Annotated in this window: 50 protein-coding genes (1 of these 50 running past the window's edge); 27 read left to right on the top strand and 23 right to left on the bottom strand. The window is 57.9% G+C overall.

Going from position 1 to position 57,671, the window contains the following annotated elements; all coding sequences use genetic code 11:
- Both RBB47_RS02990 and ribB read left to right on the top strand, forming a co-directional pair.
- On the top strand, window positions 1-197 hold the 3' end of the coding sequence (locus RBB47_RS02990; RefSeq protein WP_305984255.1) for a class I SAM-dependent methyltransferase. It extends 916 nt beyond the left edge of the window; the window shows 197 of its 1,113 coding nt (coding positions 917-1,113); its start codon lies beyond the left edge, outside the window; its stop codon occupies window positions 195-197.
- A gap of 79 nt (window positions 198-276) precedes the next feature.
- Entirely contained in the window at window positions 277-1,596 is a 1,320-nt protein-coding gene (gene ribB, locus RBB47_RS02985) for a 3,4-dihydroxy-2-butanone-4-phosphate synthase (protein ID WP_305984254.1), read from the top strand.
- A gap of 62 nt (window positions 1,597-1,658) precedes the next feature.
- Here ribB and yghX read toward each other — a convergent pair whose 3' ends face one another.
- Both yghX and RBB47_RS02975 read right to left on the bottom strand, forming a co-directional pair.
- Entirely contained in the window at window positions 1,659-2,564 is a 906-nt protein-coding gene (gene yghX, locus RBB47_RS02980) for a YghX family hydrolase (RefSeq protein ID WP_305984253.1), read from the bottom strand.
- 150 nt (window positions 2,565-2,714) lie between these two features.
- Window positions 2,715-3,566, bottom strand: a complete 852-nt coding sequence (locus RBB47_RS02975; protein WP_305984252.1) for a LysR family transcriptional regulator — start codon at window positions 3,564-3,566, stop codon at window positions 2,715-2,717.
- A gap of 93 nt (window positions 3,567-3,659) precedes the next feature.
- On the opposite strand from RBB47_RS02975, the gene RBB47_RS02970 reads away from it, so the two are divergent.
- Window positions 3,660-4,424 carry a sulfite exporter TauE/SafE family protein gene (locus RBB47_RS02970; protein ID WP_305984251.1) on the top strand — a complete coding sequence of 255 codons (765 nt, stop codon included), beginning with the start codon at window positions 3,660-3,662 and terminating at the stop codon, window positions 4,422-4,424.
- A gap of 17 nt (window positions 4,425-4,441) precedes the next feature.
- Here RBB47_RS02970 and aroC read toward each other — a convergent pair whose 3' ends face one another.
- Entirely contained in the window at window positions 4,442-5,527 is a 1,086-nt protein-coding gene (aroC, locus tag RBB47_RS02965) for a chorismate synthase (RefSeq protein ID WP_305984250.1), read from the bottom strand.
- Window positions 5,528-5,822: 295 nt separating this feature from the next.
- Here aroC and RBB47_RS02960 point away from each other — a divergent pair, with 295 nt between their 5' ends.
- Window positions 5,823-8,105 carry a bifunctional diguanylate cyclase/phosphodiesterase gene (locus tag RBB47_RS02960; protein WP_305984249.1) on the top strand — a complete coding sequence of 761 codons (2,283 nt, stop codon included), beginning with the start codon at window positions 5,823-5,825 and terminating at the stop codon, window positions 8,103-8,105.
- Window positions 8,106-8,149: 44 nt separating this feature from the next.
- Here RBB47_RS02960 and RBB47_RS02955 read toward each other — a convergent pair whose 3' ends face one another.
- From RBB47_RS02955 to fabI, 3 genes are all read right to left on the bottom strand, one after another.
- Entirely contained in the window at window positions 8,150-9,319 is a 1,170-nt protein-coding gene (locus RBB47_RS02955) for a DUF3095 domain-containing protein (protein ID WP_305984248.1), read from the bottom strand.
- Window positions 9,320-9,527: 208 nt separating this feature from the next.
- A complete protein-coding gene (locus RBB47_RS02950) occupies window positions 9,528-10,172 on the bottom strand; it encodes a histidine phosphatase family protein (protein ID WP_305984247.1) in 645 nt (214 codons plus the stop codon).
- 80 nt (window positions 10,173-10,252) lie between these two features.
- A complete protein-coding gene (gene fabI / locus RBB47_RS02945) occupies window positions 10,253-11,071 on the bottom strand; it encodes an enoyl-ACP reductase FabI (protein ID WP_305984246.1) in 819 nt (272 codons plus the stop codon).
- Between the two features lie 170 nt (window positions 11,072-11,241).
- Here fabI and RBB47_RS02940 point away from each other — a divergent pair, with 170 nt between their 5' ends.
- Window positions 11,242-12,654, top strand: a complete 1,413-nt coding sequence (locus tag RBB47_RS02940; RefSeq protein WP_305984245.1) for an FAD-binding oxidoreductase — start codon at window positions 11,242-11,244, stop codon at window positions 12,652-12,654.
- A 20-nt stretch (window positions 12,655-12,674) separates the two neighbouring features.
- Here the strand turns inward: RBB47_RS02940 and RBB47_RS02935 are convergent, their stop codons facing one another.
- Complete coding sequence (locus RBB47_RS02935) at window positions 12,675-13,829, bottom strand: FAD-dependent oxidoreductase (protein WP_305984244.1); 1,155 nt, start codon at window positions 13,827-13,829, stop codon at window positions 12,675-12,677.
- A gap of 1,054 nt (window positions 13,830-14,883) precedes the next feature.
- Between RBB47_RS02935 and dnaA the strand changes: the two genes are divergently transcribed.
- The 3 genes from dnaA to RBB47_RS02920 all read left to right on the top strand — a co-directional run bounded on the left by dnaA (window position 14,884) and on the right by RBB47_RS02920 (window position 19,035).
- Entirely contained in the window at window positions 14,884-16,350 is a 1,467-nt protein-coding gene (gene dnaA, locus RBB47_RS02930; protein WP_305984243.1) for a chromosomal replication initiator protein DnaA, read from the top strand.
- A 265-nt stretch (window positions 16,351-16,615) separates the two neighbouring features.
- The gene (locus RBB47_RS02925) at window positions 16,616-17,050 is read left to right on the top strand and encodes a glyoxalase superfamily protein (RefSeq protein WP_305984242.1); all 435 of its coding nucleotides are present in this window, start codon (window positions 16,616-16,618) and stop codon (window positions 17,048-17,050) included.
- Window positions 17,051-17,235: 185 nt separating this feature from the next.
- Window positions 17,236-19,035, top strand: coding sequence for a caspase family protein (locus RBB47_RS02920; RefSeq protein ID WP_305984241.1), 1,800 nt, complete (start codon window positions 17,236-17,238; stop codon window positions 19,033-19,035).
- A 276-nt stretch (window positions 19,036-19,311) separates the two neighbouring features.
- Here RBB47_RS02920 and RBB47_RS02915 read toward each other — a convergent pair whose 3' ends face one another.
- Together RBB47_RS02915 and RBB47_RS02910 are read right to left on the bottom strand one after the other, a co-directional pair.
- Window positions 19,312-20,172, bottom strand: a complete 861-nt coding sequence (locus RBB47_RS02915; protein ID WP_305984240.1) for a class I SAM-dependent methyltransferase — start codon at window positions 20,170-20,172, stop codon at window positions 19,312-19,314.
- A gap of 75 nt (window positions 20,173-20,247) precedes the next feature.
- Window positions 20,248-20,994, bottom strand: coding sequence for an SOS response-associated peptidase (locus RBB47_RS02910; protein ID WP_305984239.1), 747 nt, complete (start codon window positions 20,992-20,994; stop codon window positions 20,248-20,250).
- Between the two features lie 398 nt (window positions 20,995-21,392).
- On the opposite strand from RBB47_RS02910, the gene RBB47_RS02905 reads away from it, so the two are divergent.
- From RBB47_RS02905 to RBB47_RS02885, 5 genes are all read left to right on the top strand, one after another.
- On the top strand, window positions 21,393-21,905 hold the full coding sequence (locus RBB47_RS02905) for a hypothetical protein (protein WP_305984238.1): 513 nt from the start codon (window positions 21,393-21,395) through the stop codon (window positions 21,903-21,905).
- Between the two features lie 35 nt (window positions 21,906-21,940).
- Window positions 21,941-22,363 (top strand): NUDIX hydrolase, encoded by a 423-nt coding sequence (locus RBB47_RS02900; RefSeq protein ID WP_305984237.1) that lies wholly within the window; start codon window positions 21,941-21,943, stop codon window positions 22,361-22,363.
- 131 nt (window positions 22,364-22,494) lie between these two features.
- Window positions 22,495-23,508 (top strand): DUF3179 domain-containing protein, encoded by a 1,014-nt coding sequence (locus RBB47_RS02895; RefSeq protein WP_305984236.1) that lies wholly within the window; start codon window positions 22,495-22,497, stop codon window positions 23,506-23,508.
- 38 nt (window positions 23,509-23,546) lie between these two features.
- The gene (locus RBB47_RS02890) at window positions 23,547-23,957 is read left to right on the top strand and encodes a TIGR02301 family protein (protein ID WP_305984235.1); all 411 of its coding nucleotides are present in this window, start codon (window positions 23,547-23,549) and stop codon (window positions 23,955-23,957) included.
- 190 nt (window positions 23,958-24,147) lie between these two features.
- Entirely contained in the window at window positions 24,148-24,420 is a 273-nt protein-coding gene (locus tag RBB47_RS02885; protein WP_068407121.1) for a hypothetical protein, read from the top strand.
- 58 nt (window positions 24,421-24,478) lie between these two features.
- Here RBB47_RS02885 and RBB47_RS02880 read toward each other — a convergent pair whose 3' ends face one another.
- Window positions 24,479-25,141 (bottom strand): LysE family translocator, encoded by a 663-nt coding sequence (locus tag RBB47_RS02880; RefSeq protein ID WP_305984234.1) that lies wholly within the window; start codon window positions 25,139-25,141, stop codon window positions 24,479-24,481.
- A gap of 182 nt (window positions 25,142-25,323) precedes the next feature.
- Between RBB47_RS02880 and RBB47_RS02875 the strand changes: the two genes are divergently transcribed.
- From RBB47_RS02875 to RBB47_RS02865, 3 genes are all read left to right on the top strand, one after another.
- The gene (locus RBB47_RS02875; protein WP_305984233.1) at window positions 25,324-26,001 is read left to right on the top strand and encodes a hypothetical protein; all 678 of its coding nucleotides are present in this window, start codon (window positions 25,324-25,326) and stop codon (window positions 25,999-26,001) included.
- 120 nt (window positions 26,002-26,121) lie between these two features.
- On the top strand, window positions 26,122-26,574 hold the full coding sequence (locus tag RBB47_RS02870; RefSeq protein WP_305984232.1) for a cysteine rich repeat-containing protein: 453 nt from the start codon (window positions 26,122-26,124) through the stop codon (window positions 26,572-26,574).
- 139 nt (window positions 26,575-26,713) lie between these two features.
- The gene (locus RBB47_RS02865; protein ID WP_305984231.1) at window positions 26,714-27,586 is read left to right on the top strand and encodes an NUDIX domain-containing protein; all 873 of its coding nucleotides are present in this window, start codon (window positions 26,714-26,716) and stop codon (window positions 27,584-27,586) included.
- Here the strand turns inward: RBB47_RS02865 and RBB47_RS02860 are convergent.
- A complete protein-coding gene (locus tag RBB47_RS02860; RefSeq protein WP_305984230.1) occupies window positions 27,583-28,515 on the bottom strand; it encodes a LysR family transcriptional regulator in 933 nt (310 codons plus the stop codon). The two genes, RBB47_RS02865 and RBB47_RS02860, sit on opposite strands and share 4 nt — an antisense overlap.
- A 100-nt stretch (window positions 28,516-28,615) precedes the next feature.
- On the opposite strand from RBB47_RS02860, the gene RBB47_RS02855 reads away from it, so the two are divergent.
- Window positions 28,616-29,023, top strand: coding sequence for a RidA family protein (locus RBB47_RS02855; RefSeq protein ID WP_305984229.1), 408 nt, complete (start codon window positions 28,616-28,618; stop codon window positions 29,021-29,023).
- A 432-nt stretch (window positions 29,024-29,455) separates the two neighbouring features.
- A complete protein-coding gene (locus tag RBB47_RS02850) occupies window positions 29,456-32,530 on the top strand; it encodes a tetratricopeptide repeat protein (RefSeq protein ID WP_305984228.1) in 3,075 nt (1,024 codons plus the stop codon).
- A gap of 51 nt (window positions 32,531-32,581) precedes the next feature.
- Here the strand turns inward: RBB47_RS02850 and RBB47_RS02845 are convergent, their stop codons facing one another.
- From RBB47_RS02845 to RBB47_RS02830, 4 genes are all read right to left on the bottom strand, one after another.
- Window positions 32,582-33,235: a class I SAM-dependent methyltransferase gene (locus tag RBB47_RS02845; RefSeq protein WP_305984227.1), complete on the bottom strand. Its 654-nt coding sequence runs from the start codon at window positions 33,233-33,235 to the stop codon at window positions 32,582-32,584.
- Window positions 33,236-33,255: 20 nt separating this feature from the next.
- Window positions 33,256-34,518 carry a DUF3419 family protein gene (locus RBB47_RS02840; protein ID WP_305984226.1) on the bottom strand — a complete coding sequence of 421 codons (1,263 nt, stop codon included), beginning with the start codon at window positions 34,516-34,518 and terminating at the stop codon, window positions 33,256-33,258.
- A 156-nt stretch (window positions 34,519-34,674) separates the two neighbouring features.
- Complete coding sequence (locus tag RBB47_RS02835; RefSeq protein WP_305984225.1) at window positions 34,675-35,898, bottom strand: L,D-transpeptidase; 1,224 nt, start codon at window positions 35,896-35,898, stop codon at window positions 34,675-34,677.
- Between the two features lie 338 nt (window positions 35,899-36,236).
- Window positions 36,237-37,568 (bottom strand): dihydroorotase, encoded by a 1,332-nt coding sequence (locus RBB47_RS02830; RefSeq protein ID WP_305984224.1) that lies wholly within the window; start codon window positions 37,566-37,568, stop codon window positions 36,237-36,239.
- A 171-nt stretch (window positions 37,569-37,739) separates the two neighbouring features.
- Here RBB47_RS02830 and RBB47_RS02825 point away from each other — a divergent pair, with 171 nt between their 5' ends.
- The 5 genes from RBB47_RS02825 (at window position 37,740) to RBB47_RS02805 (ending at window position 42,403) form a co-directional block, all read left to right on the top strand.
- On the top strand, window positions 37,740-38,624 hold the full coding sequence (locus RBB47_RS02825; RefSeq protein ID WP_305984223.1) for a folate-binding protein YgfZ: 885 nt from the start codon (window positions 37,740-37,742) through the stop codon (window positions 38,622-38,624).
- Window positions 38,625-38,648: 24 nt separating this feature from the next.
- A complete protein-coding gene (locus RBB47_RS02820) occupies window positions 38,649-39,311 on the top strand; it encodes an HD family hydrolase (protein ID WP_305984222.1) in 663 nt (220 codons plus the stop codon).
- Window positions 39,312-39,366: 55 nt separating this feature from the next.
- Window positions 39,367-39,873: a tyrosine phosphatase family protein gene (locus RBB47_RS02815; protein ID WP_305984221.1), complete on the top strand. Its 507-nt coding sequence runs from the start codon at window positions 39,367-39,369 to the stop codon at window positions 39,871-39,873.
- Between the two features lie 23 nt (window positions 39,874-39,896).
- Window positions 39,897-40,880, top strand: a complete 984-nt coding sequence (locus tag RBB47_RS02810; RefSeq protein ID WP_305984220.1) for an NAD regulator — start codon at window positions 39,897-39,899, stop codon at window positions 40,878-40,880.
- A gap of 356 nt (window positions 40,881-41,236) precedes the next feature.
- Entirely contained in the window at window positions 41,237-42,403 is a 1,167-nt protein-coding gene (locus tag RBB47_RS02805; protein ID WP_305984219.1) for a cell wall hydrolase, read from the top strand.
- Window positions 42,404-42,410: 7 nt separating this feature from the next.
- Here the strand turns inward: RBB47_RS02805 and RBB47_RS02800 are convergent, their stop codons facing one another.
- The 5 genes from RBB47_RS02800 to nadA form a co-directional block, all read right to left on the bottom strand.
- Window positions 42,411-42,914, bottom strand: coding sequence for a YqhA family protein (locus tag RBB47_RS02800; protein ID WP_305984218.1), 504 nt, complete (start codon window positions 42,912-42,914; stop codon window positions 42,411-42,413).
- Window positions 42,915-43,131: 217 nt separating this feature from the next.
- Window positions 43,132-44,112, bottom strand: a complete 981-nt coding sequence (locus RBB47_RS02795) for a GlxA family transcriptional regulator (protein WP_305984217.1) — start codon at window positions 44,110-44,112, stop codon at window positions 43,132-43,134.
- A gap of 1,598 nt (window positions 44,113-45,710) precedes the next feature.
- Window positions 45,711-46,574 carry a carboxylating nicotinate-nucleotide diphosphorylase gene (gene nadC / locus RBB47_RS02790; protein ID WP_305984216.1) on the bottom strand — a complete coding sequence of 288 codons (864 nt, stop codon included), beginning with the start codon at window positions 46,572-46,574 and terminating at the stop codon, window positions 45,711-45,713.
- 13 nt (window positions 46,575-46,587) lie between these two features.
- Entirely contained in the window at window positions 46,588-48,189 is a 1,602-nt protein-coding gene (locus RBB47_RS02785) for an L-aspartate oxidase (RefSeq protein ID WP_305984215.1), read from the bottom strand.
- A 105-nt stretch (window positions 48,190-48,294) separates the two neighbouring features.
- Entirely contained in the window at window positions 48,295-49,380 is a 1,086-nt protein-coding gene (gene nadA / locus RBB47_RS02780) for a quinolinate synthase NadA (protein WP_305984214.1), read from the bottom strand.
- 391 nt (window positions 49,381-49,771) lie between these two features.
- On the opposite strand from nadA, the gene RBB47_RS02775 reads away from it, so the two are divergent.
- Both RBB47_RS02775 and RBB47_RS02770 read left to right on the top strand, forming a co-directional pair.
- Window positions 49,772-51,007: an MFS transporter gene (locus RBB47_RS02775; protein ID WP_305984213.1), complete on the top strand. Its 1,236-nt coding sequence runs from the start codon at window positions 49,772-49,774 to the stop codon at window positions 51,005-51,007.
- A 132-nt stretch (window positions 51,008-51,139) separates the two neighbouring features.
- Complete coding sequence (locus RBB47_RS02770; protein ID WP_305984212.1) at window positions 51,140-51,865, top strand: phytochelatin synthase family protein; 726 nt, start codon at window positions 51,140-51,142, stop codon at window positions 51,863-51,865.
- Window positions 51,866-51,921: 56 nt separating this feature from the next.
- Here the strand turns inward: RBB47_RS02770 and RBB47_RS02765 are convergent, their stop codons facing one another.
- Both RBB47_RS02765 and glyS read right to left on the bottom strand, forming a co-directional pair.
- On the bottom strand, window positions 51,922-52,401 hold the full coding sequence (locus RBB47_RS02765) for a GNAT family N-acetyltransferase (protein WP_305984211.1): 480 nt from the start codon (window positions 52,399-52,401) through the stop codon (window positions 51,922-51,924).
- Window positions 52,402-52,453: 52 nt separating this feature from the next.
- Complete coding sequence (gene glyS / locus RBB47_RS02760; protein WP_305984210.1) at window positions 52,454-54,541, bottom strand: glycine--tRNA ligase subunit beta; 2,088 nt, start codon at window positions 54,539-54,541, stop codon at window positions 52,454-52,456.
- Between glyS and RBB47_RS02755 the strand changes: the two genes are divergently transcribed.
- Window positions 54,540-54,743: a hypothetical protein gene (locus RBB47_RS02755; protein ID WP_305984209.1), complete on the top strand. Its 204-nt coding sequence runs from the start codon at window positions 54,540-54,542 to the stop codon at window positions 54,741-54,743. The genes glyS and RBB47_RS02755 overlap by 2 nt on opposite strands.
- Window positions 54,744-54,795: 52 nt before the next feature.
- On the top strand, window positions 54,796-56,343 hold the full coding sequence (locus RBB47_RS02750) for a bifunctional diguanylate cyclase/phosphodiesterase (protein WP_305984208.1): 1,548 nt from the start codon (window positions 54,796-54,798) through the stop codon (window positions 56,341-56,343).
- Window positions 56,344-56,352: 9 nt separating this feature from the next.
- Here the strand turns inward: RBB47_RS02750 and gltS are convergent, their stop codons facing one another.
- The gene (gene gltS / locus RBB47_RS02745) at window positions 56,353-57,573 is read right to left on the bottom strand and encodes a sodium/glutamate symporter (RefSeq protein WP_305984207.1); all 1,221 of its coding nucleotides are present in this window, start codon (window positions 57,571-57,573) and stop codon (window positions 56,353-56,355) included.
- Window positions 57,574-57,671 lie beyond the last annotated feature (98 nt).

Genomic DNA, 57,671 nt, shown 5'->3' with positions numbered 1-57,671 from the left:
TTGATAGCCTGCAGACCGGCGACGTGCCGGACTATGACGGTCTCCTGTCGCTTTTCCCGCAGCTTTTCCACGAACCGTATTATAACTCTTATCTCAAAGAGGATCTCACCAGCCTTTGTTCTGATGAAGGACTTGAAGAACGCTGGATGACGCCGGCTTTCGTCTCGCGCGCGGCGGAATTCGTGAAAACCAGGTAACGCCACCCCTTTCAGTATCGCTGAATTTTTTGCGCTCTTTCTCTTGTGACTGAAAGGGAATGGGCTTATACGCGATAGCATGAGACTCGATCAATGGCTGTTGCAGACTGGGGAAAGCCGGAGCGCCTTTGCGCGGCGGGCAGACCTGTCGCCTGCGTCTGTGACGGCTCTTTGCAACGACCCGAACGTTTGGGTATCACGGGACATGGCCCGAAAGATCGCCATCGCAACCGATGGCGCCGTCACACCAAACGACTTTCTCGGACTGTCCACAACCAAGGAGCATCCTGTGTCCCAGGCCCGTGTCGCTGAAGCAATCCGTGCGTTCGAACGTGGTGAAATGGTGGTCGTGACCGACGATGACGATCGCGAAAACGAAGGCGATCTGATTGTTGCCGCGTCGAAAATCACCTCCGAACAGATGGCTTTCATGGTCCGCCACACATCGGGGATCATCTGCGCGCCGATGACGCCGGCCAATGCAAGGCGTCTCAGGCTCGACCCGATGGTTGCTGAAAATGATGCACCTCTGGCGACCGCCTTCACGATTTCCGTCGACTATCGGCAAGGGCTGACTACCGGTATTTCCGCCGAAGAACGCTGCGCCACGGTGCATGCGCTTGCCAACCCGAACGTTGCTGCCGATGATTTTGTGCGCCCGGGTCACATCTTTCCGCTGGTTGCCAAGGAAGGCGGCGTGATGATGCGGTCCGGACACACGGAAGCCGCCGTTGATCTGTGCCGTTTGTCAGGCCTTGAGGAGGTCGGCGTCATCAGTGAACTCGTCAACGACGATGGCACCGTCAAGCGCGGAGCCCAGGTTGCCGAGTTTGCAGCCGAGCACGACCTCAAGATGGTGTCCGTGTCCGACCTGATCGCCTGGCGGCAGCGAACGGAACGCATGGTTGAAAGGGTCAACGAGCAACCGGTCGAAACGATCGCAGGCGCGGCCTATGCGATGACATATTCGACGCCCTATGACCCGATGCACCACCTTGCCATTGTCTATGGGGACATTCTCGACGGCCGCGGTGTTCCCGTCCGTCTGCAACTGGAATCGGTTCTGGATGACGTCTTCGGCGAAACGAGGCCCCTCGATCACATCATGAATCTCTTTGCCGAACGCGGGCGAGGCATCATCGTGTTCTTGAGGGAAGGTTCGGTCGGTGTGGCGCGCCAGTCGCGGCGGCCACGCTCCGACTTCGAAGCAGCGGACACCGAAGAGCACGGCTCCGCCCAGGCACGCCAGGAACAATGGCGTGAGGTTGGTCTTGGTGCTCAGATCCTGAAAGATCTTGGGGTCAGCTCAATCCGCCTCCTCGCCTCTCGCGAGCGCCACTATGTTGGCCTGGAAGGCTTTGACATCAAGATCGACGAAACCGAAATTCTCGACAATTGACCCTGACCAAATGCGGGCGTGCTGCCGCCCGCACAGGTTTTAGGTCAGGGCACTAGCTTTACCTACTTCAGGTATTCGTTGAAAAACGCAATCGTGCGCTCTTCCGCTAGCTTGGCCGCGGCTTCGTCGTAGCGAGGCGTCGTATCGTTGTGGAAGCCGTGGTTCACGCCGGGATACATGTGGGCCACGTAGTTCTTGCCATTGGCCTTGAGCGCTTCCTCGTAGGCCGGCCAGCCCGCGTTGATACGCTCGTCCAGTTCGGCAAATTGCAGCATGAGAGGCGCCTGGATCTTCGGCACGTCCGCTGCATCGGCCTGACGGCCGTAAAACGGAACACCAGCGGCCAGTTCCGGATAGGCAACCGCAATGGCGTTGACGACACCGCCGCCGTAGCAGAACCCGACCGCTCCGACCTTGCCGGTGCTGTCATCACTGTTCAAAAGGTATTCGAAGCCGGCAAAGAAATCGTTCAGAAGCTTCTCACGGTCGACGGTGCGCTGGAGCTCACGGCCCTCGTCGTCGGTACCCGGATAGCCACCGACCGAGGTCAGACCATCCGGAGCCATTGCCATGAATCCAGCCTTGCCGAGACGACGTGCGACGTCTTCGATATAGGGATTCAGGCCACGGTTCTCGTGAATGACCAGAACCGCCGGCAGCTTGCCTGTAGCGCCCGCCGGCTTCACCAGGTAGGCATTGACATCTCCATGCCCGTTAGGGGACGGATAGGTGATGCGCTGCGTTTCGATAGCGGCATCGTCCGGGTCCACCTGCTGGGCAAGCGCGTAGTTCGGAGAGAGCTGATCCAGCAGCATCGCGGCGGTCACGCCTGCAACGGTGAACTTGGCCGCTCCGTTCAAAAACTCGCGTTTCGTGATCTTGCCGTGGGCGTAATAGTCATAAAGGTCGAGCAGTTCCTGCGGGAAGTCCTTCGCCGTCATGCGGCGAACCGGTGTCATGTCGTTCATCTCATTGCTCCCTGATCAGTGCGAACCTAGGGTACCTTAGTCCGATGATGGACAAGGTCCACACTTGATCGACCGATAAGTTGTAACGGTTTGTAACAGGCGATGATGCAAATCTGTGTTGCATCCCCTTTTCACCCTGGAGCCAGGACCCTAGTGCGAGAAGATTTCCTCAATCCAGCGGCTGACCGCCAGCATGCGCGCGAGACCGGCTTGATCTGAGTGCTGCATGAGCCAGACTTCCCGCAGGAGATCAGGCTTTGGGTCCGGCAATCGCTTCAGACGCTGGTCCGTTTCGGCAATCTTGATTGGAATGACGGAACGCCCCAAGCCGCTCGCAACCGCTTCTATCACGCCTTCCAGGTCGCTCGGCCGAACACTCGAGATCCTGTCACTATCGGATTTCAGGTGCTCCGCCATCCACCGCGCCTGCGGCAGGAAGCTCATGTTTTCGTGATACATGATCCAAGGCAAGTCAGGTGTTGTGACCCCGGCGGGGCCATAGGCCGCGTGCTCCAGAACCGCAATCCGCTTCACCGTCACATTGTATCCACCATCCTGGGGCCGGCCGAGGCGAATGGCCATATCCGTCTCCCGGCGTGTGAGACTGACATTCCTGACTTCGGATGCAAGATGCAGCTCGATCCCCGGGTGCTGTTCGGCAAAACGTTTCATCTGCGGCATCAGTATTTTTGTGTTCACGACCGGGACGGAAGAAATCCGGACGATACCTTCTTCCGCCAAACGAGCGCCGGTCAATTCGGAGGTCAGCCGGTCAAGAGACGTCTCGACGGTTTCAATGTGCGATACCGCCGTCAGACCGGCCGCGGTCAACTCGAGTGAACCGTTCGCCGACTTTTCGATCAATTGCGCGCCTATCTCGGTTTGCAGCGCGCCAAGCCGCCTGGAAACCGTTGTCGCATCGACGTTCAATCGGTTGGCGGCGCCGGAAAGCGAGCCAGTGCGATAAAATGCCAGCAGGTATTTCAGGTTTTCCCAGTTCATTCTGCATTGTTGCAGCTCTCGTCTGCATTTTCGAGAATTTACTTGCGTTAATGCAGGCTGCTAAAAGCGGTCTTCTTCTACAAAGAGAAAACGATGCTCGAAGACTTAAGCCTCTGGACCGGATTGCCGCCAAGCCATCTGGTCATCAGCGCGACGATGGTGTTCATCGCCGGGCTGGTGCGTGGATTTGCCGGGTTCGGCCTGTCGGCGGTTCTCATGGCCAGCATCGTTGTGATCATTCCGCCGGTTGAACTCATCCCCGTTTGTTTTCTGCTCGAAGCGGCGGCAAGTCTGGCGATGTTTCGCGGAGGTCTGAGAGATGCTTCCTGGGGAACCGCTGTAACCCTGGCACTCTTCAGCGCAATCGGCATTCCGCTTGGCCTTGCCCTGACCACGAGCATCGATGCCGAACTTTCGAAACTGTTTGCGCTCCTGCTGGTGCTTTTCCTGACCTTCCTGCAACTGCTGAAAATCAATGTGCTCCCGACCTCAGAGCGGTACGCCCTTCCGGCGACAGGTTTCGCTGCAGGTGTTGTCAGTGGACTTGCATCCGTCGGCGGTATGGTCATCGCACTCTATGTGCTGGCGTCCCCGAAAAAGGCCCGCGAAATGCGCGGCGCACTGGTGCTCTATCTCTTTTTCAGCTTGTTCACGTCTTCGATCACACTGTTCCTGTTCGACGTCCTCGACGAACAGGCAGCCGCGCGCGGCGCAATCCTGTCGCCACTCGTTCTTGCCGGCGTCTTCATTGGGAGCAAACTGTTCAGCCGCAGCCTCGATCAGACTTACCGGCGTGTCTGCCTCTATCTGCTTGTCGTATTCGCGAGCGCTGGTCTCGTTCGGCTCGTCGCGTTCTGATAAACGTGAACGTTCGCTTACCCAACCTGCCCGCGGTGACGCAGAAAGTGGTCAGCCAGCACGCAGGCCATCATGGCCTCGCCGACCGGGACTGCCCTGATGCCGACGCACGGATCGTGGCGGCCCTTGGTCATGACATCGACTTCCTCACCCTTTCGAGTGATCGACTTGCGTTCGGTCAGGATCGATGACGTCGGTTTGACGGCGAAGCGAACGACGACGGGGTCGCCATTGGAGATGCCGCCGAGAACACCGCCGGAATTGTTCGTCAGGAAAACCGGCCGTCCGACATCGTCGATGCGGATCTCGTCGGCATTTTCCTCGCCAGTCAGGCGCGCTGCCTCAAAGCCGTTGCCGACCTCAACGCCCTTTACCGCGTTGATCGACATCATGGCCGACGCCAGTTCCGTATCAAGCTTGCCGTAGATCGGTGCGCCCCAGCCGGCCGGTACACCTTCAGCAACCACTTCGATCACGGCACCGACCGAAGACCCGGCCTTGCGGACACCATCGAGATAGGTCGTCCAATGTGCGGCGGCTTCGGCATCAGGCGAAAAGAAGGGATTGTTGCCCACTTCTGCCCAATCCCAGTTTCCCCGGTCAATGCGGTGTTCCCCAACCTGAACAAGGGCGCCGCGAATGGTTACCCCGTGCAGCACCTTTCTGGCAACCGCACCGGCAGCGACCCTCATCGCGGTTTCACGCGCGGACGAACGTCCACCGCCGCGGTAATCGCGTATGCCGTATTTGGCATCGTATGTGAAATCGGCATGGCCGGGCCGGAAGCGGTCCTTGATCTCCGAATAGTCCTTGGACCGCTGATCGGTGTTTTCCACCATGAGCGAAATCGGTGTGCCCGTCGTTTTCTGAACACCGTCGTCGTCGACCATGACACCCGACAGGATCTTCACTTCGTCGGCTTCGCGCCGCTGCGTCGTGAACCGGGACTGACCGGGCTTACGCTTTTCCATGTATCCCTGAATGTCCGCTTCCGTCAGCGGGACCAGCGGCGGGCATCCATCGATAACACAGCCGATTGCCGGGCCGTGGCTTTCCCCCCAGGTGGTGACACGAAACAAATGACCAAAACTGTTGTGGGACATGAAGATTTCCGAATGCAAACGGGAAAGACGTCAGGCGCCGAGCGATAAGCCATCATGGGAAGAAGCTCAAGCCCTTCATCCAGATCCGAGCCGCATGTCGATCCGCATCAGATGAGTTCGAGCAGAACACCGGATGCCTTGAAATCAAAGTTAAGCAAACCCGCAGCAATACTATCACGGTTGCGTGAGGCGCAAAAAAGAAGCTCTGTAATACGCCGTATTGATCGGAATCACGACTTCCTATTTGCCAATCTTTAAGGCTCCGCGGTTATTAAACTGATGCTTGGGTAGTTGAATGTGGGGCACAAAGGTGCACATCCGAGGTTGGCTGACAGGTCTTATCGTTTTCTTGCTGGCACCCTGCCTGCTGTTTGCCTCTCTCTGGTTCAACAGCAAATTCGAAAATGTCAGCTCGATCGACCGGAGCCTCGCCGGCTTGAACCTTATTCAGGCTCTCGGACCGTTGATGCAGGAGAAGGCATTGACGGGCAAGATCGACCAGCCAACCGAAATGTTGCATATGAAGCTCGCCGAGTTCGGGTCGCCGGATCGGTCGGACGAACTCTTGGCAGAGCTGGACGGCTTTCTTAAAGAACCGAACATTCCCAATGCATTGCGCAACGCAAGGACGCTGACATCCTCGATATCTCGGCTTGCAAAGCTCAACTCGTCGGCATCTTACGAGACTTCGAAATTCCCCCATCTGATCAATGACACGCTGCTGAGTGTCGTCATCGAGACGTCCGTGATGGTGAAGAACGGCAAAATGCTGAGCGCCAAGGACAGCATCAACACGTGGGACAAGATGCTGGTTCCCGTTCAGGGTGGCCAGTTCAAGGTCGCTGCCGACGGCGCCTCCCGTGCAACGATCGAAAACTTCAAAAACCTCAAAGGGCCGAAGGCGGACATCCTGCGCGATAAAGCGGCGGCCTTCCGAAGCGCAAATCTCGCCTATCAGTCTGCAGGCGCGAAACTGCTCTCCTCCACGATCAAGGGCTCAAGTGGCGGTGACATTACCAACGAGCAGCTGAACGTCATACAGCCCGACTTCGTGCGCACGATTTTCGCCCTCTGGCAGGTGGCAGCGGACTATCTGCACGAAGACCTGCAGGAACAACGGGCCGAAACGCTGTTTGCGGTTGCCCTCGCTGGCCTTGTCGGCGGCCTTGTGATCATTGCCGCCTTTGCCATCGCCGTCGCACTAAGCAGGGCACTGGCGGTCCGCACCCAGGAAGAATTCGATAACCTCGGATTTCACGATCCGCTGACGGGCCTGCCCAACCGCCGCGCCCTTTTGAAGACAATCAGAGCCATGCCCAGCGCGCAGGAGACGGATCGCGCCGGCCTCGTGATCATCGATGTCAGGCATTTCAAGAAGGTCAACGATCTGTTTGGCGACCAGAACGGTGACGCGATCCTGAGGGACGTTGCCGAAGAACTGGTCCAGTTCGCGGACGCTCAGGACTTTTTGTGCCGCACGGGCGGTACCGAATTCACGCTGATGCGTCCGCGTGTCACCGACACGGAAGACTTCGAAAAGCTGCCCGCACGGATCATTCGAGAGCTTGGCAAGGAACGCCTGGTTGAGGACAAGAAGACGGTGCTTGAATCGAGTGCCGGTCTGCTAATCAGCCAACCCGGCGATCCGGTGAGCGACCAGACGCTGGTCGATGCAGCGCTGGCGCTGCGTTCCGCGAAACAAAAAGCCCCAAGGAAGTGCGAAATCTTCACCGCGAAGATGCGTGACGCCTTTGAGGAATACGGAGAAATTGCCCAGAATCTATCCAAAGCCCTGATCAATGGCGACATCACGCCCTGGTTCCAACCGCAGGTGGATATCCACACCGACGAGGTGGTTGGAGCAGAGGCGCTCGTCCGCTGGCTGGATGACAAGCACATTCGCTATCCGGGATATTTCCTTCCGGCTGCTGCCGAAGCGGGCCATATGGATCGGATCGAGACCATTGTGCGCGAGAAGACGGTTGCGCTCGCCGCCGAATTGTCCGGCAGAACACGGCGCAATGTGCATTTCGGCTTGAATGTCACGGCGGATCTCCTGAGCAGCGCGAAGGCCGTCGAGGCGCTTTATCGCCAGGTTGAAGAGGCCGGACTTGACCCCTCCCTGATCAGTCTTGAAATCCTGGAGGCCGTCATGATCGACGAGGACAAGGCGATGCCGATCAAGGAAAACATCGCCAGATTGTCGGATCTTGGCTTTTTCATCGAACTTGACGATTTCGGTACAGGCCATTCCAGCATATCCAGCCTGCGAGACCTCAAGATTGACCGGGTAAAGATTGACCGCAGCTTTATTGCCGGCGTCGACAGCAAGCCGGACTTGCAAAAATTCACCAGCGCCTTGATCAACCTGGCCAAAAGCCTGGATATCAGCGTACTTGCCGAAGGTGTTGAAACGCCTGGTGAGCGCCAGTGGCTGGAACAAAATGGCTGCGATGTTATCCAGGGCTTCCTCATTTCCAGGGCCGTCCCGGAAAATGAACTTGCCACCATGATCCTCAAGCAGAACTTCGTGCAACGGCCGAAACCCCAGACCGGACATACAGCCGCCGTCGGATGAGACCGGGTGGGCAACCAGAGTTCGGGGATTTTACCTGAACGATGTCAGGCGGCCGCAGAACTTGCCTGACGCTCCTTGAATTCGGCCGCGGCCATTGAGAGACCGCCATCGGCACCATCGACGAAATGGATGTGTTGGCTATTGGCAATGTCTTGCACGAAACAGGTCATGAGCGCCTCATTTGATACATGCATGCCGTACACCACGTCGCCTTCCGCGAAGGCTGTACCAAGGCAGGTTTTGAGGGCCTCAAGCTGTTCGGGTGTGAGGTCGAGCACGAGTTGCAGGCTGTCGCCGACTTTTCGGTGGTCCGTGTTGAGACTGAGTTCCTTGAAGTACTTCTTGGGATCGAAAGGACCGACCCGCCAACCCGTCGTATAACTCCAGACGAAGAAGACGCATTCAAGGACGGTTTTCGTCCATCCGCTCGCAAGCTGGCCGGCGGAGCCCAGATTGACTTCCAGTCCGAGCCCCTTGGGTGGAAAACGGAACTTCAGGCGTTGCTTTGTCGCCATCATCGCCCGGGCATCATCGACGAGGGGGTTGAAACCGAGTTCCTCACCGATCCGGTCCATCAATTCCGTCAGAGACCGCGCGCCCGCCGGCTTCAGGATCAGCGAGACAATCTGCCCGTTTTGCGCCGGCAGTGGCTCCCAGCGGCATGAAAGACCGTCCAGCGGCGGCAGATCAGTGTCTTCGGATTTGATCGCGTAGGGCCGGACGGCTTCCGGATCTTTTAGAAGCTCGTCAGCAATTCCAAGACCGTCACCAACGATCATGGCCAGATGGTTTCCCGGGCTCAGAAGATATTTGCGCAGCTTGATGTCACCGCCCCTGCTCCTGATTTCCGCCACCGGGATGGCTGCGGCTCTCAATTCCAGGTCCATGACCTGCCTGGCAAGACCCACAACGCCAGCAAGCGCTGCCTTGCCACTCTCGAGGTCTCCTTCAGGGACCAGCAACATGGCGCCGTCGCCGCCGAAGACGAACGGCACACGATCCCGGCTGACGCTGTTGAGGACTGCCGCGATGACCGAAGCGCCCACCATGTTGACGTCCTTGTAACGGCCTTCCGCCACCGCATCACCTGAACGGACAATATCGGCGGCAAGCACATACCAGTCATCTGGAACGGGACGATAGTCGTTCAGTTCGGCGACATTGCTGAAATCTGAAAAGCTCGGCAGCTCACGATAAAAATTTTCTGCAGACACTGCTTCCCCCTGAAATTGCCGATCCTACGTGGCAGCGCAGAAAGTCGATCACCAATGCCACGAACAAAAACAGTCACTTAATTGTGTAAAGTGTGGGGTCAGAGTGCGTTGCGATGCAACTGGTCGCAATGCGATCAATCAATCTACAGGTTCACAGTCCACCAAAGCGGCGGGCAGCACCTGTGCGGTTTAGGGTCAGGACCCTAATTCAGATTGCTCTGAACCGGCTGCCGTGCCAGACAAAAACCTTGTCCTGCGGCACATCCAGTTTCGGCACGTGAGCGGTTTCCAAACCTTCAAGCAAACCGCGCAACACGCGAAAAACGCCGCCATGCGAAACGACGACGGTTGGCTTGTCGACTGTCCCGAGCCAGTCGCGAACACGTTCGGTCAGCATTTCGTAGCTTTCGCCGCCCGGCGGAACGAAGCGCCATTTGTCAGCGCGCCGCTGCAGGATCAGATCCTGTTCCTCGTCGGCAAGATCTTCAAACGTGAAGCCTTCCCATGCGCCGAAAGTCAGTTCCAGTAGGCGATCATCCAAGCGGTAATTGTCTGCCCTCAGCCCCATGCCTGCGCGCAAAAGCTCCATTGTGACGCGCGTGCGCCCCAGCGGAGAGGAAACATAGTCGAAGTCTTCCGCATTGAGCCCGTCTTTGGCGAGAAATGCCTCAAGCCGTTCACCGTTCGAAGTGGCCTGCGCCCGGCCGGTTTCATTGAGCGGTATATCGCGGTGACCTTGCATGCGGCCTTCGGCATTCCAGTCGGTCTGACCGTGCCGGACGAAAATCAAAAGCTCCGGGTCATGCATTTTCGCCAGCCGCTTCGATGCGCCGGCAGTCTGAGGCGTAGTCATATCTTGCTTCCAGAAGGTAGGCCGGCGCCACGACCGTGCCGGAAAAGAAATGGCCGGTCAGAACCGGCCACCTTGTTTGGTCAGTCCTTGACGACCGAGATGTCCGGGGCATCCACCGCCTTCATGCCGACGATGTTGTATCCGCAGTCAACGTGCTGGATTTCACCGGTCACGCCGCGCCCGAGGTCGGACAGAAGAAACAGGGCGCTGTCGCCAACTTCCTCGATCGTTACCGTACGCCGAAGCGGCGAGTTGTACTCATTCCACTTCAGGATATAGCGGAAGTCGCCGATACCCGATGCCGCCAGGGTCTTGATCGGTCCCGCCGAGATCGCGTTGACACGGATGTTCTGCGGTCCAAGGTCCATGGCCAGATACTTGACGCTTGTTTCAAGCGCCGCCTTAGCAACACCCATGACATTGTAGTGCGGCATGACCTTTTCAGCGCCGTAGTAGGTCAATGTCAGGATCGACCCGCCATCGGCCATCAGCTTCTCGGCGCGTTGGGTGACAGCTGTAAGGGAATAGCAGGAGATATCCATGGTGCGGGCGAAATTGTCCGACGATGTATCGACAAACCGTCCGGTGAGCTCCGCCTTGTCGGAAAACGCCACGGCGTGCACGACAAAATCGATCTTGCCCCACTTGTCTTCCAGTTCCTTGAACACGGCATCGATCGTCTCGCCTTCGGTCACATCGCAGTGCCCGACCACGATTGCTCCCAATTGCTCAGCAAGCGGCTCAACCCGTTTCTTCAATGCGTCGCCCTGATAAGTCAGAGCCAGATCGGCTCCCGCGTCGGCCAGCGCTTTGGCAATACCCCAGGCAATAGATTTGTTGTTTGCCACGCCCATGATCAGGCCGCGTTTGCCATTCATCAGTCCGCGCGTTTCCGCCATCGTTATCTCCGAAAAGGATTCCATTACCACCCGAGCGGGCTGGCTTCCTATGGCACAAGGGGTTAGTTCCTTCAAGAGTCGCAGCGACGGAATACGCCGTCGACGGTCGCGCAAACACACACTATGTTGACGCCCGCCTACCCTGATAATCTTCACGAGGACACTCGCTCATGGAGCGCACTGCACACACCGACCGCTTTGCTGAAATGATCGGTGCAGCCAATGTATTGACCAACCCCGACGAGCAGGCACCGTTCCTGACAGAATGGCGCGATCTCTACCAGGGCGTGACGCCGATGGTGCTGCGTCCTGGCAGCACGGAGGAGGTTTCGACGGTCATGGCCTATGCCTATAAACAAGGCCTCAAGATCGTACCGCAGGGTGGTAACACAGGCCTCGTCGGCGGCCAGATTCCGCAGGAAACCGGGGATGAAATCGTCCTGTCGCTGTCACGGCTCAACACGGTCAGATCAGTTGATCCGGCCGGATTCACCATCACTGTGGAGGCTGGCGTCATTCTGGAAACGCTTCAGAACGAAGCCGACAAAGTCGACCGGTTGTTTCCTCTTTCCCTCGGTGCACAGGGCTCCTGCCAAATTGGCGGCAACATCTCGACCAACGCCGGCGGCACCGCTGTTCTTGCCTATGGCAACACCCGCGACCTCGTCCTCGGACTGGAAGTGGTGCTGCCAAGCGGTGAAATCTGGAACGGTCTTAGAACGCTTCGTAAGGACAATACCGGTTATGATTTGAAACAATTATTTATCGGCGCTGAGGGCACCCTGGGGATAATTACCGCCGCATCGCTCAAGCTGTTTCCAAAGCCCAAAAAACTCGAGGCCGCCTTCATCGGACTACCCACTCCGCAGGATGCACTGAAGCTCTTTACAATGGCGAAGGCACAAGCCGGGCCAGTCCTGACCGGATTTGAAATCATGCCCCGCGTCGGGCTGGAATTCTGTCTGAAGCATCTGGAAGGGGCCCGCGATCCGCTGGAGGGGGTTCACCCGTGGTACATTCTCATGGAGCTCTCCAGCGGTTCCGAAGCATTCCCAATCAGGGATCTCATGGAAACCATTCTGGGGCAGGCATTTGAGGACGGGCTCATCGAGGATGCCGCCTTCGCCCAGAACCTGTCGCAGGTTCACGACTTCTGGCATCTGCGTCACGGTATGTCTGAAGTCCAGAAACCGGAGGGCGGCTCCATCAAACATGATGTTTCCGTTCCCGTTGCCGCAATCCCGGAGTTTCTCGATGTGGCCATGGCGGCAGTCCAAGACTTTGTACCCGGCTGCAGACCTGTTCCGTTCGGTCATATCGGTGACGGCAACATCCACTTCAACGTCAGTCAGCCGGTCGTAGCCGACAAGGATGCCTATCTTGCAAAGTGGGATGAGATGAACGCCATCGTTCACGGTATCGTCGCGGATTTTGGCGGCAGCATTTCTGCAGAGCACGGAATTGGCCGGCTCAAGCGCACGCTCCTGAAAGATGTGAAGTCGGACATCGAGATGGACCTGATGCAGCGCATCAAGGTTGCCCTTGACCCCAAGGGCCTGCTCAATCCGGGCAGAGTCCTTTAGGAACTCAGCGCCGACGACGCTCAGTCGCCAATCAAACTCTCAACGGCATCGATCGCGGAAAACGCGGCGCCGTGAACCGTCGACTGCGCGTCACCACCAAGCGCTTCTCCGGCAAAATATACGCGCCCGGACAACGGCGCGAGGATGTCGCCAATGTCCATGTCGCTATTGTTCGACATGGAATAGCTACCCAGGATATGCGGGTCGCGGCTCCAGTTCTGCACTTCTGCCTTGACGAAGGTACGGTCTACGACATCCCCGAAGATTTCGGTCAGCTCCGTCATCACGCTTTGCAACAGGGCACGATCGTCGAGCACGGCGCGCGGGAGAGATGCTTCGGAGACGGTGAACAGGCCGAGGATATTGTCCCTTGTGGGTTTGCCCAATGCCGCGTCGTAGTAGATCTTTTCATCCCAGCTGTCTTGCAGCACTTTCCATCTGGACCCGAACATCAAAATGTCCGGGTAGAACCGCTCGGTAAACTTCATGAATATCTTGAACCCTTGACCGAAGCGAATGTCCTTCAAGTGGCGCAGCCGCGGCTCGGCAAGGTCGGCAGAGAACACAATTCGGTCCTGCTGCAAGACGGACAGTGGCACCGTGATCAGGATCTTGTCGGCGTTAAGAATGGCGCCACTTTCCAGATGGGCCGAGATGCCGTCGCCAATGCTTGCAATTTTCGAAACGGGTGCATTGAATTCAATCAGGTTGCGAACGGTGGGCAAAATGAATCGCTCGAAAAAGCCGTACCACGTGGTGTCGTAGAACTTCACCTCCCCATATGCGTGCCTCAAGGCGTTCAGGCTGTGTAGTTCGCCCTCATGCCAAAACCTGTAGGTTTGCGGCCGGTAGTCAATCGTCTCAACATCAAGATCCGTGTCACCGCGACCAATGATCTGGCCCAGCATGGTCGGATCGTCGTGAAGCCACTCCGCACCAAGATCGAGAGGCACCTCCGAAAACCCGTCGACGCGCTTCAAACGCCCTCCCCAACGGCTTGAAGCCTCAAGAATGCGGACATCGGCACCGGCATTGGCGAGATGGTAGGCCGCGGTTAGACCCGCTGCCCCCGCGCCGACAACAAGAACGCGGGCTTTTGATCGCGCGTTGAGCACACTCGGTGAAGTCAAACAGGCCAAAGCGGCCATGGCGCTGAAAGATCGTCGGCTGAGCATGCCTGAGAAAATCCCGTTTGCGGTGCCGGCTACCGGTCCCGACTGTTTCAACGAAGCGGTGAGTCTCCGCTTTTAGCGGAAGATTTAACAATCACGAACCGGTTTGCACGTTCAGATCAGGCTTTCAGACCCAGTGCCTGCCTGAATGTCGCAATCCATTTCAGCTGACGGAAGCGCCAAACTGCTTTTTCATCACAAATACTGTTCAAGTCTTCAGTTCGAAAGCACAACGCATGAAACAGTGCCGTGACTTCCCTTAATACGCGAAATTCCTGTTGCCACAGGGCTGAATTTTCAAAACCCACAACGCGCCGAGCACATTCAACTCCCGGGAGAAGTTCGGAGAGAGCGGCGCTGGTGACATAACGGCCCAGCTTTGTCGGCTGGGCTTTTCAGCCTCCTGAAATCGCTTGAGTTTACACAAACACGCAGCCACGAATGGGCCGAGATGTGCGCGCCGCACTGGATTTGAGATACAGCCAGGAATTGTCAAGCACGCCGGCAAACAAGACGATTCAGTGTGTCGCTACCAACAAAAAACCCGATTATCGGGATCAAAGGCTTTTCCTGCTCTTCGGCGAACCTTGTCAAAAATGACTTCCTTTTCAAAATAAAACCAAGCAATTCCTCGGGGAAACTTACAGAAAACGCAACCGCCTTTTGAAAACTTGCAGAAAATGTACTCAGAAGTTAAATTTTTATTAAATTTGCTTGCATGCCAACAGGCATTGAGGAAACAGCAACGGAGGAACATCTCATTCAGGACTTGCGGCATGTCCTGAAATCGGTGGGGCACAGATCTTGCCATGTAACTTATACATCTGAACACCTCATCATCTACAAAACTTACGATACGAAACGTCTATGGCTTCATAAGAATAAGCTATTTGTAAACATGGTAAGTAAAAGGTTAATCATGTGGCATAGGCGTCAAATAAGCCATCCGGTCACAAGACCGGACATAAGCAATTGAGCGGCGAAGGCGGAACTTGCTGCTCATTAGACAGTGCACGAGGGAGAACGCCCCCCAACGTTCTCTCGTATGGAGGCCACAATGCAGGTTCAGAACTTAGCAAGTTCGGATCACTGGGATCGTGTGAAGAATGAACTGAAGAACGAGCTCGGTGAGGACGTCTTTTCAAACTGGTTTGGAAGAGTGAAACACGAGGAAACCGTTGGCGATTCAGTTCGGCTATCGGTGCCTACACGTTTCCTGAAAAACTGGATCCAGAACAATTACGAACAGAAACTGGTCGGGCTCTGGAAGCGCGAAATCGACGATATCAATCGTATCGAGCTCACCGTTCGCGGTGCCCTTCGCCCGCGCCCGCTCAACGTCACCCAGCCACCCAAAGCCATCACCGCGCGGCGGATCAGCAGCCGCTCGGCTGCCTTTGGCGACACGGCGCAATTCGGTGCCGGCGCTTCTAACGCCTCCTCCATACCCTGCCTTGCCGATACCGGCGAAGAGGCGGCGAAGGAATTTTTGAGCGGTGCTGCTCTCAACCCGAAACTGACTTTCGACACATTCGCTGAGGGGGCGTCAAACAGTCTGGCCTGTGCTGCAGTGCGTCAGATGGCTGCCGGGCATGAGGGCACCCTGGAGATGCTCTTTCTTCATTCGCCGACCGGCATCGGCAAGACTCATCTGCTTCAGGCTGCGGCGATGGAAGCGCGCAGGACCGGCCGGCAGATCGCCTATCTTTCGGCTGAATTCTTCATGTATCACCTTGTTCCGGCCCTGCGCACGCCGGCATTTCCCGTGTTACGGCAGGCAATGAAATCCATCGACCTGCTTCTGGTGGACGATCTCCAGTTCCTGCACGGAAAGCAGGCCCACGAGGAGTTCGGAAAGACGCTGGAAATGCTGATGGAGGCGCCGTCGCAGATCATCATGGCTGCAGACCGGGTTCCCGAAGAGCTTGGAACCCTCAGCGCAAAAGTCATGCAACGGATCCAGACGGGCGAAGTCGTCGGCATCCAGGCGACAGATTACGCGCTGCGCCAAGACATCCTGCGAAAGCGGATCGCGTCAGCCCGGCAGACCCATCCGGCTTTCACTGTGCCCGACGAAGTTGCCGACTACATTGCGCGGTACGTCATCTCGTCTGCCCGGGACCTGGAAGGGGCTCTGAACCGTCTGTTCGCTCACAACCAGCTGACCAAGCAGCCGGTCACGATGGATCTTGCCGAGAAAACCCTGCACGACCTCGTCAGGATCGGCGAGCCGCGCTCCATCAAGGTGGAGGAAATCCAGCAGATCGTCTGCAAGCATTTCAGTGTGACGAAGGCGGACCTGCTGTCGTCCTGCCGGGCACGGACCCTGGTGCGCCCGCGGCAGATCGCGATGTATATCGCAAAGGTCATGACCGGGCGATCGCTGCCCGAGATCGGTCGCCGCTTCGGCAACCGTGACCACACAACGGTGCTGCATGCGGTCCGGAAAATCGAGGCCATGGTGACCACGGACAACGTGCTTGCCCAGGAGGTCGAACTCCTCAAACGCCTGGTCCACACCTGACTTGCAAACGATAAGTTTCCCTCCCATACCTGAAGCCGCCTGAGCGGCTTCTTTTTTCTTTCATTGACAGAACAGGTCTTGCCGCTTATGAGAAGCGCCGGTTTGAAGGAGCCAGCCGCCCGCGGCAGTGTCCATGGTGAATTCCTTCTGGCGAAACGGTTTTCGCCAATGCCGCCTTTTGCAAGATTGCGCAGGCTGATGGCAATGCGGGCCCCATTGAAAGGTGCAAACCTTTTGTCCTGCCTTTTCTTGAAAAGGTAAAACCATGACACTTCCAAGCGTCGATGAACTGAAATCCCAGGCGAAACGCCTGAAAAAAGCGCTCAATGCGAAAGGTCAGACACTTTCGCACGGCCAGGCGCTAGAGCTTGTTTCTGCCCAACACGGCTTCCGGGACTGGAACACTGCAAGTGCGACAGCGTTACGACCCAACCGCCTCCCGTTTGCGGTCGGCGACCGGGTTTCCGGCAGCTATATGCAGCAGGCATTCGAAGGCGAAATTGTTGCCCTCACCAAGCTTGGTGCGAAAGACCGCTACCAGGTCACAGTGCAGTTCGACCAGGCCGTTGATGTGGTCACGTTCGACAGTTTTTCCGCCTACCGGAGCCGGGTGACCTGTGTCATTCGAGCGGACGGCATTGCGGTGAAACAGACATCGAATGGTGAGCCCTATCTGAAAATGCAGCCGGCCGTTTTGTGACGCGCCGACTGTTGCGGAACTGCTGAAGCCGATTTCGGGTCGATAACCCAGTGTTGTTCCGACCCGTCCTCCACGACCAACTTCCCGCCGTGTAATACGGCGGGAGCCGTGCCATAATCGCTCCAAACACATCGGTGAATGAGCCGATCCCATGCGATCTGTTTCGGTGGTTGGGAGGCGATAAGGTGAATCAGCTTGGATTTCGTGCTGCAAGGGTTCTGCAGGCAATTGCCATCGTTCTGACGGTGCTTTTCTGGTTCAGTCCGGCGAGCGTTCGGCAAGCCGAAGCCGCCGTCATGCCGGGCGGCAATGGTGGCTGGCTCGTTGTTGCAAGCCGTCCCACTGCACCGGATGCCATCAACGTAGCCCGCAGCTATTCCAACCGCTTTCCCCAGACGACGGTCTTTCAATCGAACAACGGCTGGTTCGCAATCACACTGGGCTGGATGACCCAGCCAGCCGGCAATCGCTACAAATCCAGTCTCCTGGCGAGCGGCCTCATACCCGGCGACAGCTACTTTCACAACGGCCAACGGTTTCAGTTTGCTGTCTGGTCGGCAACAGGCATCACCGGCGGGGCCTCCCAGGCGCTTTTTGCGTCTACGCGTCTCAACGCGGGCTCCGGTGGCGGCACGGTCTCACCGCCAACATCGCAGCAGGGCTATGTGACCGGTCTGGACCCTCGAGGGGACAATTTCCTGTCCTTGCGCACCGGACCAAGCACCCGATACCGGGAAATCGCCCGCATGGGTATGAACACACCCCTGACGATCCTCGGAAGAAGCGGCTCCTGGCTGAACGTCGCGATGGCAGACGGGCGATCCGGCTGGGCCTATGGAAAGTACGTCGCCTCCACGCCGGGGTTTGCCCCCCAACCAACGCCGCCAACCGTTGCGCCCTCTCCCGTCACGCCGCCGACTGTCGCCAAACGCTCGATCACGCCACCACGGCGCGGCATCGTTGGGGATCTCGCCCGCACGGGCGACGACTTCCTGTCGCTCAGAGCCGGTGCAGGTGCTTCGCATTCTGAAATCGCACGAATGCTGGAAGGCACCGAGGTCACCATGCTCGCACAGCAGGGCGCCTGGTTTGAGGTTGAACTGTCAAACGGCATGCGTGGCTGGGCCTATGGCCGATACCTTGACGCAGCACCGCCGAAGCAGGCCGAAACGCCTTCCGTTCCAACAATCGGCCCGGAACCGGAGCAGCAGGCAGGCCTGCCAAATCAGAACGGCGTTACCGAGCCGAATTCGAACTTGCCGGACCTCGGGACACTCCCGGAAGGAAAACGCGTTGCGCTTATCATCGGCAACTCGGCCTATGAACATGCTCCGTTTCTTCCCAACCCGAAAAACGACGCAACCGATCTGATGGAATCGCTCAAACGCCTGGGATTCACCGTCATCCTGGGTCTCGACCAGAGCAAGGTCGCCATGGAAGGGACGGTCAGAACATATGTGCGAACGATCCAGGATGCGGATGTGGCCCTGTTCTTTTATGCCGGTCATGCGATGCAGCTTGGTGGCCGAAATTATCTCATTCCGATCGACGCGAAGCTCGAAGACCAAACGGCGGTGGACTTTGAAACCATCGAACTCGGAACGCTGCTGGATTACATGAATGCGCCCGGCCGCCTGTCGATCGCACTGCTCGATGCGTGCCGTGACAACCCGTTGTCCCGCCGCTTTTCACGCAGTCTGGGTGTCAGCCGAAGTTCGCAGGTCGAGCGTGGTCTGGCAGCGCCGCAGGCTGGCGGCGGCAACATTCTCATCGGCTTCGCAACCGCTCCGGGCGAAGTTGCTCTTGACGGCGACGAGGACAACAGTCCCTTCACCACCGCGCTTCTCAGCCACATTGAAACCCCCGGCCTTGAAATCGAGATCATGATGAAACGGGTCAAGGCGGACGTTTATGCAGCCACACGGGGCACGCAGTCACCGTGGCACAATTCGGCGCTGCGCAAGGAGTTCTACTTCAAGAACTAGGATCGGAGCCCTAGGGTGCGGACCCATAAATGAAGCCGATTTGGCGGCATAAATGGCGAAATCACGCAAGGAAGCGTGTGAAGAGCGGGCTTTATGCCCGGTCAAGCGCGTTGACGCTGCGAGGTGAAGCCATTTTGCCGTCCTTCGGATTTGGCCGTTTTGGCCATCTGCTTCGTCGCGAAAGGCTTGAAAATGAACCACATTTCCTGCGCTTTCGCTCCTTGCCGCTGGTCAAAACGATCCAAACCAAATTGACTTCATTTATGAGTCCGTACCCTAACGCAACCGGGCAATGACAAGGTGCCCGGGTACCGGATCACCTTCTTCAAGCCGGACGGTTATCGGCTCCATGGCGAGGCACTCGAAGCCGGCCGCCTCGAGCGACGTACGGATATATCCCTCCGCCTGCGCGAACCGGTTCTTGGGTCCCACCATGTAGGAGCGACCGTTCAAGACCTCGTCGGGGAGTGTTTCGGTTGAGAAGGCGAGAAAGCCTCCGGGCGTCAGACGTCCGGCCGAGTTTTCTAGAAAGGGTTCGACGGCTCCCAGGTACGGGAAGACATCGGTTGCTGCTATCAGATCCCAGTGCGGGCGCGCGCCGCCTTCTTCCTCGAAATCAGCCAGAAATTCCACCGCCTCGCCGACATAGAGATCGTCATAGACCTCTCTGTCGAAGGCCAATTCAACGATCTTTTCCGACAAGTCGACACCGGTCCGATGGGACGTGCAATCCGAAAGCGCCATCCCTGTCAGCCCCGTCCCGCACCCGAGATCAAGCAACCTTTCGAACGGCCCCGCTCCGAGGCGCTGGATCAGGTCCCGCAAAAGCAGCGGTACGCAATAGCCGAGTTCATCGACCAGGATTTCGTCGAAAACGTCTGCATGCTGATCGAAGAGCGTGGCAACATAAGCATCCGGCATTTTTTCCGGTGCCGCGTCGGCACCGATGGCTGCAAGACGCACGCTAGCGCCGCCGGTGTCTTCCGGGTCCAAAGCGAGCACTTGCCGAAACGCCTGCTCAGCGCCTTTCAGATCGCCCGACTTCTGCAGCGCAAGTCCGCGGTTATAAGCCTGGGCAAGCGCATCATCTTCCTCAATGTCGTCCAAGTTCGATGAACTGTTTTCCGTTTCGCTCATACCGCCTGCCTGACTGATTTTTTCTCCCACTACACCGGTGCGCGATCCTTTGCACGGTAATTGTGACGGCGAGCATTAAAACAGGTCGAGCTGGCTGTCGTCCGGTTTGGACGCTTCTTTCGCTCCGGTCTTCTTCGTCGGCTCTGCAGCTTCATCCAGATCGACGGGCGTTTGAACATCAGCATCGTCATTGACGACCTTGTTCACGCGCGTGGATATCGGCGTCGCTACGAGAAATTCGTCCTCGACCGGCATGAGCAATTTCTTGGCTTCGCGCGCATCGACATTGGCCGTGTCGAGCCAGGTCTCGAACGCATCAGGCTTCAGGATCACCGGCATTCGGTGATGGATCTCCGACATCATGCGGTTGGACTGGATTGTCAGGATCGCGCCCGAATCCATGTCGCCGCCATCCGGATCGGACCATGTGTCCCACAGACCGGCGAAGGCCATGATGTCCCCTTCCCTCGGCTTGATCCAGAAGGGCTGTTTGCCATGCTGCGTGCGGCGCCATTCATAAAAGCCAGTTGCCGGTATCAGGCACCGGTGGTGACGCATGGCCGCGCGAAAGGACGGTTTTTCGGCTGCCGTTTCCGCCCTTGCGTTTATCAAAAGCGTGAAACTTGCCGGATCCTTGACCCAGGACGGGATAAGCCCCCAACGCACCAGATGAAAGCGGCGCTTGCCGTATTCATAGCGGACCGTTGCGATTGGCTGGGTCGGCGCGATGTTGTAACGCGGCGGAAAATTCGGCTTTTCGGCATACTCGAAGAAGTCTCTTACGGCATCCGGCGGGGTTGTCAGCGCAAGTCGGCCGCACATCTGATTTCTCCACAATTCGCAGCGCTCGATATGCGCCGGCGACGTCTCGCCGCACCCAAGTTGCCTCCAAGTTAGGCAATTGGAAACAAAAAAGAAGTAGCCTAGGCTCAGGACCCATTAATTTGACTGAATTGGTAGGGATGAATTTGTTCGGATACGAGGCGCAAAGCTGCAGGAAACCGTCCGGTTTCCAAAGATTTGCAACGACGTTGCCGGGCAAATTCACCCTATCCTGAAGGGACGCAAAAACGGCTTCGATCTGCGGCGTCAAACCGCTCAACCGGGCAGGAAGCCCGCTAGTCGCGCTTTTCCTTGCAGCTCATCGCCGTTTGCTGCGCCAATTCAACCAAATTAATGGGTCCTGACCCTAGCGCGAAGTCAATAATCAGGGGGCAGGTATGGAATGTTTGGATCCAGTTTTGGGCGCCGGAGATCTGGCCGCCGAACGGCTGGAGCAGGCAAACATCAACCCGCAAACCGGTCTCGCCACTGATTATCTCAACCATTTCAACGAAGTCATGATGCTTCTTGAAATGCTTCCCGATATGCCCGACTGCGCTGAAGATGTTCTTGAATGGGAACCGCTGGATTATGAGGGCCATTTCGAGAATTCAACGTTCAAGGACAAACAGCTGGCGATCAGGGCCTATTACGCGGCCCCCGGCTTTTTGAGAGAACACCTGGAAGCCCATGTCGCCGGCATCAACGAACTTGTCGGTCAAATCCAGGCCCAGTTGCGCCAGACCGGCGACGCCGCATCGATCGCGCCGGAGATCGCCTATCGGGCAACACATGAGATCAAGCCGCTGATCGCCCTTGCAGGCGCTGTCATTCACGGCCATGTTGAGCCGGAAGCCACGCAGCATGAAGGTGATGGTGCCCAGGCGGAAATCGACGCGCTGTTCGCCTAAGCCATATTCTTGCTTTTCTAGTTCGAGAAACGCTTATGTCCCGGTTTTATCCAGATGCGCCGCGCGTGGGCGTCAGTGTCCTGTGTCATCGCGACGGGCACGTGCTCCTGATCAAACGCGGCAAGAACCCTTTCAAGGATCACTGGAGCCTGCCGGGCGGTCTCGTCGAACTGGGTGAAACCCTGGCGGAGGCCGCCGCCCGTGAACTCCGGGAAGAGACCGGCGTCGAAGCCCTTATCGGCGAACCGGTCGAAAGTTTCGATTCCATCCAGCGCGATGACACCGGCAAGGTCCTCACACATTTCGTTCTGACCGTCTTTTGCGGGACTTTCCTGTCCGGGGAAGCGGTTGCAGGCGACGATGCAGTCGAAACCGAGTGGGTTCATCCCGAAGAACTCGATGGCCGACCGACCACACCCGGAACGCCGGAGCGGATCCGGCGCCACATACCCGCCTGACTGCACTAGGGTACGGACTCATAAACGAGGCCCTACCCTAGGCAAACCTTCACGGAGGTTTGCAGAACCGTGATTCCCAATTGCGCCTGAGCTCTGAGAGCATTCCGGAGATCCCAGCTCCGGAGGCAGTCATGCGGTCTGCAGACCCCATCAAAGGCGTTTTCCTGGCCTTTGTCCTGATATTCACGTCGGTGTCGACCGCAACGGCGGATCCTGACAAATGGCGCCGCGCGGGGTTTTCGACGGACTTTTCCATATCAACCGTTGATCTGGGGACGATCTTTTCGGGCGGTCCGCCCAAGGATGGCATTCCGTCGATCGACGAACCGACATTTCAATCGGCAAGCGGCGTAGACTGGCTTCAAGACCCGGAACCGGTCATCGTTCTGGAACTGGACGGCGAGGTGAAAGCCTATCCGCTGCAAATTCTCATCTGGCACGAGATCGTCAATGACCGGATCGGCAACAGGCCGGTTTCGGTGACCTACTGTCCCTTGTGCAACTCTTCCATTGTCTTTGATCGACGTCTCGACGGCGACATTCTCGACTTCGGAACGACCGGACTCTTGAGGAATTCGGATCTGGTGATGTACGACCGCCAGAGCGAGACGTGGTGGCAGCAGTTCACCGGAGAAGGGATCGTCGGCACCCACGCGGGGCGCGAGCTGAAAATGATCCCCTCCACGGTCGCCGCGTTCGAGACGTTTCGCAAAGACCACCCGGATGGGCAGGTCCTGGCGCGTCCTCCTTCACCCCGGCGCGATTACGGCTCCAATCCTTATGTCGGCTATGACAGCCGGTCGGCCCCTTATCCGCTTTACCAGGGTGATCTGCCCGACAACATCAATCCAATGGTGCGCGTCGTTGTTGTGCGGGATGAAGACGAGACCTACGCGGCAACACTTGATCACGTCAGAACGTCAGGCAGCGTTGCCTTTGCCGACGCTGTTCATCTTCGCTGGACCGGTGAGCAGGCATCCATACTCGACAAAAGGGAGACGGAACGCGGCCGGCCGATCGGTTCTGTCGAGGCAGTGAGGATGGACGCAAACGGGGACACGCCACTTGTCCACGATGTCACCTTCGCGTTTGTGGTGCATGCCTTCCATCCAGAGGTACCAATTCTTGGGATCACTCAGCCGTAACGCTTGCGGAGCACCCTCGCCGCGCGCATGATCCGGCCATGAGGAACAAATGCGCCCCTAATTTCCTGCACCGGATAATCGTTCTGGCGGTGCTTGGGTCGACGGCACCTTCACAGGTTGCATTCGCCCAGCAGCCCGGGATCGATGCCCCGCCCTACGAACAGCAGCTCATGCGATTGTCGGAAGTCTTTGGCGCGCTCCATTTTCTGCGGCCCTTATGCAAAGAAAACGATCAGCCGACCTGGCGCGACCGGATGGAAGATTTTTTGGACGCAGAAACGGTCGACGAAAACCGGCGGCGCAGATTTATCGAACGGTTTAACCAAGGATATCGTGGATTCTCAGTCGCTTACAGAGAGTGCACCGACGCAGCCCGTATCGCAATGGGACAGTATCTGAGCGAGGGCGAAACGATCATAAGCGACGTTACCAGCCGCTATGGCCGATAAATCCGGGCAAAAACGTCGAAACGTTACGAGTTGGTTAACCTTTTGAATCAAATTTGTGGGTGGCCGTTAAGTTTGCGTTCACGGTTGCTTATCAGCGCGGATCGCCGTGCTAGGATCAGATCATGAGATTCGGGAGAGGGACACGCGGGAGTTGTCTCCTCGGGTTCGGGACAGACCGGTAAGGGAACGAATGATAAACGACGATTATGCTGAAGCGGCCATGGAGGCCGAGTTCGCCGAAGACGAAGACATCAGACGCGCCGCTCTCGGCTTCATTTCAGATGCCTGGGCGGAAGCCATCGCCAATGGTGTCGATGCCGACGCGGTTGCACATGCCGCCATGTTCACCGCGCTTGCCGATCTCGTTGCAGCCTACGGCGAGGACGCCGTCGCCAAACTTGCCGAGGGACTGCCGGATCGCATTCTTCAAGGTGATTACACGGTGAACCGGGTCCTTCAGTAGACCTGCCGTCCAAAACGATACATGAAGGCCGGATCATCCGGCCTTTTTTATTCCCGGTTCAAGACCGCCAGAAACTTGCGGCGTGGCTGAACCCGTCCAGCGCAAGGCTCATGTAAATCAAGGCGCCGAAGGCGACTAGGACAAAGCCGGCAATGTGATTGGCCCGGTCCAGCCACCGGTCGTCGATCTTTGCTTTGAAATGCGACACCGTCGCAGACACGGTGACCCACCAGGTTGTCGCCCCACTCGCGACACCAGCAACCATCATCAAGGCACCGAAGTGATCGCCGTGTGCTGGACGGTAGTCGCCTAGTCCGCCGAAAATCGCAATGAAAGCCAGAATTGCGCCAGGATTGGTGATTGCCATGAAAAAGGCTGCGGCCGAGTCGCCCAAATAGCTGTATTCCCGGTCGTTGCCGTCTTTGTCCAAATGCGGATGCGTATTCCAGATCTTGATGCCGAAAACAATCAGAAGCGCGCCGCCGACAACCTCGATGAGACGGAATTGGCCTTCGACGAAGTTGGTGATTGCAGAGACACCAAAGATGGCGGCAATTGCGAAAATCGTATCCGCGACCACTGCGCCCAACCCGACAAAGACGCCGTGGCTGAAGCCGCTTCTGACGGCGTGCTGGATGGCCATGACGTTGACCGGACCAACTGGCGCTGTCGTCAGAATGCCAATAAAAAATCCGATCAGAACGTATTCCAACACTGTCACAGCCGGCCCTTTGTTTTAGACCTTGGATTTTTTATGAAAGCCTCTTCCCGCCCGAAATTGGTCTCGCGGGCCAATCACAAGGACGGAAAATACGCTCAAGCTGTTTGAACTCTCGCACGAATTGTTTAAGGAATGTCCCATAAGGGCGATGGGGCGGCAAATCGCAATTACGGGAGTTCGCCATGGGACGGACAAAAACGGCGGCGGTTCTGGTTTTCTGTCTCTTTCCGGCAGTCGGCCTGGCCAAGAACGTCACGACGGAAACCATCCCGATTGGTCCAGAGCCGACCCAGCAATCCGCGCCGATACCGGACGATCAACTGTCTGTTCCGCAAAGCAGCGATGAACCGGCAACACCGGCTGGCAACAAGGCTGCCGCCCCTGCCGACCTTGCTGCACCCCAGGTTCTCTACAATACCTCCGTTTTGCCGAAGCCCGTGGCGCGCATGCACGCGCAACTTCGTGAAGCTGCCCTTCTGGGCGACATGAAGCGGATGCGCATGGTGCTTGAGAGCAACGAGCTGCCGCCAACACTTTCATTCGGCGACATCGATGATCCGATCGATTTTCTGAAACAGAGTTCAGGCGACGGCGAGGGTTTCGAGATCCTGGCGATACTGGCGGACACGCTGGACGCAGGCTTCCTGCATGTCGATGTCGGGACGCCGCAAGAGATGTATGTGTGGCCGTATTTTGCCCGCTATCCGCTTCAAGACCTGACGCCGGACCAGAAGGTCGAAATGTACCGGATCATTACCGCGGGCGACTATGCCGAAATGGAAGAATTCGGTGCCTGGACGTTTTATCGTGTCGGCATCGGTCCCGATGGAACCCTGCATTACTTTGTGGCAGGCGACTGATACGATTCCACCTTAAGGCAGTTCGCGCGCGCGGTTCCGATCAAAGCGAAAATGCGGTAAAATTCTCAGGCAGGGCACAGATCAGCCAACGTTCACTCACCATGAAGGGAGATGGAACAAATGGGCAAAAAGATCACGTCTGCCATGTTCGCCATGGCCCTTGCCGGCGCAACGACAACAGGTAACAGCTCCCCCGCTCAGGCCAGCTCGCTCATGACCGCGTGCTCGCCGGATATCGCCTCCCTTTGCAAGGGCGTGCGGGAGGGGCGTGGACGCATTTCCGCGTGCCTTTTTGCGCACGGCAACAGAATCTCGCCGGCATGCAAACCGGAAGTCACGAAAGTTGCAAAAAGAATGGCCTTTGAACCCAAGGTCCCAGCAGGCGCGCGCAGCGGGACCGTCCGGGTTGATGAAGCCAAACTGAAACAGGTCTGCGCATCGGATATCAGGACCCATTGCAGGAGCGTTGCGCCTGGCAAGGGGCGATTACTGGCCTGCATTTATGCATGGTCAAACAACGTCAGCACGACGTGCCGAAGCGAGGCCCGTGCAATGATTGAGGACATGCGCTGACCCGGCTGTCTCGGCGAGTGTTTCTTGTTGGCGACCGTCTTGTGACAGCCGCCATCGGCTTGGATATGCTTTCGGTGTTAACAGACGTCAGGATCTGGTGGGCGCACGATCATCGCCCGATGACTGTCGGGAGGCATCTATGGAGCTTTTGATGCTGTGCGCCGGCGCTGCGATGAAATCGTGGAACGGCCCGGACATCGACCGGCCCTTGCGGAACAAGGGAAAGCGTCAGGCGCAGAAAATCGGCACCTGGATGGCGGGGAACGGCCTCAAGCCGGACATGACAATTACCACCAGTGCGCTGCGCGCGCAGGTGACTGCCGAAAAGGCCCTTAAGGCTGCAGGCTGGACGGCTCGCAACATCACACTGTCGGCGGAGCTTTCCGACGGGCATGTTCCCGAATTGCCAAAAGAAGGCAGGCCCCTTCTGGTCGGACTTGCCGGGCAACTCCGGGAAGTCTTGCGGAAAATGGGGCTTGATGCGGATCCCGGACCTGGCGTTTTCCTTTGGCTTTCGCAAGAAAATGGCGACACACGTCTTGTCAAACGTGTCGACCCGAAAGATCTGCCTGACCTCTTTCCTTATCCCACCCCCAACGGTTCCGATCAGCGAGAACGGCCGGCGTATTACTACACCCAGTCTTCTGTCGTGCCTTTTCGCCGGACAGGTGGCGGTACTGAAATTCTCATCGTCGGGTCGAGCGGCGGCAGCCGCTGGGTCGTTCCCAAGGGAATTGTCGAACCGGGGCTCGGTCCTGCCGCATCAGCCATGAATGAAGCACTGGAGGAAGCAGGCGTTAAGGGGACTGTCGGCACCGCGCCCCTTGGGACCTATGCATATGAGAAGTGGGGCGCGACCTGCGAAGTAACGGTTTATTCGATGGAAGTCACCGAAATCCTCCCCGATGACGCCTGGGAGGAAAAGCACCGGACCAGGAGATGGGTCTCGCCGGAGGACGCTGCCTCCCTCCTTCATCAAACGGCTCTCAAGGCTCTGGTGACAAAGGTTTAAGGCGGTCGATTACCATTACCGCAGGACGAACCATTTCGATTGAGGTGCTCCGCCAGCATGTCGATGAAGCGCCGGACACGCGGTTCGAGCAGCCGTTTGTGCGGATAAAGCGCGATGATCGGGACAGAGCCGCACTCGGCCAGCGGCAATACCTGTTCAAGTCGGCCCGCTGCAAGGTCTTCTTCAACGACGAGCCGGGGCAGCAAGGCGATTCCCAATCCAGCAAGAGCAGCCTCACGCAGCGCTTCGGCGCTGTCGAGCTTCAAACGCGCATGACCCTGCAGGCGGATCCAGGGGCCGCCTTCGTCCCTGATGCGCCATCCCTGATTTTTGCCTTGGTCGCCAAACAGAAGAAGATCAAATGCGTCCAGTTGTTCAGCACGCAAAGGACGTCCGCCGCCTTCAAAATAGGCCGGCGCAGCGCAAAGCACCGGCACGTCGGTCAGCAGCGTTCTTGAAATAAAACCTTGACCAGGTGATGTGACACCGACCCTGATTGCAAGATCGAACCCTTTCTCGATCATGTTGTCCACGCGGTCTGAAAACCCGATTTCAACCCGCATTTGCGGCCACTTTTCCAGAAAACGCCGGACGACGGGCAACAGAATGCGGCGACCGACCGCATCTGGCGCGGTGATGCGCAAAGTCCCGCGCGGAATTCCCGCGTCGGCAGAAAGGCTCAGATCCGCTTCCTCGATCGCGGCGCGGATTGCTTGACCGTGCTCATAAAGCTTCCGGCCTTCTTCTGTCATATCCAGCGCGCGTGTTGTCCGGTTCAAAAGGCGGGCACCATAGGCGTCCTCAAGCCTGGCAACCGCCTTACCGGCGGTTGAGCGGGAAAGCCCGAACGCCCTCCCCCCGTCCACGAAACTTCCAGTGTCGACGACGGAAAGAAACACAAGAATATCATTTACCTTCGAACCGAGCATGCAACCTCTTTGCAGAAATTTGTTCGCTATTGAGGCGAATACAGTTCGGCAAATGATAGCGCTACAGGTGACGTAAATCTGCCATTTTGAAAGGATGATTATGTCAGCCCCGATCTTGCGTCTTAATCCGAACAGCCTGCCCGACGCCGGGAAAGTCGGATATTCCCAGATTTCCGTTGCCGAAGCCGGCCGTTTGGCCTTTGTGTCAGGCCAAGTCGCCTGGAGGGCCGATGGCGGAGACGTCCCGGCATCGCTTGTTGAGCAAACAGAGATTGTCATTGAAAACCTGCGACATGCACTGACAGAAATCGGCAGCACGCCTGAGGACATTGTTCACATGCGCATCTACGTGACCGACCTGACGCCGCAGTCGCAGGAAGCGGTAATGCCGCTCATTCTGGACTTTCTGGCAGGCGCGCTGCCGAGCCTTACCGGTATCGGCGTTGCCGCACTGGCCGCGCCGGACTTGAAGATTGAAGTTGAGATGGTGGTTCAGGCTTCGGCCTGATCCGCAAAATCGCGATTGCAAAAGACCGCCGATTCCAGATCTAAGCGGGTCGGCAAGGTCATGATGCCGCCCTCAAAAGGATTCGCCTATTTTTTAGCCTGTACAATTAGTCACCATTACTTTTCCTATAGAGAATTACTTTTTCAAGTTTAATTTTCCAAACCTAAGTATTTTGCTTTCCTTGACGCTGGAATATCGATTTTATCTTATCATTACATCAATTTAACTTCAGACTTCGCGAAAATCACTTATCTATCAGACATCTCACGGGGACAGACGGGAGCTAGTCGAGCGTTGGTAGAAAGTGACGTCATAAATTTGGGTCAGCAAAGCAGCCCTTTGGAAGAGACCCTGCAGTCAGGCTTGCCCTGGCCAAAGGCCTATTCGTGCCTGCTTGCACAAGTAGAGAAGAGGCTGGGTGCCGAGGGAACGATGTGCCTGAGCCGCGAACTGCGTGGCGGCAAGTCCGGTGCGCAGGTTCTGGTTGCCGATGTCCACAGCTCAGATTACACGGGGCAGGCTATTTTGAAGCTCGACAAGGCCTGGGACCCGGTGCACGGCGGACGCCCGGAACCGGAACTGTTGATGCAGGCCATCGAGAGCTCACCGGAGTTTGCAGGACAGCATCTTCCAAGATTGCTCTATTCTTTCCATGACAGAGACCAGTTCGGCATTTTGCTGACGATCGCCGGCCGTGGTCTGGAGTATGCTGATCCCTGGCCCGATGTCCCGTTCGAAAAGCAACTGCCCGTTATCCGGCATCTGTCAAAAGATCTGCTGGCGGAGTGGAACAAGAACTACAGGCTCAGTGACGGCATTCATATGCCGCAGGATCTGCTTTCGTCCTGGCTTGGATACAGGTTGGTCACCGGCTCGGGAGGACGTATTCACACCTTCTTGTCGAAGGAGTGCGGTCTGGACTTTCATGATCCGAGCTTCACTTTCGAGGGACAGTGGTTTCCAAACCCACTGGCCTTCGCGGAAGGTGTTGTCGATCTGCACGACCGGCTGCATATCCGTGCCGTCAAAGGCCATAGCCATGGTGATTTACACGGTATGAACCTGCTGGTCGGACAGGAAGACCCGGCGAACCCGGACTATTTCCTCATAGATCTTGCAGACTACGACTCGGACCAGTTTCTGTTCTTCGATCACGCTTATTTCGAACTCTCGCATCTGCTGATGTCCAGAAAAGACCGGGACGCCGCGTATTGGGAGGGCCTGTTCGAAAACTTGAGCCACCGCAACAGGCACAAGACGGCGCGCGGGCTGCAGGCCGACGACCTGGGTCTCATGGAGATCGTGAGCACCCTTCGAAGCGGCATCAAGGACTGGATCGAAACATACGAACCGGATCGGCTTTCTTTCATGGAAAGCCAGTGTCTTCTTGCAAGGGTCGCTGCAGGTCTCAACTTTGCGCACAAGAACATCGACCCGCGCATGCGGCGGATCGCCTTCCTTTACGCTGCCTTGAGCCTGAAAGACTATCTTCAGCTCAACAGGGTCGACTGGCCTAAGCACGGCCCGTCCTTCTCGATAGGCTGCGCAGAAGCACCGGAGCGAACTACAAGCCAGGCACTGCTCCCTGAAAAGCGGCAGGCCACCTCACGCTCCAATACATCTGGCCGCGACATCACGACAGCACGCGCTGTACCCGTCTCCGCGCCTAAGGCGCTTTCGAAGCAGGATCACAATCGCCACTCGTTCTTCGACGAGTTGCGGCGGCGCAACGTCGTCAAGGTCGCGGCGGGCTACATTGTTGTTGCGTGGCTCTGTCTTCAAGTTGCCCTCGTTCTGCAATCAACCCTGAAGCTTCCCGAGTGGACAGACAGCCTGGTTGCGACGCTTCTCGCGCTTGGCTTCCCGATTGCCTGCGTGCTCGCCTGGGCTTACGAGCTGAGCCCGACCGGTCTCCAGAGAACGACCGAACTCGGACAGCAGGCGCCACCATCAAAGTCGGAAACCGCGCTCAACTACCTTCTCGGCATCGGTGTCGTGCTCATCCTGACGATCTCCGTTGCCAACCCGATTTACGGTCGTTTTCTGCCGAGCCTGAACGAGCCCGTGATTGGCGACGATCACAAGTCGATCGCCGTCCTGCCGTTCAAGAACCTGAGCCGGATGGATGAGTCCGACAACTTCAGCGATGGCCTGACGGTCGAGCTCATGAGCACCTTGGCTCGAACCGGTCAGTTTCGTGTGCCCGGCCTGAGTTCATCGTTCAGTTTCAAGGACAAGAACGAAGATCTGCGCGTCATCGGAAAGGAGCTGGGTGTCGATTACATTCTTGAAGGAAGCGTCCGTCACGTCGACGGTGACTTCAGGATCGAAGCGCAGCTTGTCGAGGCAGACGACGGGTTTCTGATCTGGTCGGACGTGTTCGACGAGTCGCAGGAAGACCTGTTTCAGATTCAGGAGAAAATTGCCCTGCAAGTCGGTGAAGCGCTGAACACACCATTGCAGATCACGGCAGATGCGCTCATGGAAATACGCACGTCCAACGCAAGGGCCTACGAGCTATTCCTGCAAGGGTTGGGCCTCTACCAGCAACGCGGTGCGGCTTTGCAGGAAGCTGCCGACCTTTTGAACGAAGCCGTCAGTCTTGATCCGGATTTTGCTGCCGGCTGGGCAGCGCTCTCGCTCGTCTACAATGTTTACCCGAACTACATTGTCTCGGACGACGAAGGCAGGGTCGATACGGCATTCATGTTGTCCCGGTCGCAGGAGTTTGCGTTGAGGGCAAATCTCATCAATCCGGAACTCCCACTGGTTCAATATGCAATGGCCAACACGTTCCGCAGAAACCGCCAATGGTCTGAAGCTGAAGACATGTATCGTGCTGCCCTTGATCAGGTGCCCGATGCATATGACGTGCTGGAGGACTACGCGGAGTTATTGTCGATGCTCGGTCGCCATGAGCAGGCGATTGCGATGGCCGAACACACCACGCAAGCAGATCCGTTCAACAGCGTCTTTCAATTCCGGGAGCTGGAAGCCAAGTGGGCGGCAGACCCGAGCGCGGGGAACGCCAAGAAGCTGATAGCGTTTTTCGAAGAGAAGAGCCCGCAACGCGAACCGATTGCACGGCCCATGATCGGCTACATGGTAAAGACAGGCCAAACCGATGAATTGAGGGCGCTCATCGCCGCCTGCAACGACTGCGACCCGGTCTGGAAGACCAGAGTTATGGAAATGATCAACTCCATTGGCAAAGACGCGCCCGAGGATATCTTCGAGGAATACAAGAACGACAACTTCATGGGATACACGCTGCTTAATGCGATAGGTGGACCGGATCTTGCGCTCAAGGCCTATCTCCACTACGCGCTCGCGCTGCGCCGCTCCGCTGTCTCCTATTCTGTTCCATGGACCGTCATCGACAGTGTCGGGTCAGAAGAGCAGTTCAAATTCCTCGTAGAACAAACCGGCATTCTAGACTACTGGCGTGAGCGGGGCTGGCCCGACCGGTGCCGACCGCTTGAAGGAGACGATTTTGAATGCAGCTAGGGTACGGAGTGACGGCCGGGGCGCATCAGAGCGCCATTCTCCGGGGTGAGTTTATGTCTTTCGCAGCTCGGCATAGTCAGCGTAGCCGCGGTAAAGATGCTGGAAGTCAAGTTCCGCCCCGGTCTGTCCGGCGAGACGGACAAGCTCCGCTTCAAGCTCGACCCGTGGAGTGACATGGAATGACTTCAGCCAGGCAAAGAGCATTCTCTTAAACCATCCGGGCAGGTTCCCCTGCTGGCCAAAATCGACCACGTGAATACGCCCTCCGTCCTTAAGCCGGAGAGCACCGGCAGAGAGCGCCTCGCGCCAGATCGGGATCATAGAGAGCGTATAGGAGTAGAAAACCCGGTCAAAGGCAGGGACGCCGTGGCCGCTTGTGGCCTCCGGATTTGCGGCATCTCCCTCGATCAGGGAAATTCGCTCTGTGAGGCCAGCCTTCGAAATGTTCTTTTCCGCCGTATCCAGCATGTGGCGGGAGATATCGAGGCCGAAAAAGCGGGCGTCGGGATATCTTTTCGCGGCTGCGATCAGGTTTCTGCCGGTGCCGCAACCCAACTCCAGCACCGCACCGCCAACCGGCGGCTGGAGTTCTGCAATCAGATGGTCGCGCCCGAGCAGGTAGTATTTTCGCGTGAGATCGTAAAAGTGGCGCTGGTGGCGATAGACGGCGTCCATGAGCCGGGCAGTTTCGACAGCTTCGCTCATCCTTAAATCCAAGCCGTTGTTCAGCCGTTGAATACGTAAAGATGGAAGCCGCCATAAATGGACGACCGGTCCTGACGGCCAAGCTCCAGACTTTCCGCTTCCTCGTACGTCCAGCGATCCAGGATCTCGTCCGCAACACGGCCCGGCAGGAGCGTCGGCTCGGCTGCCGTGCGGAAAATGACCCTGGCACCGGGACGAGCCGTCCTGGTGATTTCAGACCAGAGCGCATTGAGCTGGTGATCGGTCATCCAGTCCTGCGCATCGAGGAGCACATAGGCATCCAGACTGTCATCGGCGGTGGACTGGAGATGCTCGGTGAAGTTCCGATTCAGCACCCGCACCCGTCCGGCACGTTCGCGAATATCGTCAAAATGCGCGCGTTTCAGATAGGGTGGGAGCGGGCCGGACTCGCCCGTCGTTTCTCCGGCTTGCGGGGCATATCCTCTGCCGAATGCTTGCCAGGCAAAATAGTTTTCCTTCATGGAAAAGTCACAGGCCAGCTTTTCCAGGCGGTCGCGCAAAACCGCGGACATGTTGCCATCCGCATTTGCAGACACGAGAGCATCGTATTGGGCGGGCGGGATACCGAGACCATAGAGAGACATTTTCTTGGACGTTGCCCAGCGCACCAGTCGTTTGTCGAACAACGGCGCCAGGGCGGTGTCGAAAAACGTGCGCTGCTCCTCAAGGGACTTGGTCTTCACCATGTATTTCGGATCGATCCCGTAGAGGCGGGCTACGAGGTGGCCAAGCCCGATGCAATAGCCGAGCAGGCCGTGATGATATAGGTCGCGCGAAAAGAGAGTGATGCGCTTGCGGCCCCAGTTGGCAACGTCCCGCCCCTCCCAGTAGGCCACGGTTTCCGGGTCGAGATTGTCTTTCAAGAAGCGATGATAGGCCGCCACATTGGCTTTTTCGTCAGCCTCGCCAAAGAACCGGTAGAACACTTCGTAGTTCGGAAAGTGCTTGGCGGCGGCCAGTTTCAAACGTCCAAGTGCAACATGCGCCCGGTTCAGGTCCACCGCGGTGATCTCGGCAGGATTGGCCGTGAGGTAGGACATTACGTTGCAGCCGCCGGAGGCAATCGTAATCATCCGGGATTGCGGCGTCAGGCGCAGCGCCTTCATGTCGACATCCGGGTCTTCCCAGATCTGGGGATAGACAAGACCCTTGAAAGCGAAGGTGAAGAGGCGCTCCAGAATTCCTTCACGGGAAGTCGCGTCTGAACGGTGCACCGCATTTCTGAGCCGTTTCTTCGAAGCTTCAAGCGTGCTGTGCGCCATTCTTTCCTCCCGAGTCACCCGCGCGAATAAGTTGCCTTCCGATACGTGACCGGTACGACAATTTGGTGACGTTCGGGAAAAAATCTGCACTTATCCGGATAACAAAAACCCCCGCAAACGCGGGGGCTCCTGCTTCTTTGAGACTGTGTGTACAGATCAGCGCGTGATCACGACAAAGTCTGTACCCAATCCGGTGTTGCGCTTGAAACCGCGATCCGTGATCGTCAGCGACGTTCCCGGGGTCAGCATCTTGGACAGCTCCCTGACCACTTTTTCCGGGATCTCGATGCGGTCAAGCAGGTGGTTAGAAGATCCACCCCTGTCGCCTTCCGCGGACACTGCGATCCAGTCGACAGAGTTGTCACCCGGCTCGAAGTCGAGCGCCGTATAGACATGGGTGCCGATCGCCTCGTCCACATTCCTGATCGAAACAGGGGCAGCATAGATGTCGCGGAACTTCCGGCGAACCCGCAGCATCGCGTTTTGCGGTTTCTCGTAACCGGCTTCGGCATAAATGCGAGCAACAAGCGCGTCAGTAATGCTTCCGGTCACCGGAAGGTCGGCACCTTCCTGGTACAGCCGGATCGCGGCGCGTGTCTTGCGGCCGACAACCCCGTCAACCGGACCGGCATTGTAGCCCATCTGGTTGAGCAGCCGCTGCAGCACCCTGTTCTTGCTCGGCGGTTTCTGCGGCGTGATGATCATGCGAAGCGGGCGATCAAAATGCGGGTTCTCCGGCCGTGTTTCCGGCAGGGAGGCCTGCAACGCCGTCGGCTGGAACGCACCGCGCAAGACGGGGTTCGCTTCAAGGGCCTTTTCGGACAGGCTCGCAATTTCCGTTGCCGGCGCATAAGGCTGCGGCAGCACGTCGTGCTGGACCGAACGCGGGTCAGCCGGGTCACGGGTTACGACCACATGCATGCCGCGCTCCGTCATGGAATAGAGCGACTTGGCGAAGGGTCGCGGCAGACGGATGCAGCCATGAGAGGCTGGATACCCCGGCAGTTTGCCGACATGGAGCGCGATACCCGACCAGGTCAGGCGCTGCATGAACGGCATCGGCGCATTGTCATAAAGATTGGAGAAGTGTTTGCGGCGCTTTTCCAGGATCGAGAAGACCCCGGTCGGCGTGCTGTGTCCGCGCTTTCCAGATGAGATGGGCGCAACCTCAATCAGGTCGAGGCCCCTATAGACCTTGATCTTCTGCTCATTCAAGGAAACGAGCATGTGGAGCGGCGGCTCATCAGCCGGTTCGGCCTCGGCCCCAGGCGCAACATCCCGCGCAGCAGCAGACGAAATGGCCGTTACGGACAAGAGTGCGACCGCAAGAAGGCGGTTAAATCCGCCGGTACGCATGACTGAAAACTTCTTTGACAACATCCCTGAGCTCCCCAACGCAAAACCCATAAAGCTCGACGAAAACTCTAGCTAAAACCTTTTTAGATCGGGTTAGGAAACACGGTTACCCATTGGTTTCCCTTGCCCATCCGCAAATTTACTCAATCACCTTAGCCAGCTTCAGGCTGTTATTCACATCACAAAATGTTCGGATGGTTATCAGCCGTGAGGACAATCAGGCAGGAAGGAGCAAAAAATCTTGCTGGCTCGGTCTACCGCGATCAACGACACACCGAGCTTCAACATCATCCTGAAGAAGGCCAAAGGCCTGTCTCGAAGGATGAGGTGTCAGGGTAGCTGGCCAAACCGTGCGAGACGCCTTACCGCCTGATGCCATCCTGAAAGACGACGGCTTCTCCGGTTGACGGCGTTGTCAGTTCACCGTCCCACATGACCCGCGTGCCCCGGACCATTGTGCCGACCGGCCAGCCGGTGACCTCCTTGCCATCATAAGGTGTCCAGCCGCATTTGGAGGCGATCCACTCGTTGCGGATGGTTTCCGTCCGCTTCAGATCAACGATGGTGAAATCCGCGTCGTAGCCAACCGCGATCCTTCCTTTGCGCGCTGTCTGGAAAAGACGCGCCGGTCCGGCGCTGGTCATGTCGACAAATCGTGCAAGGCTCAGGCGCCCGTTGTGAACGTGGTCCAGCATCACCGGAACCAGTGTCTGCACGCCGGTCATGCCCGATGGCGAGGCCGGATACGGCTTCTGTTTTTCCTCCAGCAGATGCGGCGCGTGATCGGAACCGAATATGTCCAAAATGCCTTGTTCAAGGCCCCACCAGAGACGTTGCGAATGACGGGGTTCGCGCACCGGTGGGTTCATTTGCACAAGTGTTCCGAGCCGATTGTAGGCTTCGTCCGTCAAGGTCAGATGGTGAGGGGTCACCTCGATAGAGGCAACATCCTTGTGATCGATCAGGTAATCGACTTCTTCTGCGGTCGACAGATGCAGAATGTGGATCTTTGCACCGGTTTCCCGCGCGATCGCGACCAGTCTCCGGGTGCACTGTAGCGCGGCAATCTCGTCGCGCCAGATCGGGTGCGAGCTCGGATCGCCTTCCACACGTTCGCCCTGACGCTCGCGCAGCCGGAATTCGTCCTCAGAGTGAAACGCTGCGCGGCGACGCGTTGCTGACAGAATGTCGCGGACACCGTCGTCGTCCTCCACCAGGAGATCTCCCGTCGACGAGCCCATGAACACCTTGATGCCGGCAGCGGCCGGCAGGCGCTCCAGTTCAGGAATGTCCTTTACGTTCTCGCGCGTGCCACCCACCCAGAACGCAAAATCGCTGTGCATCCGGTGATGACCGCGCCTGACCTTGTCCGCAAGAGCCTCTTCGGACGTGGTCAGGGGATTGGTGTTGGGCATTTCGAAGACGGTGGTGACACCGCCCATGACGGCAGCGCGGGAACCGGATTCCAGATCCTCCTTGTGTTCCAGCCCCGGCTCGCGGAAATGCACCTGCGTGTCCATCACGCCCGGCAAGACGTGAAGCCCGGTGCAATCAATCACCTCGCCCGCCTGTGACGCGTCGAACGTGCCGATCCCCGCAATCCGGCCATTGCGAACCGCCACATCGCGCGTCCCCTCGCCGTCCTGATTGACCACCGTTCCGGCTTTCAGGATCAGGTCATAGGTCTCGCTCATAGGGCATCCTCCCGCAATGTCTTCATCTGGGCTCGTCATTCATCGGGCTTATACGCGTCCGCTTTCAAAAGAACCAGATGGCGAATACGAATTCCCGGCCTTGTCGTGCTCAGTCAAAACACTTATTTCGCCGGTACGTACAAACGCACCCATTCGATTGAGGAAACTGACTTGCCGGCCGCAAAAATAGCCCACCTTACCGATCGCGCGCTGATCCGGGTCGCCGGTGACGATGCGCACACCTTTCTGCAGAACCTCGTGACGGCGGATATTGACGAGGCCGACAGCAAGGGTGCGGTCCTGTCTGCTCTGTTGACGCCCCAGGGCAAGATCCTGTTCGACTTTCTGATGTACGGCAGCGACGGCGGATATCTGCTCGACACGCCCGCCGAAACGGTAGCCGATCTCCTGAAGCGGCTGACCTTTTACCGTCTTAGGGCAAAGGTCGATCTCGAGCTGCTTGGCGAGGACACCGGCGTGTTCGCTGTCTGGGGCGGCGACATTGACGCAGCCGGCGCCTTGGTCAACGTACCCGATCCGCGGCTTGCGGCACTCGGCAGACGCGTTGTCGCGCCTTTGAGTACATTTCAAAATAACAACGACCATGGCAGCCTTGAAGACTATGACAGCCACCGTATCGTCCTGGGGGTGCCGGAAGGCCTGAAGGATTTCGACTATTCCGACATCTTCCCGCATGATGCGGACCTCGATCAGCTCGGCGGCGTCTCCTTCAGCAAAGGCTGCTATGTGGGGCAGGAAGTGGTTTCCAGGGTTCACCACAGGGGAACGTCCCGGAAAAGGTTTGTGCAGGTGGAGAGCAGCTCTTCCTTGCCCGTCAAGGGGACATCGATCCTCGCAGGCGGCAAGGCCGTCGGCGAACTTGGATCTTCTGCTGCAGAAAACGGCCGGCATGCCGGATTGGCACTGGTTCGTCTTGACAAGGTTGCCCAAGCCAAGGACAACGGCAGCCCTCTTTTATGCGGCGACGTTGAGATCCAGGTAAGTCTGCCTGAGTGGGCATCGTTTTCCTGGCCGGAAACCAGCGCCGCGGACTGAAACCGCAAAAGTGCTCCAGGACCCATGCCTTCTGCCCGTTCCGACACCCCTCCCCGCGCCTGGCAGCGCATGCTATCCGGCAGGCGGCTCAATCTGCTTGACCCGTCTCCGCTCGATGTCGAGATTTCGGACATCGCCCACGGGCTTGCTCGGGTGGCCCGCTGGAACGGTCAAACCAATGGCGACCATGCGTTTTCGGTGGCAGAGCACTCGCTTGTCGTCGAAGACATCGCCCTGAAACTGAATCCGGATCTGTCACCACAGTGGCGTCAAGCGGTGCTGCTGCACGATGCGCCGGAATATGTCATCGGCGACATGATTTCACCCTTCAAGGCAGTGATCGGCGAAGCCTACAAGGCTGTTGAGGCACGTCTGCAAGCGGCAATACATGTTCGCTTCGGTCTGCCGGCCGAGATTCCCCAGATGGTGAAGAAACTGGCGAAGCGCGCGGACATCATCTGCGCCTACTTCGAGGCCGTCGAACTTGCCGGGTTTGAAGAGGCAGAAGCGGCAAAGATCTTCGGTCGGCCGCGCGGCTTTCCGGCGGTGCGCGGCGGCAAACTGCACTATGGTCTTGAGCCGCTTCCCGTGGCCCTGGCTCAGGAAAAATTCCTGCAACGTTTCCATGAGATTGAAAACCTGCGCGAAGCTGGGAACAAACCCAAAAGCAAGCGCGCAAATGCGTGACGTTCAGGACGAATGACCCTACCTTACAGGCAGAAACGAATAACCTGGTTCTGCCATGCTGCACGTATGCTCCCTTTCGAAACTCAATGAGATAGTTGCCGCAACCGGCGCGAAGTCCGTCGTAACCCTGATCAACGCGGAAATGGACGTTCCGACACCGGCAGGCGTTGCACCGGACCGGCATCTTTTTCTTGCCTTCAACGACATCGTGGAGCAGGTGGCCGGATTGACCCCTCCGAACGAGCGTCACGTTGCGGAGTTTCTGGATTTCGTCAGGGCATGGGACCGAACCGATCCGCTTGTCATTCACTGCTGGGCCGGGATCAGCCGCTCCACCGCCGGAGCTTATGTCGCCGCTTGCGCGCTCAGCCCGGAGGCTGACGAATACCGGTTGGCGGAAAGGCTGCGCGAAAGCTCCCCTTCCGCGACCCCAAACGCGCGCATCGTCGCCATGGCAGACAAACTGCTTGGACGCGACGGCCGCATGATCGACGCCATCCGGGGCATTGGCCGCGGTGCCAACGCGTTCGAAGGAACGCCCTTTGTCATGCCGATCGACTGACAGAGGCTTCTTGAGGAGCATTCATGCCGCACGGGCACGCCAGTATCGAAATCGGATTGAACGCGGTGATCGTGTCCGTCGCCGCCGGCATGCCGCAGATCGTTCATGTCAACGATGTTGAAGAAACGGATCTGGACAGCCTGCCATTCGGACCGTTCGACCCGATCCATCACCGGACATTCGATATCGGTCTCAGAAACTGGGTGGAGAACCAGACGGCCCTCAGTCTGGGATACGTGGAACAGCTTTATACGTTCGGTGACCGTGGCCGCCACAGGGTGACCGGAGACGAAGGGCCGCATGTGGTCTCCGTCGGTTACCTCGCGCTGACGCGCCAGACTGCGGATTCAGAAGATATGCTTGCGCGGCATGATTCCGCATGGCGTTCTTGGTACGACTATTTTCCGTGGGAGGACTGGCGCAGTGGGAGGCCGTCTCTTCTTGACCGTGACATTCTGCCGGCATTGAAGACCTGGGCCGAGGCGCCACCACTGGCCGGCGAACCGCCCAAGCCGCTCGGCCGCCAGGAGCGCATCCGTCTTGCTTTCGGAACAGACGCGGCAAACTGGGACGAAGAACGCGCCCTGGAACGCTACGAACTGCTTTACGAAGCTGGCCTTGTTCCCGAGGCCCGCCTCGATGGCCGTCCGGCTGCCCTGGCGAGGCAGAGCCTGCCCTTTCTCGGCGTGACGATGCGGTTCGATCACCGCCGAGTTCTTGCGACCGCCATCTCGCGCCTTCGCGGCAAACTGAAATACAGGCCCGTGATCTTCGAGCTGATGCCTGAAGTCTTCACCCTCACCGAACTACAAACCTCGGTGGAGGCGATCTCTGGCCGTCATTTGCATAAGCAGAATTTTCGGCGGCTCGTTGAAAACGCTGATCTTGTCGAGCCGACCGGTGCAACCTCGACGGCCACCGGCGGACGTCCGGCTGCGCTGTTCCGGTTCCGGCACCAGCTCATGAGCGAACGTCCCGCACCGGGTCTGCGTGTCGGCGGGCGTTAGGGTTCGGACCCCAGGGTAAGAGCCAAGGTGAAATCCACACGCAAGATTAGCAGTTCTGACAGTAAACCACCTGTGATCGGCGTCTAACACTTTGTTGTATTAACCATAATTCACGCCGTTTCAGAAAAAAATTGGCGAAAACCGGTCAATTCCCATCCTATTAACGGTCTTTCAAGGTTAAGCGGACATTCTCAATTGCGGCGCAGCTGTTTACGCAGCGTTAGCGCTATTCGTCCGGCGTCCCGGGACGGTGTGCAACGAGTTGGAGTTGGCTGCGTATGTTTGGCCCAGGTCCCCGCAACAAGAAGCGGTTTTCTTCTAGAGTGACTCAAGAATACGGCCCGGTCCGTGCTCGCATGCGCCGGTTCAAAACTGTGTTGGCAGCGAGCCCCCTGCTCTTTTTCGGTCTGGGCGGATCCGTCGGCCAACAGGACATCTTTGCGCTGATCAACGCGCAGCAGGAACAGTCACCGCGCTGGATGATGGCGCTTGAACCTGCGAACTTCACCTCCAGGATTGCACCGAAACTTGAGCTCGGCACCCCGCCCGGTCCGGACTATACCAACACACCTGTCGTGACGCTGACCTCTGCGGAAAAGGGCTTCAAGGCAAAGCCGCTCTACGGTCTTGAAGAGGTTGTCGTAAGCGTTCGCCCGACCGAAATTCCCGAAACGATCGAAACCAACCAGGGCTCGAAGGGCGACCGGAAGATCACCGTTGCGCCGGACAGGCAGATGGTCGACATGGCCGCTGGCAACGTCTACGCCATGTCGAGCCTGATCTCGAACGAGAAGAAGCACGAAGATCTGCCGCGCGTTGCCTTCGTCAAGCCCCAGCCGCTCGACTCCAATGAAACCAGCCGCCTCGCCGAAGCCGGCAAGGACGGGCTGCTTGAAGGCGGACCGCTGGATCTTCAGAAAGTCATGATGGCGCGCAACGCTGCTGCTGCCAGTTTCTCCCTGGTGTCCGCCTACGCGCCCGACAGCGTCAAGGAAACCAAGGAGCCCTTCGACGCTTTGTTCGGCGCTGCCAAATATGAGCAGGAGCTGCCGCCGCCGGAAGACCCGGACAATCCGCACTGGTGGGCGCAAAAACCGCTTCCGCTTTCCGTCGGCACAAAGAAAGAGCAGCGGTGCCTCGCCGAAGCCATTTATTTCGAGGCCCGCGGCGAAAGCGAAGAAGGCCAGGTTGCCGTTGCCCAGGTCGTGCTGAACCGGGTCAAGAACCCGTCCTATCCGAATTCCATCTGCGGCGTTGTCTACCAGAACAAGCACAAGCGGAACCGCTGTCAGTTCTCCTTCGCCTGCGACGGTATCAAGGACCGGATCTCCAGCAAGGGTGCCTGGAGAACGGCTCAGCGGCTGACCAAGGAAGTTCTGGACGGCAAGCAATATCTGAAGATGGTCGATGCCTCGACCCACTATCATGCGACCTACGTCAATCCGCGTTGGGCGAAATCGATGGCCAAGCGCGGCCAGATCGGGTTGCACATCTTCTACAAGACCTACGCGGGCGGCTGGTAAGAGATCATCAGTCGCTTGACCTGAAGACGTTGGTGACGACGTAAGTCGCCAGCAAAACCAGGTGGAAACCGAACAAGGCCACGACTTGCAGCGTGGTGAGTTGCGAAAACTCCAGCAGTTCGCTGAGCACATGGATCGACGAGATGATAATGATCGTCGAGACGATCCTGTGTTTCATCCGCCGGTAGGCTCTTTCGCTTTCCTGGATATATCCTTCCCCATGCGCCGAGGATTTCAGCCGGAGCGTATTATAGGTGTTGTTCGCCACCATGATCAGCAGGTTGGCGATAAACACCATGTCCAGCAGGTTCAGGATCAAGAGGATGGTCTTCTTGCGGTCCAGAAACTCATAGGTGCGGATTGCGTCGTAGATATCGACGAAAAACGTGATCAGGAACAGGACCATGCCGATGGATAATCCGATCAGCATCGGGATCTGGGCCAATCGGGTCAGCCGATGCGCCAGATCGAAGTCTCTTGAAGGTTCAGCAGCCGGTTTCTGCTCGCTCATCATATCGCTCGTTTAAAGGTTCCCGGGCCAGACGCTAGGACAAAAAACGATCAGACGGAATTACTTAAGTCAATCCGTTTCGCTTTTGAATATTTCGGCTGATTTCAGATTTGTGGCTTTGTGCGGCGGCAAATCGGACCTTCAAATTGAGCGTAACATCCGCGCCCATTTCAGTGAAATCTTCAGCGAAAAACCGGACGGCCATAAGTCTGTCGCGTCAGTTCTTTCGAATCCGTCCGCGGAGCTCCCGGTCCTGGGCCGGGCTCAGACCGTGCGCGGCCCGATAGCGCTTTGAGAAATGCGAACCGCTCGAAAATCCGCAGGCAATGCCGATATCGATTATGCGCATTGAGGTTCGGCGCACCATCTGACGCGCAATATCGAGGCGGATCTTGCTGTAGTATTCGAGTGGTGCGCAATTCAGGTATTTGTGAAAATCGCGCTGGAGCTGACGCGGGCTGACACACATCCGACTGCCGATTTCCTGAAGTGACAGGGGTTCGCTGACATGTTCCGTCATCAGATCGATACAACCACGCAGCTTTTTTGGCACCATTTCCAGATCGTCGCGCAAGAGCGTGTGTTGCCGCTCATCGCCTGAGCGCATGTCGTGATGAAGCGCAATGTCCGCGACATCGCTCGCAACGGCACTGCCATGTACTTCGGCGATGAACCCGACCATCAGATCGATCGCAGCAGTGCCACCCGCGCATGTCAGAAACCGTCCGTCGGCCTGAATAAGGTTGTCGACCAGATGGGCTCTTGGAAACAGTTCCCTGAAAAGGTCGGCATATTCCCAATGGATCGTGCAGGCACGGCCATCGAGCAATCCAAGGTCAGCCAGAACATAGGCGCCGGTGCAAATACCGGCGACACCGTCAACGCGCTTTGCCAGCTGACGGATCAGTGCCTTTTGCTTCGGGGTCAACCGGACGCGTTCCACATCGTCGCTGCTGCAAACGGCCAACAGGTCTGCGTGCGCAATTTGGTCAAGCGCGCAATCGGCCCGCATCACGCTGCCATTGCTGGCAATCGCATCGAGCCCGTCAACGGTGCAGCATCTGTAGTTGAAGGAGTTGTGCTTCAGCACCTTGTTGGCAATTCGAAGCGGCTCGATCGCGGACGCAAAGGAAATCAGGGAAAAATTCTCTAACAGAAGGAAGCAGACGTCCACGGTCGCCGCGTCAGATCGGCTCACGCTCCCATTTCCACCCGGCGCTCCGGTGCTGTCTTGTCGAGTGTCCTTGAGCGTTGCGATACCGTATTGCCTCCCCGCCCCTGCGGCTCGTGTCTTCTGCCATAGGGTTAGCCGAAGACACAAATTGCTCTTTTGCAGACTGACTTACTCCGGCGGACAAGTCGAGGGAAGGACGCGTGTTTGCGCATTCGGGCAACCGCGCGAGACTGTTTGGCCAAAAAGGTGAAACAGCGAGCAGAGAACTGGCGCTCAACCTACCGGGACCTGCACACATCCTGGCACTGTGCCCCCACGGCTCAAGGCCGGGGAGGCATGGGATTTGCGGGCGATAGCGAGAGAGAGATGACATGCGCCCCATTCTGCGTGTCACCCCGGACGCAGCAGAGCGGAGATCCGGGGCCTACTCGTTTGCAGAGAAAATGTTGTGATCCGTAGTAACGCCGCAGCAGACGCAAACCCTTCGGCAAGTTGACCGGCGAGTGGGCCCCGGCTCAAGGCCGGGGTGACGGTGTGTATGTTTGGCTCGCACGCTCAACAAACCGCCAGTGCCGTCCCGGACCTGATCCGGGATCTGCACCTTTCTTGTGTTTGACCCCGGCTCAAAGCCGTGGAGGCAACGAGGGGGCAGTGAGCTGCGTGCAATCCTGGTGTCATCCTCGACTTGATCGGGGATCCAATCCACCTTGCAACAAGCGTCCTGTTCGGTTCATTGGGGTCGCGTGCGCCGAACTCACACAAAGCGACTCTGCAAACGAGTAGATCCCCGATCAAGTCGGGGATGACCCGAATGTTTGTTTCTCGCGCGCTCAACAACCCCCCAGTGCCGTCCCGAACCTGATCCGGGACCTGCACCGCACTTGCGTTTGACCCCGGCTCAAGGCCAGGGAGGCATGGGATTTGCGAGCGACAGCGAGAGAGAGATGACATGTGCCCCATTCTGCGTGTCACCCCGGACGCAGCAAAGCGGAGATCCGGGGCCTACTCGTTTGCAGAAAGAGTGTTGTGATCCGTGGCCCTGCCTCAACCGATGCAGACCCTTCGGCAAGTTGGCCGGCGAGTGCGCCCCGTCTCAAGGCCGGGGTGACGGTGTGTGTGTTTGGCTCGCGCGCTCAACAAGCCGCCAGTGCCGTCCCGGACCTGATCCGGAATCTGCACCGTTCTTGTGTATGACCCCGGCTCAAAGCCGTGGAGGCAACGAGGGGGCAGTGACCTGCGTTCCATCCCGGTGTCATACCCGACTTGATCGGGGATCCAATCCACCTTGCAACAATCGTCCTGTTCGGTTCGTGGGGTCGCGTACGCCGAACTCACACAAAGCGACCCTGCAAACGAGTAGATCCCCGATCAAGTCGGGGATGACACCAGGTGTGTTTGGCTCGCGCACTCAACAAACGCCTAGCGCCATCCCGGACCTGATCCGGGATCTACACACATCGACCCACTGTGCCCCGGCTCATCGCCGGGGTGACGGTATGCGTGTTTGGCTCGCGCGCTCAACAAACCGCCAGTGCCGTCCCGGACCTGATCCGGGATCTGGGTGATTCACGGTGTATCTCGAACCGCTTTCGTTTGGTGGCCAAATGACGTCGCGCGTTTCGTCACGCAATCTCGATATCGAGACCGAGATCAAGGACCGGGGCGGAGTGGGTAATCCAGCCGGATGAAATGAGGTCCACACCCGCCTCTGCCACCGCCTTGACCGTGTCGAGCTCAATGCCGCCTGAGGCCTCCAGCAGCGCGCGGCCATCGGTTATCGCGACCGCCCTGCGGAGCGTCTCGGGCGGCATATTGTCAAGCATGACGACATCCGGCCCGGCATTCAAAGCCTCCTGAAGCTGCTCAAGCGTGTCGACCTCTACCTCGATCTTTACAAGATGACCGGCAAAGGATTTCGCCGCCTCGACTGCTTTTGCGACACCGCCGGCAACCGCGATATGATTGTCCTTGATCAGGATCGCATCATCGAGACCGAAGCGGTGGTTCGATCCGCCGCCACATTTGACCGCGTATTTCTCAAGGGCGCGCAAGCCCGGCGTGGTTTTGCGCGTGCAGACGATCACCGCGCGCGTGTGGGCAATCCGATCAGCGAAGTGCGATGTCGCCGTGGCAATGCCGGAGAGATGACCGAGAAAATTCAGCGCGACACGTTCAGCAGACAGCAGCGCCCGTGCCGGTCCTTCGATCCTGGCGACCAGGTCGTTCGGCGTCAGACGATCGCCATCCTGTTTCAGAGGTTCGAACGACAGCATTGCATCCGTCTGGCGGAACGCGCTTTCCGCCAAGGCCAGCCCTGCCAGAGCTCCCGGCTTGCGTGCGGCGATGACGGCGGAAGCACGTGCCTGCCTTGGCAAGGTGGCCTGGCTTGTAACGTCGCCGGCGCGGCCCCAGTCCTCAAGAAGAGCCGCCTTCACGGCGTCATCAACCATCAGCTTTGGAAGGTCGGGAAGTCGGGTGTCACTCATACCGTCTCCTGGGTCAGGCCGTTTCCAGGGCTTCGGCCGTGATTTCTTCGACTTCTTTCAGGCTGGTGTAGGACCGGCGGGCCATATCCGGGTTTTCTTCCGGGAAGTCATTGCGGAAATGTCCACCTCGGCTTTCCTGGCGCTTCAGCGCGGCAGCTGCAATGATCTTGCCGGCGACCATCATGTTCCTGATGGACTGGCGCACGCAGATTTTTTCCGCACTCGAGATTTCGGCAAGTGCAGTCTTCAGACCGGCAGCATCACGCAGAACACCGACATTTCGGGACAGGGTTTTTCGCAGAATGCTGATCGCCTCGCGCTCTTCGGCGTTGCGCTGGCTGGGCAACCCGGGTGCATCATCCATCGTGTCCCAAAAGGCGCTGCGGGGCGTCGGCATCAGGCCCTGGATGTCCTCGGCGATGCGTGCTGCAAAAACAACCGCTTCCAGCAGGGAATTCGACGCCAGGCGGTTCGCTCCATGTGCACCTGTCGAGGCCACTTCTCCGGCCGCCCAAAGACCATCGAGCGACGTGCGTCCGTTCGCATCGGTCAAAACGCCGCCCATGTGATAGTGCTCTGCGGGCGCGACCGGGAGCGGTTCTTTTTCCGGATCGACGCCCGATGCAGTCGCGGCGGCGTAAACGGTTGGAAATTCTTCCTTGAACTTTGAGCCGATGGCTTCCCGGCAATCGAGAAACGCGCCGCGGCCTGCGGCTATTTCCCTGTAGATTGCACGGGCGACAATGTCTCGCGGGGCAAGCTCCAGATCCGGATGCAAGCCCTCCATGAAGCGCTCGCCGGCCTTGTTGACCAGAATGGCGCCCTCCCCGCGCAGAGCCTCAGTCGCCAGCGGTGACGGATCCTTGCCGACATCAAGGGCAGTCGGATGAAACTGCACGAACTCAGCATCTGCAATGACGGCTCCCGCGCGTGCTGCCATGGCAAGGCCGTGTCCGTTCGCCTCGTGCGGATTGGTGGTCATTGCATAAAGGTGACCGACGCCGCCTGAGGCCAGGACAACGGCCTTTGCGGGAAAGGCAAGTCGCGTGATGCCGCCGCGGCGGCGGGCCAGGACACCGGTTACATACCGGCCTCCGCCCAAGAAACTTTCACCGATGTAGCCTTCCAGGACACGTACGGACGGCGTATTCCGAACTGCCACGACCAACGCATCCATGATGGCCTTCCCGGCCATGTCACCACGCACGCCAACAACCCTGCTGTGGGAATGCGCCGCTTCGCGCGAGAGCTGCAGGCGTCCTTCAAGATCCTGATCGAACGGCACGCCGTAAGACAGAAGATCGCGCACGCGATCACTGCCTTCGCGGGTCATCTGATCGACGATCTTCGGCTCGCAGATGCCGGCCCCGGCTATGAGCGTATCGTCCCGGTGTTTTTCAACCGAATCCTGCTCGGAAATGGCCGCGGCAATTCCGCCCTGGGCCCAGGCAGACGAGGCGCCCTCGCCTATCGGCGCGTTGGTGATGACGGTGACAGGCCGCGGGCTCAGTTTCAGGGCGCAAAAGAGACCGGCAAGACCGCCTCCCAGAATGACGACGTCATCCACATCCTTGCCGATATAGGCAGGTGCAAAATCATCAACCGACACGGCCATTGGAAACTTCCCGGAACAGTTTGGGCATTGCCCGAATGACTTTCCGGGCCAGGGATGTAATCCCAGCCCGGAAAAGACGTATTGCGCGGATTACACCAATGATGGTCAAATTTTCAAGTTGATCATCCGCTCGACCGCCGTACGGGCACGATCGGCAACGGCAGGATCGACGATTACCTCTTCCTTCATCTCGACAAGGCTGTCGAGGATCTTGCCCAGCGTGATGCGCTTCATGTGCGGGCACAGGTTGCACGGGCGGATGAAGTTCACATCCGGCGTCTCGCTGGCAACATTATCCGCCATGGAGCACTCGGTGACCATCATAACCTTTTCCGGCCGCTTGGTCTTGACCCAGTCGATCATGTGCGCGGTGGACCCGGCAAAGTCCGCTTCCGCGACCACATCCGGCGGACATTCCGGGTGAGCGATGATTTTCACGTCAGGATCGATCTGGCGGTAGTCACGCAGCTCTTCAGCCGTGAAGCGCTCGTGCACCTCACAGGCACCGTCCCAGATCAGCACCTCGACATCGGTCTTGTTGCCGACATTGGCGGCCAAGTATTTGTCCGGGATCAGGAAGACCCTGTCGACGCCGAAGCTCTCGACCACCTGAAGTGCGTTGGAAGACGTGCAGCAGATATCGCATTCCGCTTTCACATCCGCCGACGTGTTGACATAGGTGATAATCGGCACCCCGGGATTGCGCTGCCTGAGCGCCCGCACATCGGCGCCCGTGATCGATTCAGCCAGCGAACAGCCTGCGCGCATATCCGGGATCAGCACCGTCTTTTCCGGGCTGAGGATCTTGGAAGTTTCGGCCATGAAATGCACGCCACACTGAACAATCACCTCGGCGTCCGTCCGCGTCGCCTCAATGGCAAGCTGCAGGCTGTCACCAAAGATATCCGCAACACCGTGAAAGATGTCAGGTGTCATGTAATTATGGGCAAGAATGACCGCATTACGCTCTTTCTTCAGCGTATTGATCGCATGGATGGTCGGCGCCAGTGCCGGCCACTCGATCGCGGGAATGATGTGCTTGACCTTCTCGTAGATCGGCGCGGTCGCCTCGGCGACTTCCGGCGTATAGCTCAGGTCCGGACGCTCAACACGTCCGTAGCGCTCCAGCGCTGTCAGGCCGGTCGCAATCGGTTCGTTCGCCGCAAAGGCTGTTTGTTGGGCTAAGGTCATGGCGCCCCCTCCTGTAAGCAGGCTGAAACCGGCGTTTCAGCTCACAGACTAAATATACTCAATCTGAGCATAAACCCCACAAAAGAAAACGGGCGCAATGGCCCAGACCCTTTTGCTCTTTCAGAGTTTATATAATCGGATGTTGCTCAAAAATCCATCGTTTTCCGGTCAAATCTCCGAAATTAAATTTTTCCCTTTTTCTTTCAGCAGGTTACGTCTGACACTTCTGCCTACACCATAGCCAGCTAACCAAGGCGGTCACTAGCGCCCCGCCAAAAACCGCTCAGCGACATAAATTCATTCTGTTTTTTGATCTTTCGATCAAAAAATGGCGTTTTACCATTTCAAGTATGCGGCTATCTTGTCGGCAACTCTCGATATGAGGTCCTTGATGACTGCAGCATCCACTCCAGCCCGCACCGGCCCAAATGTACCGCTGATAATCGTGTGCGGCTGTTTGATCGCACTGATTTCCTTCGGGCCCAGGTCGGCGATGGGGTTGTTCTTTCAACCCATGACGGACGCCAGGGACTGGAGCCGTGAGCTGTTCGCGCTCGCTGTCGCGATCCAGAACCTGATGTGGGGCATCGGGCAACCATTCGCCGGCATGATCGCGGAACGGTTCGGGACCTGGAAGAGCATGACGCTGGGTGCGCTCATGTATTGCGCCGGCCTGCTTTTGATGATTGATGCGCAAAGCGCGGTGGCGCTTCATGTATCTGCCGGTGTTCTGATCGGTCTGGGAGTGGCTTTTTCGTCCTTCTCGCTGGTTCTTGCAGCCTTCGGCCGGTCTGTTTCGCCCGAACAGCGCTCGCTTGCTTTCGGTATTGGCACGGCCTCGGGCTCGCTTGGACAGTTTCTTTTCGCTCCTTTGGGCGCCACGCTGATCGAGCACATGGGTTGGCAAAACACACTGGTCATCTTTGCCGGACTGATTGCAATAATTCCCCTTCTGGCCATAGCGCTTCGGGGCAAGTCGGAAGCACCGACCGACGCCAGCGCGGGCGCTGACCAAAACCTGAAGGCCGCCATTTCTGAAGCTTTCGGAACCCGCGGGTTCATACTCCTGACCATTGGCTTCTTCGTTTGCGGCTTCCATGTCGCCTTCATCACCGTGCATCTCCCACCCTACATTGCAGACCTCGGTCTTGATCCAAGCTGGGGAGGCTGGGCGATTGCAATCATCGGGCTTTGCAACGTCTTTGGCGCGTTGGCCTCCGGCGTCATAGGCGGGCGGTACTCGAAGCCGATTTTGCTGTCTTTGATCTATCTCGGCCGCGCGATCGCGATTTTCGCGTTCATCATGCTGCCGGTCACACCGGCCTCCGTCCTGATTTTCTCGGGTGTCATGGGCTTCCTTTGGCTCTCGACTGTGCCGCCAACATCGGGGCTCGTCGCCGTGATGTTCGGACCACGCTACATGGCGACCCTGTTCGGCTTCGTGTTTCTCTCCCACCAAATCGGCGCGTTCCTTGGCGTCTGGCTCGGTGGCAGGCTCTATGACGAGACAGGATCCTATGACGCCATCTGGTGGTGCGGCATCGTGCTTGGCATTCTGGCGGCGATCATCCACTGGCCGATCGAAGAAAAACCTGTGCCGAGACTGGCGCAACAGGCCGCCGAGTAATAGCGCGGGGTTGTTTCTCCGCGGAGCCGATATCTGATTGGCAATAAATTCCGTAAGGGAAATCTAATGCCGTTTCCGGGGCGGCCCTGCTAACATTCGCCTTGTCGGTTCTCACCAACAGGGAGGAATGTCATGTACCGGATTGCCCTGAAAATTGCGGCTGCAACGCTTATCTGTTTGTCCCATGCGCATGCACAGACGAAGCCGCTGCCGGACAGCCTGATCGACCTGACGAGTCCGGAGGGTCAGTCTTTGCTGATAGGCGCTGAGGCGAACAACGACTATTTCCCCCTGAGCATTCATTTCACGACCCAGGACAATCCCGCCTATTGCGGTCCGGCGACCATCGCGATGGTCCTGAATGCGTTGAATGTGCCACGCCCAGCCTCGAAAATGACGCTTGGGCTCGGGATGTTCGACCAGAAGAATATTTTCACTCCGGCGGCCGCTTCGGTGAAGCCGGCGGAAGCAATTGTCAATCCGCCCTACGGGATGACACTTGATGAACTTGGCGGCGTTTTCGCGGCGCACGACCTTGACGTCAATATCGTTCACGCAGCGGATTCCGATCCGGACACCTTTCGCCAGACTGCGATCGACCTCCTGGAAAAGGACGACAATTTCGTGATCGTCAATTACCTGCGCAAGTCCATCGGTCAGGAGACCGGCGGACACCACTCGCCGTTGGCGGCCTATGACGAGGACACGGACCGTTTCCTGATCCTTGATGTCGCGCGCTACAAATATCCGCCGGTCTGGGTCGATGCCGCAACGCTGTTCGACGCCATGAATACGGTCGACAAGGACAATGACGGCAAAACACGCGGGTATCTGACCGTTAGCCGGAACTTGCAGTAAGCGGCGAACAGCGGCAAGCGGTTATGCGTCTCCCCGGACGACGCTGCAAGAAGCGCTTAGCCCGGTGCGAAGCGCTTTGAAACCGCTTCGTCAGTGGAACGATATTCCGCAAAACCCATGCTGCCGTAATATGCCAACCCGCCGCTGTTTTCCCTGCGGATTGTCGCATCGATAAAACGCACGCCGGCATGCGTTGCCGCAGCCGCTGTGCGTGCGAACAACTTGCGACCAATTCCCTGGCCGTGCGCGTCGGGATCGACATAGGTTGCGATCACCGCCCAATCTGCAGGCAACTTGTGATCGCCTTCCCACTCCGGATCGCACCACAACAGTGCCTGAAATCCCCGACAGCCTTGTTCGTCGACAGCCACGTGACAGCATATGCCGAGGTTCGGTGGCAGAAATTCGCTTCTGATTTTCTGCGCGTCGAACGGTTCCCGATAGCCCGTCGTACCACCAATTGAAATGATCCGGTTGATCAGCAGAGCCATATTGTCTGTGTCTTGCGTCGAAGCGGTTCGGATCTCGATCGGCAATGTAACCTCCCGCGCCGATCAGATCGGCATTTCAACGTGCACCGTGATCAGCTCAACCGGCCACTTTTGAGAAATCGGCAACGACGTGGGTCGCGTCGCGGATTTCGCCGAGCAATTGCAGGCGGTTCATCCTGAGCGCCGGGTCATCGGCATTGACCAGAATATCCTCAAAGAAGCGGTCGACCGGAGCCCTCAGTTTCGAAAGAGCTTCCATGGCGCCCTCGAAATTCTCGGCAGCAACCGCTTCGGCAGCTTCGGCACGAGCCGTGTCGATCGCGGACGCAAGGTCAATCTCCGCCTGCTCGCGGAAATGATCGGCGTGCGGTTTGCCGCTGACTGGAGCACCGTCCTTCTTTTCTTCCGCTTTCAGGATGTTGACCGCGCGCTTGTATCCTGCAAGCAGATTGGCGCCATCGTCCGACGACACGAAGCTGCCGAGCGCTTCGACGCGCTTGACCACCATCAGGAGATCGTCCTGGCCGTCCAGCGCGAAAACCGCATCGATCAGGTCGTGACGTGCGCCCTCGTCCTTCAGGTGCACCTTCAGTCGGTCTCCAAAGAAGGAGAGAAGATCGGTGACCAGCGAACCGGCGTCAGAAACCTCCACCTCTATCGGCCCGAGCGCTTCCCGGATCACATCTCCCAATTTGATCCTGAGATTGTTCTCCAGAATGATCCGGATCACGCCGAGTGCGGCGCGGCGCAGAGCATAGGGGTCCTTGGAGCCCGTCGGTTTTTCGTCAATGGCCCAGAAGCCTGCGAGCAGGTCCAGCTTTTCGGCGAGGGCGACGCTGACGGCGACCGGGTCGGTCGGCACGCTGTCGCTTGGTCCCTGGGGCTTGTAGTGTTCCTCGATCGCAGTCGCGACCGATGCGTCCTCTCCCTGTGCTGCGGCATAGTAGCGGCCCATCAGTCCCTGAAGTTCCGGGAACTCGAACACCATATTGGACACGAGATCGGCCTTGGCGAGTTCGGCGGCCCGTTTCGCTTTTTCCGCGTCTGCGCCGACTACAGGCGCAAGATCTGCGGAAAGCGTCATAAGGCGTTCCACCCTTGCGCCGACGCTGCCAAGCTTTTCGTGGAACTTCACGCCATCGAGTTTCGGCAGATTGTCCGACAGCTTGGATTTCAGGTCCGTTTCCCAGAAAAAGCGGGCATCAGAAAGGCGTGCCCGAATGACCTTCTCGTTGCCCGCCACAATCAGTTTGCCACCGTCGTCGGCAACGATATTCGAGACCAGCACGAACCGGTTGGCAAGGCGCCCCGTTGCCGGGTTCTTGAGAACGAAGCACTTTTGATTGACGCGAATGGTGAGCTGAATGCACTCGTCCGGAATGTCCAGAAAGTCCTCGTCGAAACTTCCAGTCAGAACAACCGGCCACTCCACGAGACCGGCAACTTCCTCCAGAAGCCCGGGATCTTCCACCAGTTCCAGTCCCAGCGCGAGAGCACGGTCCTTGGCGTCATTCAGAATGATCTGCTTGCGCCGGTCAGCTTCCAGCACGACCTTGTGCTTTTCCAATCCGGTTGCATAGTCGTCAAAGCGGCGCACGTCGAACGCTTCATCGGCCAGGAAACGGTGGCCGCGCGTCGAATTGCCTGATCTGATGCCATCGAATTCGAATGGGACCACGTCGGGTTCTTCCGTTTCCGGACCGAATGTCGCGACGATTGAATGCAGCGGACGCACCCAACGCGTGGGTGTTGCCCCCCAGCGCATGGATTTCGGCCACGGGAATCCGCGCAGGATGCCAGGCATGAATTCGGCAATGATGTCGAGTGCGGACCGACCCGGCTTTTCAATCACGGCAACATAGAAGTCGCCCTTTTTCGGATCGTTCTGAATGCTCGCGTCGTCAATGGAAGAAAGCCCGGCGCCGCGCAGAAAGCCCTCAACGGCTTTGTCCGGCGCGCCGACTCGGGGCCCTTTACGTTCCTCGCGAGTCGCAGCCGAGCCTGCCGGAACGCCGGCAACATGCAAGGCAAGGCGCCGCGGTGTGGCAAAAGCCTTGGCGCCCTCATACGGCAAGCCCGCCTCCACCAAAGCATTGGTCACAAGCGATTTGAGGTCTTCGGCCGCCTTGCGTTGCATACGGGCCGGAATTTCTTCGCTGAACAGTTCAAGCAGAAGATCGGGCATGGAAATCTGGGCCTTCGGTCTTGGTGGAATGGGTCTGGAAACAGCAGTGCGTCCGTTAGCAAGTCAGCAGCCTCTTGTCACCCCTTTTCCCGAATTCATCACGGCCGCCACCCTCGGCACAAATACCAATTATTTAGCAGAGCTTTGCTTCACTCTTCTTCAAGGAATACATGCGAAAGTATTGAACTTACAAAGTAGTTAGTTGTAACGGGACGAAATACGTGATCAACCGGGTAGCCGCAGGCGGTCGCATCATGGCACGCCCTCTGGCCGCGCTTATCGCCGCGGTAATAGTAAGCTATGCCGTGTTGAACTTCATCCCGCGCCTGCTTCAAGACAATCGCGAAGACAGCAGCCACCTGATCTACGATGCCGCGACAGGCCTTTTCATGGCCATTGCCCTTGTCGGTCTGCTTTACGGGCTTTGGGCAACCCGGCGGCTTCGCAAGGAACTGAACGCACGTTCTTCTGAACATTCCGAAGCGCTCGCCATGGCCCAGCACGACGCGCTGACAGGCCTGCCCAACCGCCGGCGTCTTCTGGAAGCGTTCAACGATCTCAGCCGCGATGTGAAACAGGACCACTTTCGCGCTGTCATGATGCTTGACCTCGACGGGTTCAAACCGATCAACGATGTCTATGGCCACGCATTCGGTGACAACCTGCTGCGCAGCTTTGCCGACCGCCTCGCAGAAATCGTCGGCAAGGATGGTATCGTTGCGCGCCTCGGCGGTGACGAATTCGCCCTGGTGTCACCCGTCTTCCAGGACAAGTCGGAGGCATCCGGCTTCGCCCGCAGGCTGTTGACGCGCATCAGTGACCGCTTCGAATTCGGCGAACGCCAGATCTCCATCGGCACCGGCATCGGCATTGCGCTTTATCCCTATGACGGACACGCAATCACCGAGCTTTTGCGGCGTGCAGACATTGCACTTTACCGCGCCAAATCCTCCGGCCGGTCCACCTACCGTTTCTTCGAAGTGGACATGGATGCGTCGATCCTGCACCGGACACTTCTGGAGCAGAGACTGCGTCGTGCGATCGAGGATGAAGAGGTCAAGGTGCACTACCAGCCCATCCTGGACATGGATAAAGGGCGGATCGCTGGGTTTGAAGCATTGGCCCGCTGGTCGGACAGCGATTTTGGCAACGTGCCGCCGACGCAATTCATACCGATCGCTGAAGACTGCGGCATCATCTCCGAGCTGACACGTCATCTGCTCGCAGGCGCCTGCAAGGTTGCTCAGAGCTGGCCGGAAGAGCTTTATCTTTCCTTCAATCTTTCTCCGGTGCAGCTTCAGGATCCAGCACTGCCGACACAGATCCAATCCATCCTGGAAAGCTGCGGCTTTCCTGCCAGCCGCCTGGTGCTGGAGATCACGGAAACATCGCTGGTCAAAAACCCCGAAGCCGCAAAACGTATCTTGAGCGAACTGACCGAGACCGGGATCACCATCGCACTCGACGATTTCGGGGCCGGCCACTCCTCATTGAGCTACTTGAGGGACTTTCCGATCAAGAAAGTGAAGATCGACAAATCCTTCACCGAACGCATGCTAACAGACAAGCAGTGCGCGGCCATCGTGGAAGCCGTTCTGGTCCTGTCCAGAGGGCTCGACATCGATGCGGTCGCTGAAGGTGTCGAACGCGGTGAGGTGCATGAAGCCCTGAGTTCAAATGGCTGTCACTACGGCCAGGGTTTTCTCTACGCCAGGGCGGTTTCAGCAGAAGAGGCTGCAGACCTGCTCCGCTCTCAGGCCGATGGCCAGTTGCCGTTTTCAGAACATACCAACGTCGCCTGACCCGTCCGGTTATCTACCCAAAAACAAGAGAATAATGACTGCATTGGCCAGGTCGACGAAAAAGGCCGAGACCAACGGCAGGATCAGGAAGGCCTGGGTCGACGGTCCGTAACGCTTTGTGACCGCGGTCATATTGGCAATCGCGGTCGGCGTGGCGCCCAGCGCAAATCCCGCAAACCCGGACCCGAGCACGGCAGCGTTGTAGTCCCTGCCCATAAGGGGGAACAGCACCAGGATGATGAACAGCGCGGCAACAACGATCTGCGTGACGAGGATCAGCATCATCGGGCCGGCCAGCCCGGCGATCGTCCACAATTGCAGGCTCATGAGCGACATTGTCAGGAAGATCCCGAGCGCAAGGTCGGAAATGACCGCTAGCGACCGGCTTCGGGCCGGCCAGGTCATTTTACGAAAGACGAGCGGAACCGAATTGGACAGCAGGATGCCGCAGAAGAGGCAGGTGACGAAAACAGGAAGGTCCAGTCCGATCCCGGTCTTGAGCGCTTCTTGCAGCGCAACGCCAAGCGCAATCGCAATGTTGAGAACGAGAATGGATCTCATCAGGCCCGTATGAGTGACGTTGGTCCCGATCTCCTTGTCGGTCTCAATACCGATCATCGGGTCTTCCTCTGGCCTGTTCGGGTCCGGTTTCGCACCTCTTCGCTCAATCAGATAATTGCCGACGGGACCGCCCAGCAAGCTGGCGGCGATCAGTCCGAGTGTCGCCGTCGCTGCCCCAATCTCGACTGCACCGACGACACCGTAATCGCTGACAAGCCTCGGCCCCCAGGCAATTGCGGTGCCGTGCCCGCCGACCAGTGAGATCGTGCCCCCCAGAAGACCGAAGCCGACCGGTAGCCCCAACGCCACCGCGATACCGCTTCCGACCAGATTCTGGAGCACCATGTAGCCGACGGTGAGGCAAAGCAGCACAAGCAGAGGCTTCCCCCCCTTGGCCAGATCGGTAAATCTGGCGTTCAGGCCAATGGTGGTGAAAAACACAAAAAGCAGATAGTCGCGGGACTGAAGCGAAAAGGCGATTTCCGTGCCGAGAACGAGAAAAACCACCAGCGCGAGGAAGGCAACCAACAATCCGCCGGAGACCGGTTCAGGAATATTGTAGTGGCGCAGGAAGGCGATTTTCTTGTTGAGCCGGACGCCCAGAAAATAGACGAGAATCGCAAGGTTGAAACTCACAAACTCGTTCAGCGAGAGCGTATCGCCTGCCATCGTTCGCCCCTTCTGTGCGCCAGTCTATTGTCTCAGCTTAGGTGAGTTGCAGGCGATTACCAACCGCCGCCACCGCCACCGCCGCCGCCACCGCCAGA

It is taken from the genome of Roseibium sp. MMSF_3544 (assembly GCF_030732845.1).
In the GTDB taxonomy this organism is placed as follows: Bacteria; Pseudomonadota; Alphaproteobacteria; order Rhizobiales; family Stappiaceae; genus Roseibium.
The sequence above is the reverse complement of the archived record's forward strand: the minus strand, read 5'-3'. Positions and strand labels throughout refer to the sequence as shown.

What these genes read in the sequence shown, in the direction of transcription:
- RBB47_RS02940 (WP_305984245.1), top strand. Translation starts at nt 11,242, where the DNA reads ATGGAGCGCACTGCACACACCGACCGCTTTGCTGAAATGATCGGTGCA.
- RBB47_RS02870 (WP_305984232.1), top strand. Translation starts at nt 26,122, where the DNA reads ATGGGCAAAAAGATCACGTCTGCCATGTTCGCCATGGCCCTTGCCGGC.
- RBB47_RS02805 (WP_305984219.1), top strand. Translation starts at nt 41,237, where the DNA reads ATGCGCCGGTTCAAAACTGTGTTGGCAGCGAGCCCCCTGCTCTTTTTC.
- RBB47_RS02845 (WP_305984227.1), bottom strand. Translation starts at nt 33,235, where the DNA reads ATGAGCGAAGCTGTCGAAACTGCCCGGCTCATGGACGCCGTCTATCGC.
- RBB47_RS02820 (WP_305984222.1), top strand. Translation starts at nt 38,649, where the DNA reads ATGCCTTCTGCCCGTTCCGACACCCCTCCCCGCGCCTGGCAGCGCATG.
- dnaA (WP_305984243.1), top strand. Translation starts at nt 14,884, where the DNA reads ATGCAGGTTCAGAACTTAGCAAGTTCGGATCACTGGGATCGTGTGAAG.
- RBB47_RS02905 (WP_305984238.1), top strand. Translation starts at nt 21,393, where the DNA reads ATGGAATGTTTGGATCCAGTTTTGGGCGCCGGAGATCTGGCCGCCGAA.
- RBB47_RS02860 (WP_305984230.1), bottom strand. Translation starts at nt 28,515, where the DNA reads ATGCTCGGTTCGAAGGTAAATGATATTCTTGTGTTTCTTTCCGTCGTC.
- RBB47_RS02850 (WP_305984228.1), top strand. Translation starts at nt 29,456, where the DNA reads ATGTGCCTGAGCCGCGAACTGCGTGGCGGCAAGTCCGGTGCGCAGGTT.
- RBB47_RS02895 (WP_305984236.1), top strand. Translation starts at nt 22,495, where the DNA reads ATGCGGTCTGCAGACCCCATCAAAGGCGTTTTCCTGGCCTTTGTCCTG.
- RBB47_RS02910 (WP_305984239.1), bottom strand. Translation starts at nt 20,994, where the DNA reads ATGTGCGGCCGACTTGCGCTGACAACCCCGCCGGATGCCGTAAGAGAC.
- nadA (WP_305984214.1), bottom strand. Translation starts at nt 49,380, where the DNA reads ATGACCTTAGCCCAACAAACAGCCTTTGCGGCGAACGAACCGATTGCG.
- RBB47_RS02800 (WP_305984218.1), bottom strand. Translation starts at nt 42,914, where the DNA reads ATGAGCGAGCAGAAACCGGCTGCTGAACCTTCAAGAGACTTCGATCTG.
- RBB47_RS02840 (WP_305984226.1), bottom strand. Translation starts at nt 34,518, where the DNA reads ATGGCGCACAGCACGCTTGAAGCTTCGAAGAAACGGCTCAGAAATGCG.
- RBB47_RS02875 (WP_305984233.1), top strand. Translation starts at nt 25,324, where the DNA reads ATGGGACGGACAAAAACGGCGGCGGTTCTGGTTTTCTGTCTCTTTCCG.
- RBB47_RS02830 (WP_305984224.1), bottom strand. Translation starts at nt 37,568, where the DNA reads ATGAGCGAGACCTATGACCTGATCCTGAAAGCCGGAACGGTGGTCAAT.
- RBB47_RS02970 (WP_305984251.1), top strand. Translation starts at nt 3,660, where the DNA reads ATGCTCGAAGACTTAAGCCTCTGGACCGGATTGCCGCCAAGCCATCTG.
- RBB47_RS02900 (WP_305984237.1), top strand. Translation starts at nt 21,941, where the DNA reads ATGTCCCGGTTTTATCCAGATGCGCCGCGCGTGGGCGTCAGTGTCCTG.
- RBB47_RS02975 (WP_305984252.1), bottom strand. Translation starts at nt 3,566, where the DNA reads ATGAACTGGGAAAACCTGAAATACCTGCTGGCATTTTATCGCACTGGC.
- ribB (WP_305984254.1), top strand. Translation starts at nt 277, where the DNA reads ATGAGACTCGATCAATGGCTGTTGCAGACTGGGGAAAGCCGGAGCGCC.
- RBB47_RS02855 (WP_305984229.1), top strand. Translation starts at nt 28,616, where the DNA reads ATGTCAGCCCCGATCTTGCGTCTTAATCCGAACAGCCTGCCCGACGCC.
- RBB47_RS02960 (WP_305984249.1), top strand. Translation starts at nt 5,823, where the DNA reads ATGTGGGGCACAAAGGTGCACATCCGAGGTTGGCTGACAGGTCTTATC.
- RBB47_RS02915 (WP_305984240.1), bottom strand. Translation starts at nt 20,172, where the DNA reads ATGAGCGAAACGGAAAACAGTTCATCGAACTTGGACGACATTGAGGAA.
- RBB47_RS02775 (WP_305984213.1), top strand. Translation starts at nt 49,772, where the DNA reads ATGACTGCAGCATCCACTCCAGCCCGCACCGGCCCAAATGTACCGCTG.
- yghX (WP_305984253.1), bottom strand. Translation starts at nt 2,564, where the DNA reads ATGAACGACATGACACCGGTTCGCCGCATGACGGCGAAGGACTTCCCG.
- RBB47_RS02925 (WP_305984242.1), top strand. Translation starts at nt 16,616, where the DNA reads ATGACACTTCCAAGCGTCGATGAACTGAAATCCCAGGCGAAACGCCTG.
- RBB47_RS02750 (WP_305984208.1), top strand. Translation starts at nt 54,796, where the DNA reads ATGGCACGCCCTCTGGCCGCGCTTATCGCCGCGGTAATAGTAAGCTAT.
- RBB47_RS02890 (WP_305984235.1), top strand. Translation starts at nt 23,547, where the DNA reads ATGAGGAACAAATGCGCCCCTAATTTCCTGCACCGGATAATCGTTCTG.
- aroC (WP_305984250.1), bottom strand. Translation starts at nt 5,527, where the DNA reads ATGTCCCACAACAGTTTTGGTCATTTGTTTCGTGTCACCACCTGGGGG.
- gltS (WP_305984207.1), bottom strand. Translation starts at nt 57,573, where the DNA reads ATGGCAGGCGATACGCTCTCGCTGAACGAGTTTGTGAGTTTCAACCTT.
- RBB47_RS02950 (WP_305984247.1), bottom strand. Translation starts at nt 10,172, where the DNA reads ATGACTACGCCTCAGACTGCCGGCGCATCGAAGCGGCTGGCGAAAATG.
- nadC (WP_305984216.1), bottom strand. Translation starts at nt 46,574, where the DNA reads ATGAGTGACACCCGACTTCCCGACCTTCCAAAGCTGATGGTTGATGAC.
- RBB47_RS02755 (WP_305984209.1), top strand. Translation starts at nt 54,540, where the DNA reads ATGGAAATCTGGGCCTTCGGTCTTGGTGGAATGGGTCTGGAAACAGCA.
- fabI (WP_305984246.1), bottom strand. Translation starts at nt 11,071, where the DNA reads ATGGCGGAAACGCGCGGACTGATGAATGGCAAACGCGGCCTGATCATG.
- RBB47_RS02770 (WP_305984212.1), top strand. Translation starts at nt 51,140, where the DNA reads ATGTACCGGATTGCCCTGAAAATTGCGGCTGCAACGCTTATCTGTTTG.
- RBB47_RS02810 (WP_305984220.1), top strand. Translation starts at nt 39,897, where the DNA reads ATGCCGCACGGGCACGCCAGTATCGAAATCGGATTGAACGCGGTGATC.
- RBB47_RS02865 (WP_305984231.1), top strand. Translation starts at nt 26,714, where the DNA reads ATGGAGCTTTTGATGCTGTGCGCCGGCGCTGCGATGAAATCGTGGAAC.
- RBB47_RS02885 (WP_068407121.1), top strand. Translation starts at nt 24,148, where the DNA reads ATGATAAACGACGATTATGCTGAAGCGGCCATGGAGGCCGAGTTCGCC.
- RBB47_RS02785 (WP_305984215.1), bottom strand. Translation starts at nt 48,189, where the DNA reads ATGGCCGTGTCGGTTGATGATTTTGCACCTGCCTATATCGGCAAGGAT.
- glyS (WP_305984210.1), bottom strand. Translation starts at nt 54,541, where the DNA reads ATGCCCGATCTTCTGCTTGAACTGTTCAGCGAAGAAATTCCGGCCCGT.
- RBB47_RS02935 (WP_305984244.1), bottom strand. Translation starts at nt 13,829, where the DNA reads ATGCTCAGCCGACGATCTTTCAGCGCCATGGCCGCTTTGGCCTGTTTG.
- RBB47_RS02815 (WP_305984221.1), top strand. Translation starts at nt 39,367, where the DNA reads ATGCTGCACGTATGCTCCCTTTCGAAACTCAATGAGATAGTTGCCGCA.
- RBB47_RS02835 (WP_305984225.1), bottom strand. Translation starts at nt 35,898, where the DNA reads ATGTTGTCAAAGAAGTTTTCAGTCATGCGTACCGGCGGATTTAACCGC.